Raw genomic sequence first — 56203 nt, 5'->3', positions numbered from 1 at the left:
TCATTAGCTTGTCTAGGTTATAATGGGCAGCCTCCATCTCAAGGTGCCAATATTCGGCGAGGTGCTTCACTGTTCTTGATTTCTCAGCCCTGTATGACGGTGCGAACGAATAAACCTTTTCAAGGGAGAAAATCATTGCTTCGGCATAAAGTTGCGACGACTCCGTGAGGTATGCCTGCTGGCCGAAATAGTCCACAGGGAACATATCTGCGCCAGTTTCGCCCGCAGCTCTGGTTATTAACGGTGGAGTTATCTCGTAAAAGCCTTTCTTATCATGGAATTCCCTTAGGTACCTGAATACGTAGGAGCGCATCTTCATTATGTTGGTCATTTTCATGCTCCTGAGCCAGAGGTGCCTTTTGTCCAAAAGCAGCTCTGTGCTTTGGTATTCAGTTATTGGAAACGGCTCGCTGACGTTAATGCATTTGAAATTCTTGGCTTCAATTTCATAGCCTGTAGGGGCGCGCTGGTCGGCCTTTACGCTGCCGCTCAGCTCTATGCTCGATTCGATTGTTGCGTCCTGAGCAGCCTTCCATGAAGCTGTATCGACGCTGTCTTTTTTCACCGAAGTCTGTATTATGCCTGTGCGATCCCTTACTACTATAAAGATTATTCCTCCGCTTTCCCTTTTTCTGTAGATCCATCCACGCACGGATACTGTTTTACCTTGCTTTAAAGGCATTTCAGATGCATATGAATACGAAGCCATTTTAAACACCTATATATTGTTGTGCAAACAAAATATATATTTTTGCATAAGGGCATTTAGTATTTTATGCAGCTGCAGAAATTTGCATGCAATGTTCATGCAGATAATGGCCTTAAGCTTGTAAATTAGAAAACCTTAATATAACATTTATTCTATAGATAAAACATAGAAAGGTGGAACACATGATAAAGGACGCATTTAGCACAAGCATAAAATACATGCAAATAATGGATGAGTCCGGCAACATCGACGAGGCGCTGAAGCCGAATGAAGCTGATGACGAGCTTGTGCTCGAAATGTATAAAGCCATGTCGCTTGCCAGGGCACTGGACGCAAAGGCGCTCAGCCTGCAAAGGCAGGGCAGGCTTGCAACATATGCACCCCTGATCGGCGAGGAAGCGACGCAGATCGGCAGCGCTATTGCAATGCGCAAAAACGACTTTGCTGTGCCTAATTTCAGGCAGCACGGTGTATACATAACAAGAGGCCTGCCGCTCGAGCAATTTTTTGTTTATTGGAAAGGCTATGAGGATGGGGCTGCAATACCGAAAGAGCTCAATATGACGCCAGTCATTGTGCCCGTAGGAACGCAGATGCCGCATGCTGCAGGAATTGCATTTGCAAACAAGTACAAAGGCGTGGATTCCGTAGTCGTCGTATATATTGGAGACGGCGGAACTTCCGAGGGGGATTTTTACGAAGCAATAAACTTCGCAGGGGTGTTCAAGCTTCCGCTGGTTGTAGTGATAGAGAATAACCAGTGGGCAATATCAGTGCCAAGAAAAATGCAGACTGCTGCGCAGACGCTTGCGCAGAAGGCTGTAGCCGCAGGGATAGATTCGATACAGGTCGACGGAAACGATGTGCTTGCAGTTTACAAGGCCATGAAGGATGCGATAGAAAGCGCAAAGGCGGGCAAACCGTATGTAATCGAATGCGTTACGTATAGGATGAGCATGCATACTACTTCGGATGATCCTACAAAGTACAGGCCAGATGCAGAAGTAGACGCATGGAAGCAGAAAGACCCTATAGCAAGAGTCGAGAAATACCTTACCTCAAAAGGCATGTTGAGCGACTCTGTAAAAAGCAGCATCGAAGAGGAGCATGCAAAGCTTATAGACGAGGCTTTAGAAAAAGCAGAGCAATTTAAGCCGAATCCTTCCGGAATGTTCGACAGCGTTTACAGCTTTTTGCCGCAGGTCTTAAAAGAGCAGAAGGACGAGGCCGAAGCTGCGGGATTCTGGCAAAGCTCAGGATAAAGTAGAGGTGCATTTGTATGACTATGATGAATATGGTTTCGGCGATAAATAACGCCTTGGAACAGGTACTAGAAGAGAATGAGAATGTTGTGCTGCTTGGGGAAGACATCGGCAAGGATGGCGGAGTGTTCAGGGTGACAGAAGGCCTGTTTGAGAAATATGGAGAAACGCGCGTGATTGATACGCCTTTGGCAGAATCAAGCATAATAGGCGTTTCGATAGGTATGGCAATCAACGGGCTTAGGCCAATACCTGAAATTCAGTTCGCTGGCTTCATGTATCTTGGTTTCGGGCAGATCGTTAACCACGCAGCGAGGTACAGGAGCAGGACAAGAGGCAATGTCCAGCTGCCGATGGTGATAAGGACGCCTGTAAGCGGCGGAGTAAAAACTCTTGAGCACCATTCCGAAAGCCCAGAAGCAGCCTACGCAGGAATAGGAGGCATCGTAATAGTGGAACCGTCAAACCCATATGATGCCAAAGGCCTGCTTATAAGCGCAGCCCACAGTAATGACCCGACCCTGTTCCTTGAGCCAACAAAGCTTTACAGGCTTTTCAAGCAGGATGTGCCTGAAGGCATGTATGAAGTGCCCATAGGCAAGGCCAACGTGCTCAGGACAGGCGACCGGATGACGATAATAACATACGGGACTATGGTTAATGTGGTTGAGAAGGCGCTGGACAAGGTAGGCACTGACGCAGAATTGATAGACATTAGAACAATAAATCCGCTTGACGAAAGCACAATAATAAGCAGTGCAAAGAGGACCGGAAAGGTAATGATAGTGCACGAGGCGCCTACAAGCTTCGGTGTTGGCGCTGAGATATCCGCCCTCATAAGCGAGAAAGCGATGTACGAACTAGACGCGCCGATAATCAGGATTGCGTCTCCTAGCTTCCCTTATCCGATGCCAGGGTATGAGAATTACTACATACCTAACCAGAGCAGGATTGAAGCTGCAATAAAAGAGCTTGAGGAAATGTAAGGGGTCTTTGGAGTGAAGGAAATAAAATTTGTAGACATTGGGGAAGGAATAACCGAAGGGCATGTGCAAAAGTGGCTTGTAGCAGATGGTTCTGATGTAAAGGAAGACAGCGCTGTGCTGCAGGTAGAAACAGACAAGGCAGTTGTAAATATACCGGCGCCGTTGAGCGGCAGGATAAAGGAAGTGGTCAAGGAGGGGGATGATGTTAAGGTAGGCGATACCCTAGCATTTGTCGGGACTCCTGAAGAGCTTGCAAATATATCGCAAAATGCTGCACAGCATCAGGAAAAGCCAAAACCGGCCAGCGTGGCTGCAAAAGAGAATGCAGCCCAAGCCAAGCAACCTGCTGCGGCAGAAGAGGTGCTAGCGCCGCCTTCGGTGAGAAAGCTTGCGGAAGAACTCAAGGTTGACCTGAAGAGCGTCAAAGGCACGGGGCCGCATGGCCGCATAACGCAGGATGACGTCAAGCGCGTTGCGGCAGGTTCACGGCAAGCCCCTCAAGTGCAACAGAATGCGCAACAGCAGGCACAACAGAGCAGCAACATCGAAAGGGTGCCCCTGTCGCAGACCAGAAAGGCGATAGCCCGTAACATGGAAGCGTCATGGACCATACCAAGGGCATCGCACATGGACTTGATTAATGCAGAGGAGCTCTACAACATACTTCAAAAAGAGAAAAATGAGGCTTTGAAGGAATTGGGTGTAAAGCTCTCGTACCTGCCGTTCATAATCAAGGCAACAGTGCAAGCACTGAAGGAAAACCCAAAGTTCAATGCCAGTTATGACAAGGACAGGCAGGAAGTGCTTGTCAAGAAATATTACAACATAGGGCTTGCCGCAGAAGCCCCAGACGGCCTCAAGGTCATTGTCATAAGGGATTCCGACAAGAAAAGCATAATACAGATAGCGAAAGACATTGACGAACTGCATAAGAAGGTGCTCGACCAGACCATCTCAATAAGCGAAATGCGAGACACAAGCTTTACCATAACCAATGTGGGCAGCTTGGGCGGCGGATTCCTGGCAATACCTATGATAAATTATCCGGACGTTGCGATACTCGGCGTTACAATGGTAAGGGACATGCCAATAGTCGAAGACGGCGTGGTAAAGCCTGGAAGGATACTGCCATTCACGGTCACGTTTGACCATAGGGTAGTAGACGGCGCAGAAGCAGTAAAGTTCGGAAACACTATAAAGAAGTACCTTGAGGACCCTGATTTCCTCGAGATGCTTTGACCAGCAGGTGCAGCATATGGTAATGGGAGAAATACCCGAAGAGGTTGATATTGCAGTCTTAGGCGCAGGCGTAGGAGGCTACGTAGCTGCGATAAGGGCCGCGGAGCTTGGCAAAACTGTCGCGCTTGTGGAAAAGGAGAAGCTCGGAGGGCACTGCCTCAATTATGCGTGCATACCTTCAAAGACGCTCATACATATAGCAGACATTTATTACAGCGCCACGCATTCGCAGGAATTCGGCATATCGGCACAGGCTTCGCTTGATGCCAAAAAAATGTATGAATGGCGTATGGGTGTATCCAAAAAGCTGGAGGATGGCGTTGCATTTCTTTGCAAAGCCAACCAGATTGATGTGTTCAAGAGCTCAGGCACGTTCCTGTCTAGCAGCAAGCTGCAGCTAAGCAGCGGGGTAGAGCTTTCTTTCAAAAAGGCGATAGTGGCTACTGGGTCGACCCCGACAGTTTTGAAAGGCTTTGAGTTCGACGGGAAATCCATACTTGACTATAAGCAGGCGCTTATGATGGATTATGTGCCTGCAAGCATGGCGATAATAGGCGCAGGGTACGTGTCAGTCGAAATAGGTACGCTTTACGCAAAGCTCGGTTCGAAGGTGTCGATAATTGCAAGATCTGATGTCCTGTCAAAGTTTGACAAGGAGGCGGTAGCCGTCATAAAGAAGAAAATGCAGGCTATGGGAGTAAAGATCTACGCAGGCGAAACGCCTGAGAGCTATGACAGGCAGAGCAAAGCGCTTAAGCTGGCGTCTGGCGTTGCAGTAAATGCTGATGTTGTAGTGGTGGCTGTGGGCCTTACGCCGTATACCTTTGGCTGCGGTCTTGAGAATACAGGAGTCGAGCTGGATCAGAAAGGCTTCATAAAGGTCAACAGCAGGCTGGTAACAAGCGACCAGAACATATTGGCTGTCGGCGATGTGATTGGAGAGCCATTGCTTGCGCATAAGGCTATCAGGCAAGGCGTAGTTGCTGCAGAAGTTGCGGCAGGACTGGATTCATCGTTCGACAACATGGTAGTGCCTGCAGTCATATTCTCAGACCCTGAGATAGCCATCGCAGGAAGCATAGACGAGGCTGAAGGCATAACAGTCAAAAAATTCCCGCTCAGCGCGCTTGGCAGGGGCATAGCCCTTTCTGAAACGTCAGGCTTCGCAAAGGTTGCATACGACAGCAATAATGTTGTAAAGGGCATAGAACTCGTATCGCCTGATGCAAATGCAATGATTGCCGAGGCTGCGCTTGGAATAGAGATGGGCATGACGCTCGAAGACCTGGCGGATACCATACACCCGCACCCGACATTCAGCGAGTCAATACAGGAAGTTGCCGAGGCTGCGCTTGGCAGGCCCATACACTTCTTTTACGGTAGGTCATAATGGATTTCAGCTTGCTTGAATCTGGATTTGTAGGCACGCGGCACGGCAAACTTCATTATATGAAAGGCACTGCTTCCTCGAAAGGCGCATTGCAGCTTGTGCTGCTGCACGGCCTTGGGGCTGACTCAAGAAGCTGGAAAAGGTTCATTGAGGCAATCCAAGATAATTTTGATATCTTGGCGCTTGACCTTTTGGGGCACGGCGATTCAGATGCACCGCAGTTGAATTATAACATTGGCGTGCAGGCTGAATGCCTTTATGATGCATTGGCAGGAATTGGATCGAAGGACTACATGCTGGTGGGCCATTCCTACGGCGGCTGGATTGCAGCTTATTATTGCACAGTAATGCAGGACGCAAAGGCCATGCCGAAAAAGTTGGTGCTTGAGGACGCTGCCGGCCTTAAAGAACAGTTTGACGAGGTACTTGCAAATGGATCGATTGGACATTTCTACGAAACAGAGCTTAATTCAGTTATGAAAATGAATAACAACAAGGAATTCGTTATGAAGAGCACCATATATGGCGAGGTAAAAGAGCATTTCCTTACAAAGGAGTCTTTGCTAAAGCTTGATGTGCCTACGCTCATAATATGGGGCGGCAAAGACAGAGTAATAGATGCACGCATTGGTAAACTTTTCCAAGAGCGCATAAGGAATTCAGAGCTTGCAATCGTCGATGCAGGGCATGTGCCACATGTGGCAAAACCTGGCGACGTGGCAAATTTGATTGAAAAGTTTGCATTAGAAGTGCACGCGTGATCTGTGCGCCGATTGCATGCGCAGCTACCAGTTAAAAAATTTATAAATAGTTTTTAATAAACGAACTTGCAATCTATAGTTAATTATTAGGTTGATTTTATGGCGGCAAAGACATATCCGATAACAAAAAAAGAGTACGAGCTTATACTTTCCGAGAGCAACACGCCAGAGGTGCAGCTGGTGAGGCTACAGGCAACAGACGGCAGCAGGCTTGATTTTGATCCAGGCATGTTTGCAATGATAATGGGTGTGGAAAAAGGAACAGGTAAGCTGCTTGTTAGGAGGGCTTATTCGATAGCTTCTGAGCCAAATGCAGATTACCTTGAGTTCTACGTGGTAAAGGAGCATGACGGACATGTGACTTATTTCATGCAGTCGAAGAAAGGCGATAAATATGTCATAGAGGGCCCTTATGGGCAGTTCGCATTCGTACCTGAGGAAAACAAAAAGGTGCTGTTCATAGCTGGCGGCACTGGCTTTGCGCCATTCATGTCCATGCTCAGGCACATAAAAAAGATAGGCGCTGGCACTGATGTCGTGCTAATATATAGCATAAAGTTTCCGACCGAAATAATAATGAAGGATGAGCTTATGCAGCTTGCGGAGTCGCTAAAGATAAAATCGGTCATAACGGTAACAAGGCCGCAGGCTGGAGATGGCTGGAACGGGCAGACAGGCCACGTTAACGCTGACATGATAATGAAGTCTGCCCCTGACATAATGGAGCGCACGGTATATGTGTGCGGGCCATTGCCGTTCGTAAAGGCAATAAAAGATGCGCTGGCATCGCTTAATGTGCCAAACAACAGGGTAAAGGCTGACGTCTGGGGCTGATAAGGCCTCTCTGGCATCCCAAGGCTTATACCTTGCTAAGCCTCTCTTCTATTTCCTCCATGGAAAGCTTGGTGGTCAGCAAAGGTATATGCTCGATCTGCGCAATTTTTATAGCCAGCTTGTCAATATTGGTAAGGTTGTGTATCAGCACCACCTTTGGCTTTATCGGAGCCACCCTTATTACCACCAATGGCGACCTGCCAGTGCTGACGTTCTGGAATATGAATACGCGCTCCGTAGTCGAGCCGAAAAGCTTCGGATAATCGGAAGGCGACATCTCAAGTATCACGCGAAGGCTGTCGAGCTTTGTATAGCCGAAAAGCTTCACCTCGTCCAGCTGGTTTGGGCTTGCTATAACCTTTCCTTCTATTATCCTTGCAAAATCAGTGCCGCTTATCGGGCTGGAGAAATCATGGATTGTGTATATATCACCGCCGTTTGCTGCAGCTGTGCCAGAAAATTTTTCAAGGCTGGAGCGCACTGTGCTGCCCCTTGTTTCGTCTATCTCGAATAGCGCGGAAACGAACCTTTTTATTATGCCAACGCCAGGGCTGAGCCTCCTGTTGCTCTCATAATCGCTTATTGTCGATGCCGATATTTTTATGGCCTTTGAAAGTTCCGCTTGCGTAATGCCGAAGAGTTCCCTCCATTTCTTCATTACGCTCCCGGGGCTCTCAGAAAGGGCTATCTCGCCAGCTATTTTTTCACCAAGCTCGTCCATTTCAATCTACGTCATACTTCTTATATTGTCTAATGTAGTTTAGACACTAAACGAATAAATATCTTGCAGTTGCCAGATTGCCCTATCTATTGTGCTTCTTGCCCTTTGGCTTTTGCTTTGCACGCCGCTCCGTGGCAGTTGGGGTATTCCTTATCCCAGAATAGAGTTTGTCTATTGCTTCTTGGCTCATTTCACTGCCTTGCTTGTTCTTGTCCTTCCTGAAAAGGCCGACTATTATGATTATAAGCCCTATTACAAAGAGAAGCACTGCAACAACGCTGAGCAGGCCTATGCTCTTAAGCGTGTCGTAGTTTTCCGCAACACTGACATCCCCAACTACTATGGAATTTACCGCAATCTGGCCCTCTGAGCTGTTATGGCCGTTGACTATTATGTAGTACCTGCCGATCGGGAGTATGCCGAAGGTTGCATTTGTGTTATTGGTTGCATATGCTGGCTGCGCATACGTGTATGGATAAGTGGCATTCGTGACATTCTCGTATAGCAGAATTGCGCCCCTGCCTTCAAGAGAACGCGCTGCTTCTGCATAGCCATATGCGCTCTTGTTGGAACTTATCGAGGATCCCCATAACGCATATGCACTTGCATTGAGCAAAGACACGTCAACGGATTTGTTGGCTTCTACAACGAAGGCGCTTATGTTGGGCGCTGTGCCTGTGAAGTTTATCACGCCGTATGAAGCCTGTTGAAGCGTAAAGTTTTTGTACACCCTGCTCAGCACCTGGGTGGACGATGCGGAAATCGCTGAGCTTATGCTCGAGTATACATAAAAATATGCAAGCAGCCCCGCTAGCAGTACGGCTATGCCAACATATACTATTTTTTTCCTCATTCAATACGCTATTTTATGACTAAAAAGTTATTTAAATATTAGATTGGTAAGTATGTTGTAAGTGGTTCAAATGGTTGATGTAGCTAGGGTAAAAACCGGTATAAGCGGTTTAGATTTTATGCTTAACGGAGGTGTGCCTGAAGGCAACCAGATACTCATTGCTGGAGGCCCTGGCGCTGGAAAGACCCTTATGGGTTTCGAAATACTTTACCGCAATGCACTTGCAGGGGTAAAGGGGGCTTTCATATCCCTTGTAGAGAAGCCAGATATGCTTTTAAAGAACGCGAAGTTTGCATTCAAGGGCTTTACCGATATCGATGACATGGTTAAAAACGGCGAAATCATAATAGACGGAGAGGATCCTGCGTCGAAGCTGCAGACCCAAAGTGATTCCGCAATGTACTCATTCGGCAATATTATTTCAGACATAGAATCAATAATAAAGCAGAACAATGCCAAGTGTGTGGTGATAGACTCCATATCATTGATGAAAATGGTGCTGAACGACAATTTTAATTACAGAAAATCAATGCTGCTTTTGTCTGAAAGCCTGCACAGGCTTGGCGTTACGGCTTTCCTCACCGTTGAAGTGGACTTTTCGGACAGGAGCAAGCTCAAGTATTCCACTGAATTCTTCATATTCGATGGCATCATAATGCTTTACCAGCTCGGAAAAGAGGATAGGCGCACGCTTACTGCTGAGATAGTGAAAATGCGCGGCTCCAACCACAGCTGGGCGCTGTCTCCTTACGAGATAACCGAAAAGGGCTTTAAGGTGTATACTGTGGAGCAAATGGGTGAAAACCTCTAATGCCTAAGAACAAGGCTGCACAAAATGGCGGGAATGCGCCTGGACAAGGGCCTTTGCGCAGGATACCGGAACGCTACAGGATATTTGCGCTTGCCGCCATAGTCCTTGCATTGCTCATAATAGCTGCGATAGCGGCAAACTCTGAGCATAAGGGCTGTGGCAGCATAATATTCTCTACTCAGAGGAACGCATGCTATGAGAATTATGCAGTGTCAGAGGGCAATGCAAGCATATGCACGCACATAAACGCAATACCTGTGAGATCCCAGTGCATACAGTCGGTAGCATCTGATACAGGCAATGCACATGCATGCTTGACGCTCAATGCAAGCTCAGGAATTGCAACATGCATAAGCTCAGCTGCGCTGACTGCCAAGAACGAGTCGTATTGCAGCCTGATAAAAAACGCCACAGCATCCTCAAATTGCATGTATGGCTATGCAAAGGCGATGAACTATTCCAGCCAAGCTTACTGCACTGGCATTCAGAACACCACAGAACGCACGGTTTGCATGAGCTCAAGCTATTATTTGAAGGCGATGGCAACCGGAAACCCGTCATATTGCTCGTACCTGAATGGCACGGTTGGCGGCGGAGTGCCCGTAGCGGACTTGCTGAACCTTAACAGAAACTTAAGCTCCTACTACGATTTTGAAGCTTTGAGCATGTCAGACAGCGACATATGCTATTACGAATTGGCGACAACCTATAGGGATGCTGCTTTGTGCGCCCTTCTTCCAGGAAATTACTCGGTTGATTGCGCGTATGTTGCAAGCCAGAATATAGCAGCACTGAATGTGACCGAAAATGCCTCGGTCATAAACAGCTCCTGCAACTACGTAAAAAGCTACGGCTTGACCATATACTATTCATGCTACTACGGCTTTGCAGTAAGGTATAAAAATGCGACCCTGTGCGACCAGATCCAGAACAGCAGCTTCAAATCGCAATGCATTTCTGCTGCGTCAAACTCGAGCTCATGAATGCCTTTGCGCACATGCCCGGCATGTGCACGCGATAGCCTTTTAGATGATAAAGCCATATTTACTTTCATTTTAGGCATGGTGTTTCGTTGAAAAAATTCATTGTCGCATCTACAAAGATCTCAGCCCGCGGCGAGAGCCTGTACACCCTGGTTGGAGACTCTGTGCTGCAGTCGTATTCATCAATGCGCCTTGAGCCATATGACATTGTAGAGCTTGGAGCAGAAAACTATGACGGCGTATCGCTCGGGCTTTCCAGCCTGAAGGGCGCAAAGGCGACACATGAGCTTTACGAAGAGAAGATAGATGCACTGGTGAAGAAGGTAACCCCAATGTGCAAGCAGTATTCCTCAGGGATTCAAGGTCTTGACGATTCGGTTGCGCGCTTGGGCAGCAGGCTTGAAATGGCCGGCAAGGCATTGGTCAGGAATTTCATTTCCGGGGCGCCCATATTCTTTAGGTTCCACAACGATGGCGATGGCTCTTCCGGCGCCATTGCGCTATATATGGCGTTTGAAAAGCTTGCAGGCATTCTTGGATTCAAGAGCGTTAATTGCCTGTGGACCATGAACAGGAACGTGGCGTATACCCAGGAGGCCTTCGAGGCTGATTCGGCAAGGTTCAGCAACTATGAAAGCATTGAAAAGCCGATAGTCTGCGCCATAGATTTTGGCACAGCACAGGAAAGCAAAAATGCAATAAAAAGCGCAAAGGGCAAGGCGAAGCTCGTATGGATAGACCACCATCCTTTGTATAGCGGATTCGCTTACAGCGACATAGACGTTTACGTAAATCCTTGGCTTGAAGGTGGCGACTCCAACACCACTGCTGGCTACCTGGCAGGAGCGCTGGCGCACTCTATATCATGCGTAAACGTCTCAAGGTTCATGAAAGCGTCACTCATAAGCGACCATAGCGTTTACGGAAAGCCGGAAAAAAAGGCAAACGAAATGGCACTGTTTCTTGACAGCATTACTATGCATGAGACGTTTGATGGAAAGTTTGTCACGCCGAAAAACATCATAAATGCAATGTCTGATGAAGCAATTTTCTCCGAGGTGATAGACACCGCTTCTGGGGAGCTGGACCAGGCCATGGCAATGGCGCTGCAGAAGTCAAAGATATACAGGCATAAGGATTACGTAGTCTCTATTTTGAATTACAAGTACATAGAAGATCTCGGCCTAAGGTTCGTAAAGCATGGCAAGTTTGCTTCGCTCTTTCAAGACAAAATTGAGAAGGAGAACGGCAAGAAGGCAGTATGCATAGTCTATAACAAGGCATTGATTTCAATAAGGGTAAACAAAGACCTTTCGGCCAAGGCTGGCCTGCTTGATCTGATAGGGGAAATGAGGGATATAGGCCACATAGAGAATGGCGGAGGGCACAATGAGGCTGCAAGCATGAAAGTAAATGATGTCGAACACATGCAGGACAGCTTGGACTACATAAGAAGCAGCATCGAGTCAAACTTAGGCTAGAATAGCTGCTTGGCTGCGCGCTTATGCTGAAGACTTTATGAATTCGATGTCTTTTTCAGAGAGCTCGTAATGCGTTTCAAAAAAGTCGTAGATTTCATTTTTCTTGCCCATCGCTTCGTTCTGCTTCGCAATCATTGCAAGAATTGGCACATAGTACTCCAGTATCTTCCGGGTGCTCTCGTGTATGCGCCTTTTGAGCTTTGCAGCTATCTCGGCGCTGGAGGCTCGCGATCCCTTTGAGGAGCTTAGCGACTTTATGGTATGCGGGAATTCATACCTGTTAGACATTTGCGGGTAAAAGCTCTTTGCTAGGGCAACGCCGCTGGACATTAACACATTCGTATAGCGCCAGTAGGTATAGTACTGCGAGCGCGAAGCCTTGTTAAAGTATATTGATGCGCAGGATAGGCTCGCGTATGCGTTGCGTATGTCATGCATATCGCTATACCTGTTAGGTATGTTCTGGTCAATCCACTTGAGTAGCATGTCATTCGAATCCTCTGCATTGGTTATGGCTCTCAGCGGAGCTGAAAGCGTGTTGGACATGAATATCTTGTCCAGCGTTGAGAATATGTACTCCTTCCTGTCCCTAAGGCCGATGTAGTCAAGAGCGTCAGCGCTGGCACCCGATACTGCAAACATGTCATTTATCGCGCTTCTTACGTCGCCGCTTGACCTTGCAGCTATTGCACGCATTACGTCTGCTGCTGGCTTTATGCTGAGCCTGGCAGATATGCGTTCAAGTACCCTTTCTATTACAAAAGGCTTTGGCTTCTTAAACTCCACAGGGGTGCAATGGCCCCTCAGAAAGGAGATTTTCTGGTCCCAGACGTCATTTGCAATGAAGATTATTGGGTTTTTTGAAGTATTTATCAGGTCTAGGATTGCAGAGGATGCGCCTTTGTCAAATTTTGCACTTATGTCGTCTATCTCATCTAGCAGTATCAGATTCATCTTATTGAAAAGGCTGCGCGATTGCGACGCTGCGCCAAGAATTTTCTTTATGGAATCCTTGTCCCTGTAATCGCTGGCATTCAATTCTATCAGGTTCCATTTATACTCAGCAGCAAGCAGGCGAGCCGATACGCTTTTCCCGACTCCTGTAGGCCCGAACAGAATCAGCGGCTTTTCGAGCGTGCCGGAGTTTGCTTTGCTAGCAAAGCTGCGCATTGCAGCTATTGCCTGGTCTTCTCCAAGCACCTCGTCCAATGAGCCTAGCTCGTAGAATGCATTATAGTCCATTTTTACCGCTTTTGCCAAAACCAAAACTGCGGAGTGCTGCCCAATGCGCATTGCCAGCATTCACAGAAATACATTATTTATAGTACTTAGCGTTAAGTTATTAAATAAGTTAGTTAAAAGAGATACGAGTTAATAAATATTAATTCATATAAATATATTAGGGCGTAGACCGGTGCAATCATGATACGTGATGATTTAAGGCTGCCGCAGCATTTGGCCTTGATTCCCGACGGAAACAGGCGTTGGGCAAATCGGAATAAGTTGAATTTGTTTAGGGGCTATAGCTACGGCATAAGCAAATTCGTGGACTTCTCATGCTGGTTGAGCAAGATAGGGGTTAAAAGCCTGACTGTATGGGCGCTTTCTACGGAAAACATACAGAAAAGGTCGCAAAACGAGCTCAAGGTTCTTTACCAGCTTTACATAAGGGCATCAAAGGACAAGAGGATGCTCAAAATGCTTGCAGATAACAAGGCGCATGTGAAGTTCATAGGAGATCGCAAGCTTTTGCCGGCAAAGGTTAACCAGGCATTCAAGTCCATAGAAGAAAGGACAAAGAAGTACAATGACTTTTATATAAACATACTGGTGGCTTATGGCGGCAGGGAAGACATACTGCATGCGGTAAGGAGGCTCGTCGCCAAGGGCGTTTCGCCTGCAAACATGAATTATGATGAAATAAAGCAGAACCTTAGGACATCTGCGCTTGAAGATCCTGACCTGATAATACGTACTTCAGGGGAAAAGAGGCTTTCCGGGCTGCTGCCATGGCAGTCATCATATTCTGAGCTTTACTTCAGCAAAAAATATTGGCCAGACTTCACTAAAAAGGACCTGCAGAAAGCAATAAGCGAATACTCGAGAAGGAAAAGGAGGTACGGGAAGTAATGCGCAGGCTTTGTGCGTTTCAAAAAACTTATTAAATACAAAAGCCCAAGTATCTCTGGGCAATCCTCAACAGCATGGAATTCCGGCTCGCTATAAGAATAGATCTTCATTTACTGCGATGTTATTATGGAGAACAAGAGCTATAAGGGCGCACTCAAGCACGTAAGCTTATTTTCGAAAAACCTGCCGAATGCGCTTAGGCTTTTCGCAATACTTGTAGTAGTGGGCCTGGTAGTTGGCGTGCTCAGCGCATACATAGTGCACCATTCCGATGCCTTATACACAATCCCGTACATACTAATAAACGGGCTTGTCGGGGGCCTCATAGCCATAATCATCCCTACAACCATAACGATATTCATTTACAAGGGGATGAGGACCTATATACGCTCGAAGTACATAGTATTCGTCTCGCTGCTTGCAGAGACCACGTATGCAATCTTCATGGTGCTTTCTGTTGCCGTATACTTGATATCAGGCTCTTACGCGCTGAGCATAGTAACGATAATAGTAGGCGACGCAAGCATTTTCGCGTGGTGGCTCTTTGTCAACAAGCTGATGATGAACAGATATAAGAACGCATCGCTGTTCTCGCTGATACAGCCAACGCTTAACCTTATATTTTTCCTGCCTGCAAGCGGCATAATATTCAACCGCACAATACCGCTGGGGCTGCTTCTGATAAAGCTCTACGCTGGAATATTCATATTCCTGGTGATAAGCTATATAATAATATATTTGATAGATTCGCCGATAAAAAGGAGCCTTGGATTCAGCGGTGTTGACATATTCGCACAGATGCTGCAGAACTGGCTTTTCAGCATAAATATAGCACTGCCTGATAGGAAATCGAAAAACAGCTTTGGGGTTCGCACCGACATAACGGTAAAGGCAATTACGATAAGGTCAGGAGGCAAGCTTGATTCCGTTTTCTTTGTGCCGCAGATACACTTCGGGCCTGTCGGCACCTTGGGCAGCAGCAATTTCCCGTACCTTGTGGAAAAGTATGGAAATTCGAAGTACAAGGCAAGCGTCTTTGTACTTCACGCAGCAGTCAATGAGGATTACAATGCAGTATCGTCGGACCAGTTCATGCAGGTCAAGCGCGCATTCGAAGCTGTGATAGACCAGCAGGAAACACATGCAGAGAACAGCGAATTCGGCTATTATTACGGGGAAAGCAATGGGGCCATGGTAAAGATACTGAAATTCGGAAAATGCGGCCTGATTACCCTGACCAGGGCGCCGAAAGTCACAGAGGACATTACGCCAGAAGCTGCAGCAGTGATTGAAAAGGCGCTTGAGAAGATTGTAGAAGCCCCGATACTTGTTGACGCGCATAATTCAAGGTTTGAGTCTGCGCCTGCCGAGGAGCTTGAATCAGTAAAGTTCAATTCAAAGATCCTTAATGATTACCTGGCAGCAATCGATTCAATAAAAGCCCCACTTGCGTCTTCGAAGGAGCTCCTCTTCGGCTCGAAATCGCTTAATGCCTATGTTGCGCTTGGGGAGCCTGCGGATGTTGCACCGGGGAACATAAATGCGTCTGTATTTGGCATAGGCGGAAAGAAATTCGGCATTATAGCATTCAACGCAAACAATATGAAGCCAGCTTTTAGGGAAGCCATAATAAGCCATGTACGCGACAAATTTGGCATAGAAGCTGAAGTGTATACGACCGACACGCACTACATAAATTCGATGAGGGAGACTGCAAGCAACGTGCTTGGCAGGCACACTAAATATAGGAGCTTGGAAAAGCTGGTTGACGAAGCGGTTAATGGAGCGCTTAAACAGCTTAAGCATGCTGATGTGGCATATAAAAGCACTGTAATAAAGAACTTTTATATTTGGGGCATAAACCAAAGGGAGAAGATGATGACTTCCCTTGATTCCATGATAAGCCTTGCGAAGGTGCTTGTGCCTACAATAATAGCTGCGGGATTCCTGGTTGCTGCCTGGATAATAAATTTGATTTGAACGAATGGCGCTTTGATGATCATCGATTACCTAATAATAGCGGTATTGTTTCTTCTTGGGATTGCGCTCTCGCGATTTGCAAAAAGAAATTTGATGTCAGTATTTCTGGCTGTTATAGTCATACTGATTATTCCAGCCTTTGGTTATAACCAAGTCCATATTACAATGTTTTTAATTTCTGTGCTTGCGGCATATGGGCTGGCGTTTTTCTATACAAAAATCAGTATGCTTTCCTACATATTCTTGGCAGTACTTGCTGCAGAATACGTTGCAACGGCCTTTTTGGGCCTTTATGCTTATCCCATAATGCTTGGGTTCGGGCTTGGGGCTGCTGCGGTCCTGCTGGATTATAGCGATGAAAGGAAAAGCGTGAAGAGCGCGTATGCCAACCGCAAGAAGGTCATTGAGATAAACAGGGACATGTTTCAGCTTGCCCTAGCTGCGATAATCCTTGTTGTCTTGGGCGTTTTCGGCAGGCTATACGGGCTTTACATATTGTTCGGGCTTGAACTTCTTGGGGTTTTTGGGCTGCTTACCGCCTGGAATTCGAAGTATCATCTTGGGTTTTTCAGAAGCCTGAAAAAGGAGGAGCAGGTTTACGAGCATGGGGCTCTTTTCCTTGCAGCTGGGCTGAGCATACTGCTCGGGTTGCTGCATCAGTTCAACTTTGAAGTATTTGGAGCCATACTGCTGCTTGTTTGCGATCCGCTTGCAACAATATTCGGATTGAAGCTCGGTAAGATAAAGCTGGCATATAACAAAGAAAAGAGCCTTTTTGGAAGCCTGGCGTTCTTCGTCGCAGGCGCGATAGCTGGATTTTTGCTGGTTGGATACATAGGAATAGCGATTGCCGCGATAATCGCAGTGGTGGAAGGATTGAGAAGTGGAATTGATGATAATATACTTATAGCAGTTTCCTATGGGATTCTGGCGCTGCTGGTGGTCTGAGCGCATGCTTTTAAACAGCTTGGATTATGCGCTCACTGCCACTAATGACGCATTTTCGGATTTCTTTAAAAACCTTTGTTTGAATAAACTATTTACAACTTGTTTAAGGGGTGTATTTTTGATAAAACAGAGAGGATTTAGTCTTTATGATGTGGAAGCTTTTCTTAAGGATGCTGGTGCTGAGATGATAAATGAGAACGCAGTGACGTCTCTTGAAAAAGAGATGGAGGATACGATAAAAGAGCTCGTCAGTGAAGCTTCCGTGTACGCTAATTATGCAGGCAGAAGCAAGCTCATAAGAGCCTCTGACATGGATTTCATAGCTGATAAGAATAAGTTCAATGGCGGCAAAACTGTAATATATGCGAATATCCTGCGCAGGAAGGCCAATAGGAAGAGGCGCACTGAAATGCATGGAGTGCGCAGGCACGCGCTTAGCAGCATTTAAAGCAGCGAGAATGATTTAAGCACAAACGCCAGCGCTATGAAGCCGAATTCTACAAACCACATGTAAAGCGATATCTCCCACTCCTTGCATTTCTTCATATTCATGATAAGGTGGGTCCAGCTGTATATCTTCTTCCCGTATGGAGGCGCGAATGTGCCATCATGCTGGAGCTCGCCCATGTCCCTTGTTTTAAATTTCCTGCGCGCATGGAGTATGAACTCGATTATCCACGGCATGAATATTATTATCCCAAAGGATTCCATATTGCCTAGTATCATGTCTGCTATTATTGCTGCACCGAAGAAATAGGTAAAGCTGTCCCCAGGTATCATTTTGGCAGGATATATGTTGAACAGCGCAAACACAAGCATTGATGCGAACAATACCGCAGATATCAGCGTTCCTGTGTACGTGCCGAAAAATATGCTGTAGATGAGCAGCCCAAGGATGGCAATTGTGCCTGTGCCTGTGGCTATGCCGTCAAACCCTCCAAGCAGGTTGAAGGCGTTTGCGCCGAACATTATGGCAAGGGGCACTATGACTAATGGGTAAAATATTGAGAATGCAATGTTTCCTACAAAAGGTATCCTAATTACTGAAACCCCTGCATTGATGGCCATCAGCGGTATCGCGCCCATGAACGTAAGCACTGGCTTCTGCCATTGCTTGAGGCCGGTCCATGAGCCTTCTTTATCCTTTGTCTCATGCGATTTGCCGATCCGTATATTTATGTCATCTATAAATCCCACTATTGTTATAAGCAGTATGGATGTCATTATCCCGAAAAGGTCGGATATTGAAGCAATTGGCGTATAGAAATTGAAGCTTGCGCCGAATATGTATGTGAATATGCCTATGCTAAATCCGAATGCTATGCCGAATCCTACGCCCGTCGCTATGACTGGCTTGCTTTTTTTATTATGGTCCACAAGCGTTATGCCTGAGGAACCCATGTACTTTATCAGAAATTTGGTCGCTACTGCCGTGATTATTGCCGCTACGATCGAGGGAACCAGTATTGTCATATAAGTATGAAACATGCATGCGCCTTAATCTTTTAACGAAGTATAGATTTATATCAAAAAGTATCTTATAAATCTTTTGTTTTCTTTTGAGATTTTGATAAGAATTTTAAGATAATGTGGCTTTAATAGAATATTTAAACATGAGCAGACAAATTTGTGATTGTCAGACATGCCCCTGTAGTATAACTTGGATAGAACACGAGCTTGCGGAGCTTGTGACCCGGGTCCAAATCCCGGCAGGGGCGTATATCACAGGTTTAAAAGCTAACACCATTACCTTTATTATGTTCACTGTCGATGGCGGTTATCAAAGAATGCCTACGCTTTCCCTCGACACATCAAGGCAGTAGGCGTTAAGCTTCGTGCTGTTAGCCCTACCCTGATAAACGGTATCTGCAGAGGTTTCATAGCTAAATTTTTATACCTATATTGTATAGCTATAGCATGATTAAATGAGTCTGCTGCTGTATGCCATAGTCGGCCTTGCTGTGATAATAATAGCTGGGCTGGTAATAGTAATATACAACTCTTTAGTTGCATTGAGGAACAACGCAAAGAAGGCCTGGGCCGACATAGATGTGCTCCTCGAGAAGAGGCATGACGCCCTTGGCAAGCTCATAGACGCGGTAAGCGGCTACATGAAGTACGAGAAGGGACTCATGACGCAGCTCACGCAATTGAGAAGCCAATGGATGGATCTGCCCCAAGGGGACGTTCAGGCAAAGATGAATGCGTCTAATCAGGTATCCTCTGCGCTCAAGAGCGTATTTGCAGTAGCGGAGAACTATCCTGACCTCAAGGCGAACAACAGCTTCATACAATTGCAGCAGAGCATACTGACCCTCGAATCGCAGATAGCCGACAGGAGAGAGTTTTACAACCAATCGGTTACTGACTTGAACATACGTATACAGCAGTTCCCATATAATCTGCTTGCCGGAGCAATGGGCTTTTCTGCAATGACTCTGTTCCAAGTGCCAGAAGAGGCAAAGGCAGATGTCAAGATAAATTTTGACATGCATCAGTAGGTTTTAGCATGGCGAAGTTCAATGGCACCTGGAACACGTACGCAAACAAAATGAAAACACCCGTTGTCGCAGTGCGCGCAGATTTTGCCAATGCAGATCCAAAGGTTTTAAGCCAGCATGAGCATATCGACGCACCCACAACCAAAAGAAAGCCCCCCACTTTTGCAATAATCTCTGTGGTCCTGATAATAGGGGGCATAAGTCTATTATTCGGCAGCGCGATTTTAGGCGGCAACGCCAATTCAATCAACCCAACTACGTTCCTATACCCAACAGTACTAATCCTCGCCGCGATACTGATAGCGATTGGAGTTCTGTATCTAGGTTTCTCATATTTTGCAGTTCATATGATGGTCGCCAATACGCCAGTCGCAAAGATGGACTCCACATCAACTGGCTTCTACATACTCGAAGCAAAGCTCGAATCTGAGAGCGGAAACACGATAAACACTCCGCTAACCAGGGCAAAATGTACATTCTACGACGTTTCCCTATTTGCCTATTATGTGACGCAGCAAGGCGGTTCTTCGCACACAGTAACAGATTTTCTTGGCTCGTATTGGAAAGGTGAAGCGACCTACCTTACTGACGGCACAGGCTATACTGCCCTGTCACTCGAGAAGGTGAATGGCTTCCTTCCGAAATCAAATATTTACATGTTATACGATAATAGCGGGAAGCCAATTAAAATAAATTCAAAAGAACTGGGGCTTGTCCAGCAGGCCAGACTCAAGATGTCAGATAACATTGCCGCCCTTGGCAATATGCTAGAAGATGCCAGAAACTCTGGAACAGACCTAAGCCTTGATGCAATAACTGGCAGCACAGGAATCAGTATTGTACCAATAGGTAGCAAACGGATGGTCCCGAAAGCAGGTTACTACTATCTTATAGAGTCTTACCTACCAGTTGATCAGAGCTATGCAGCTGCAGGTTACGTGGAACATACAGACGAAACGCTGCACGGCAAGCCGGTTAATGTGATGATACGGGATACAAGCAATACAAACATTTTTTCAATGATTGAAGGCAAGAAGAGTTCGCTTTCCAAGAAAGAGTTCAGAAATTCCATGGTTTCATTTGCGTTTGCTGCTATAATCGTGCTGCTTCTGGCATGGCTTGCTCCAGTACACAGCATGTATTCGTGCCTCGTGCTTGAGACAAACAGCAGCGGCGTATACTGCCACTACATAAATGGTAGCATCATTGAACTCTCGGGACATATATCGTCGCAGCACTACACGGCAACCATTCCACCGGCTCCATCTCATTCAAGATAACCAGTGTCAACAGAATGACATTATGTTGGCGATTGGCAGTCCAGCAGGGGCGGCGCTGATAACAATTTCTTGCTTCAAAAAATCCATGCTCTTTGCTTTCCGTGCGCAAAACTACTTCGATTCGGGATACTCTTTCATGAATAGCGAAACTGCGAGGAATATCATGCTAAGGACAAATTCAAACAGTATCAGTTCAACCTCGGTAAATGTGCCTCCTGCTTTCCAATAAGCTATCGCGCTTGTCGCCCACGCTATTATCAAACCGGCACCGACACCACGGACATAATATTTTCTTATTTTCATTGCTTCGCTCCTTTATTTTGACCTAATCCTTACGCTTAAGTACGCTATCGCGCTAGTGACCCATGTGATTGTGAGTCCAATTCCTACACCACGCAAATAAGAGTTATCCCTAAAATGGCCAATCGTGTAAAGTATCACGCTCAAAACGAGCTCAAGCATTATGAGTGCCAATATGAGCTTCGGATACGTGTCTATTGCGCCGATATTGGTCTTTATCTTTTCTGGCATTTGATTACCGTGCCTGCATTCTGCATTGACATATGCTTGAAATAGTTATTTATGGCAGTAGGATGCTGCTCTGTGTTGTTTACACCTTGTGCGATCGTATTTTCTTCTGCATCAAAGAGAAAACAAAATTCTTTCCTGTTATAAATAATTGCAATAAGTGTTAATATAAGTTGTGAGACATGCTATTATGCCTAAAAGCCAGAACCCAATATATGCATTGGGCTATTCAAACCTCGAAATATCAAAGTTCATAAAAATTCTCAAGTCACATTCGGTTGACATGCTTGTTGATGTTCGAACAATTCCGAAATCAAGGCACCAGCCCGATTTCAATGAGGCAAGGCTTTCATCTCGGCTGAAGAGGAACGGCATAGAATACGTGCATTTCAAGGAGCTCGGGGGCCTGAGGAAGCCATCGAAAGGGTCAGTGAATATTGGGTGGAGAAACGAAAGCTTCAGGGGATTTGCAGACTACATGCAGACCAGGGCTTTCGCCAGCGCCATATTGAAGCTCATAGGGCTCAGCAGGAAACACACTCTTGCTATGATGTGCGCCGAGGGCAACCCGTTCAGGTGCCACAGGTCGCTCATTGCTGATGCTCTCATAGTAAGAGGAAGAAAGGTTTATCACATATCAGGTATTTCTGGGTCAAGGCCGCACGAGCTTACATCGTTTGCCAAGGTAAAAGGAACCAAGATAACATATCCCAAAAGCCGACGCGCTTAGGGCTGTGCCAATCAATGCGGGTGTTGTTTTGAAATACAAAAATATACGCTACAAGCTGTCAAAGAATGCGTTGATAATGTTCGTAGGCATAAATCCCCATCCGGGCTCCTACGAGAGGGGTGTCCCATTCTCGAACAACAAGATGTTCTGGTACCTTCTCAGCAGAGCCAATATAATAGACGAGCCTCCTGCGCTTCTCAAAGACGATTCTGAGCTAATGGAGATGTATGAAAAAAGGTTTGCCAAAAAGTATCGGCTCAACTTCATAAACCTGATAGACAGGCCTACTGTCGATGTTTCAAAGCTCAAAAGATCTGAAGCAGCTTATGGAATAAGGCGAATGCTCAGGGCAGTGAAAACTTACAGGCCTATGGTTGTGTGCTTCATAGGAAAGGTGACTTATCAAATGTTTGATGGCTCAGTGATTCAGGGCTATGGCCAAAAAGGAACGCTTTTAGGAGCAAAAGTCTATTTATGCCATTTCCCAATAAGGGGCTACGCATCCATAAGGGTAAAAGAGCTTAGAAGAATCATGAAAATCGCAAAGGAGCTTGACACAAAAAAGAGCGATTTGCATGATGATTGCACATAAGGATATTTTCAGGCCTTGCCCGCCGCTTCCATTACTATAGCATTGAGCAGCCCTGAAAGCTTGTTTATCAAGTCAAGGTTGTCATTGAGCTTGTGCTCCTTGGCCAGGTGCAGCGGATTGTAATAGCGAAGCGCTGTTTTGCCGTCCTCACTGCTTATAAGCAGCCTTAGAGGTAGGTCTATCGCTATGCTGGGCCTGTCCTGCATAAGCTTGGTGCCTGCTTCTGGATTGCCAAAAATTATTACAGTGGCATTGCCCATTTCCATGCCAACGCTTTCTGCATTTTTCTTATGGTCCAGAATTGCGAAAATTCGTATGTTGCGCTTTTCTATGGCCTCCACTGCCCTTTCGAGCACGGTTTCGAAAGCGTCGTCGCTGGTAACCTTTATTAGCCCGTCAACCATTGAAACACCAGAGTTGGGGTCATTTGCCCTTGCTGTGCTTGGGGAGCGAGAATATTACCTCGTTAATCTTCTCTTGGGAGTCTTTCTTGAGCACTTCGCTTTTCCTTATTATGAAGTTGTTGCCTCCTGATTTCTGCGCCACTTCATATATGTGCTTTATATAAAGAAGCAGTGCCTCCTTATTTTTCTTTTTTATCTCACGCTTATAGGCTTCGCAAGCCACGCACGTATGCCTACGCTTCCCAGGCTCTGTATGCAGGCTTATGATTATCCTGTCTTCCATCTCCCTTACCCAATTTTTAAATACTATATATGGCTATTTCGTTATATTTATAGCTTTGTCATGCACTGCATTGCTAGCCCTTTGCAACTCCTATAGGCAGCAGCTGCGCCACGATCTTTGTTATGCCTGCGCCTGCCACGCTTGCCACCACGTCATCGACGTTCTTGTATGCCAGCTCGGATTCTTCGCTTACGAGTTTCCTGTCCCTGACCCTTAATTCTATGTGCTTGTCGCGCATGCTTCCAAGTGTCTTGGATGCAGGTATCTCTCTTATGGCTTGGTGCCTCGACATAAGCCTGCCAGAGCCATGACATGAGGAGCCGAAGCTCTGCTTCATAGCGCCTTCAAGGCCTGCAAGGACGTAGCTTGAGGTCCCCATGCTGCCAGGTATAAGGACGGGCTGCCCGTAGTCCCTGTATATTTTTGGTATTTCTGGCCTTCCTGGCGCAAACGCCCTTGTGGCGCCCTTCCTGTGCACTATCAGCTTCATCCTCCTGCCCTCGACATCGTGCTCCTCCTCTTTTGCTATGTTGTGCGCGACATCATATACAAGGTGCATGCCCAAAGCATCCCAGCTCTTGGAAAACACTTTTTCAAAGCTTTTGCGTATGGAGTCCATCATTACCTGCCTGTTTGCGAATGCGAAGTTAACAGCGCATTTCATCGCTTTGAGGTAATCTTCAGACTCCTTTGAGCCTATATGCGCGTAGCTTAGCTCTGGATCTACCAGCCTTATGTTGTTCTTTGCGCTATAATCATTGAGCACCCTTAGGTAATCGCTGCACACCTGGTGGCCGTAGCCCCTTGAGCCGCTATGGACCATTACAACAACCTGGTCTTCCCAGAGGCCGTAGGCCTTTGATGTTGCTGGATCCAGAATCCTTCCAACGCGCTGCACCTCAAGGAAATGGTTGCCGGCCCCAAGCGTGCCTAGCTGTGGGGTGCCGCGCTTCTTTGCCAGGTCGCTTACCCTGTCAGGATCAGCGCCATCCATGCAGCCATTTTCTTCCATCCTTTCAAGGTCCTCGCTGACGCCAAAGCCATGCTTTATGACCTGGGCTGCGCCCTCTATGGCGACCTTTTCTATATCGCTTCTTGTAAAGCCCTTGCTTGCCTTGCTTCCGACGCCGCTTGGAACCATGCTGAAAAGCGTGTCCATGAGTTCGCCGAGCCTTGGCCTAACTTCCTCAAAGCTCAGGTCTGTCCTTATAAGCCTGACGCCGCAATTTATGTCAAAGCCTATGGCGCCTGGCGATATTATGCCATCGTCTGCAGGGAAGGCTGCAACGCCACCGACCGGGAAGCCGTAGCCCTCGTGCCCGTCAGGCATTACTAGCATGTGCTTCACCATTGTCGGAAGCGTAGTGGCATTCATTGCCTGCTGCATTGTACGATCCCTTTGCATTGATGATATTATGCTGCTGTTGGCAAATATCCTTACAGGCACCATGTTATCTGGATTGCCTGCATGCTGGATCTCCCACGTGAACTCGTTGATTTTGTTAATCTTAACTTCCATGCTCATGGCCTCTAACCGCTATTATAATGAATTTATAAAGGTATCGCACGCAAACATATATGAATTGTATTGTATAAATAGTTTAATTCATTCGTACTAAATTTTATGTTTTGCAATTTAGATTTATTATTAAATGGTGAAAATATATGGTAGTGGCAGTAAGTCCATTATACGCTGTTGCTGCATCGATAGCAATAGCCGGGGGCCTTATAGGCACAGGAATGGCGCAGCAGGGAATAGGTGCTGCTGGAATGGGTATAATAGCAGAAAAGCCGGAAAAATTCGGCCAGGTCCTATTCTTCTTCGTAATACCAGAGACATTGTGGATCATTGGCTTCGTCTTAGGGCTCATACTGCTGTTGCAGATACTTTGATGTGCGGCAGGCAATTAGCACGGTAATAGAATGGGTCTCGAAGAGATAATAGATGATATCGAAAAAAAGAAACAGCTGGAGACTGACAGGCTCATTGGCGATGCGCGTGCGCAGGCTTCCGAAATAATAAAAGCTGCCAAAGATGCTGCTTCAAAAAAGTCTAAGGAGATACTTGACGCCGCGGACCTTGAAGCAAAGCAGATAAAGGCCAGGGAGCTTTCAAAGGCGAACATAGAGGCCAAAAGGCTCGTGTATTCTGCAATGCAGGAAAGCTTTGACAATGCATACAAAGAGCTGCGGAAGAACATCGCGAGCTACTTAAAAAGCAGCCAGTACAAAGCCCTTCTTTTGAAGCTTTACAATACCGCATTGGATGAAATAGGCGAAGGCTGCACGGTGTATGTGCGCAAGGATGACATTCAGGCTTTGGAAGGGCTAAAGCGCAAAGCAAAGATACTCGACGCAGGAAGCGCATTTGCCGGAGGACTTATTGCAGTGTCTGCAGACGGCAAGAAGGAACTTGATTACAGCATGAACAGGATACTGGAGATTATAAAGCCAAGGATGTACTCCAAGCTGCTTAAGCTTATAACGGGATCGGAATGAGCGATTCTACGTATACGGGCAAGTATGGCGCTCTCAAAGCGCTTTCGACATTGATGCTCAGCCAAAAGGGCATTGAGCAGCTGGTAGGCAAGGATACCGATGACATGATGAAGACCCTGTCAGAAACAGATTACAAAAGCGAGATAGACAGCCTCTCCGGACTGTACAAGATGCCTGACTTAATCGAAGCTGTGCTTAACCTGAAATTTTCTAGGAGGGTAAACAAGGCTTACGCAGCCATGCCTCCGACGGCCAGGCCTTTTGTCGAGGCGTATATAAGGAAGTTCGACATCGAGAACATAAAAGCGCTGCTATCGGCAAAAGCCCTTGGCTACAGCATATCGCAGACAGGCGAATTTTTCGTTCTTTCAGGCAACCCTATAGGCGTGCTTGCAGGCAGCATAGGAGCGCACGAATATGCAAGGATGATGGAGCTTAAGGATGTAGAGACTGTAGTCAACCACCTGGCGCGGTTCGGGTACGGCACCGCCCTGATGTCCCACATCGACGATTATATCAAGACTAAAAGCCTGAGCAGCATGATGCTGGAGCTTGATCTCTACTATTATTCACGGCTTCTGGAAACGCTTAAGTTCTACAAAGGCGACGAGGGCACCGTATACGGCTATGTCACTGCGCTGATAGATTCAAAGAACATAGTTGTCGCCGCTAAAAGCAGGTATATAGACCCGGCAGCAGAGCCGCTGCTCATACCTGGCGGAAAACTTTCCAAGCAGCAGGTTATAGATGCAGTTTCTGGCAAGGACGTGCGATTCCCTGGCTTGCCTGACAGCCAAGGCCTTGCAGACGCTATACACAAGTATTTTGAAAAAGGCATGGCATCAGACCTGGAACTGTATTTCAGGCGCGCGCTTTACGACAAATACATGCCTTTATTCGCTTCTTTCACGGCTTCTTTGCCGTTCATGCTCGGCTACATCATAAGGGCAGAGACAGAGCGCAACAGCCTGCGTTCTATATTCCTGACCAGGTATTATGGCATAGACTCAGCCTCTGCAAACAGGTTTGTAATGGGGACAAATGCTTCGTGAGCTTCATGGCAATCCAGGATTTCGGAAAGATAGCTGTCGTAGGCGAAAGGGAAATGGTGCTTGGTTTTAAGCTTATAGGGATAAAGGACGTTTTCATAAGCGAAGGCAAAGAGGCTGCAGCCAAGCTTTCAGAGCTGATGGGCTTGAAGGAGTACGATTTGATAATCTCATCGTATGATGTAAGGAAGAGCATGGGCCAGCAGGCAGTCAAGCTTGCGGAAACCATGCTGAAGCCCTTGGTAGTGTTTATACCCTCTGAGAATGAAAATGCAGGGTCTGGCGAATCCGTGGGCGATATCGCTAAGAGAGTGCTTGGCATAGACATATACAAGAATGGTTGATTCAAATGGCTGGTTCAATATATAGGGTTTCAGGCCCGGTTGTCATAGCAAAGGGACTGGAAAACCCCAACATGTATGACGTTGTGCGCGTGGGCGAAGAGGAGCTCATAGGCGAGATAATAAAGCTGGAAAATGGCAATGCCACAGTGCAGGTGTACGAGGATACGAGCGGCCTAAGGCCAGGGGGCATAGTGAAAAGCACAGGCATGCAGCTTTCGGTAAAGCTCGCCCCAGGACTCATGGGCTCTATATTCGACGGCATACAAAGGCCGCTTGACAGGATAAGGGAGGCAAGCGGGGATTTCATAGCCAGGGGCATCAACGTTGAGCCCTTGGACAACAAAAAGAAATGGCACTTCATGCCTTCAGTAAAGGCAGGGGATGCAGTAAAGCAGGGCGACATCCTTGGCGAAGTAGAAGAGACCAGTGCCGTAAAGCATAGGATAATGGTACCATACGGCATTTCAGGCAAGATAGCCAGTATAGACGAAGGCGATTATACAATAGATGAGAGCATAGGCACTATCTCCACAGATAAGGGCGACGTGGAGGCAAAGATGGCACAGACATGGCCAGTCAGGGTGCCAAGGCCAGTGCTGGATAAGATGGGCATGGACATGCCGCTGGTTACAGGGCAGCGTGTAATAGATTCGCTGTTCCCAGTGGCAAAAGGCGGCACTGCGGCAGTGCCAGGGCCTTTCGGCTCAGGGAAAACAGTCATACAGCACCAGCTGGCGAAATGGTCTGACGCAGACGTGATAGTATACGTTGGCTGCGGCGAGCGCGGAAACGAGATGACCGAGATACTTACAACCTTCCCAGAGCTTAGCGACCCCAGAAGCGGGAAGCCGCTCATGGACAGGACCATACTCATAGCAAACACCTCGAATATGCCTGTAGCTGCCAGGGAGGCAAGCATATACACTGCAATAACAATTGCGGAATACTACAGGGACATGGGATATGACGTTGCATTAATGGCAGACAGCACTTCTAGATGGGCCGAAGCCCTTAGGGAAATTTCTGGAAGGCTTGAGGAAATGCCAGGCGAAGAGGGCTATCCTGCTTATCTTGGAAGGAAGATTGCAGAGTTCTACGAGAGGGCCGGAAGGGTCCACGTTCTTAACAATAGAATAGGCTCCATAACGGCGATAGGGGCCGTATCGCCACCAGGCGGGGACATATCTGAGCCGGTATCTCAGAATACCCTTAGGGTTACAAGAGTGTTCTGGGCACTTGATGCGTCACTTGCAAATTCAAGGCATTTCCCATCGATAAACTGGCTGAACAGCTATTCGCTTTACGCTGATGACCTGTCAAAGTGGTACACGGAAAATGTCAGCCCAGAATGGCATGACACATACGAGAAAGCGATGAGGACACTGCAAAGGGAAGCAGAGATAAATGAAATAGCGCAGCTTGTGGGCTATGACGCGCTGCCGGAAGCAGACAAGGCTGTATTGGACACTGCAAAAAGCATAAGAGAGGATTTCCTGCAGCAGAACGCATTTGACGAAGTGGACTCCTATTCATCGATAAAAAAGCAGTACCTGATGCTTAAGAGCATACTCAAAGTCGGCGAAGAGGAACAGCTTGCAGTAGAAAGGGGCATAACAACAGAATCGATTGCAAAGGTGGAAGTAAAACAAAAGCTTGCAAAGATGAAATTTGTAAAGGAGGCCGACATCCAGAAGTATTACGAAGATGTGGTAAAGTCTGCCGAAGAGATAAGAAAGATCAAGGTTATTGAGGAATGATGCAATGAGCGACGTTTATTACAAGACAATAAACCAGATAACAAGCGTGCTTTTGTTCGTAACAGGGATAGAGGATGCTGCTTATAACGAGATAGTGGAAATAAAGCTTGACGACGGGCGCTTGATTACCGGCCAGGTGCTTGATACACGAGGCAATCTTGCGATCGTCCAGTCATTCGGCGAGACCAGGGGCATGAACACCGAAAATACTGCAGTCAGATTCACTGGCAATACGGCAAAGCTCAGGCTGAGCGGAAATATAATGGGACGCATACTAAACGGCATGGGCGAACCCAGGGATGGCGGGCCGGCGCTTTACGAAGGGGACGAGTTTGATATAAACGGAAGCGCAATAAATCCGTATTCAAGGGAGGAGCCATCCGAATTCATAGAGACCGGAATTTCCACCATAGACGGGATGAACACGCTAGTAAGGGGGCAGAAGCTTCCTATATTCTCGGCTTCAGGCCTGCCCCACAATAGGCTTGCCGCGCAGATCGCCAGGCAGGCGAAACTGCTAAATAAAAATGAGAACTTCAGCGTAGTTTTCGGCGGAATAGGGATAAACAGCGAGGAGGCAAACTTCTTCAAAAAGGAATTCGAGGAAACAGGCGCGATAGACAGGACCGTAATGTTCCTGAACCTGTCATCGGATCCTTCGATGGAAAGGATAATACTCCCAAGGCTTGCTTTGACAACCGCAGAGTACCTCGCATACGAAGAGGGAATGCATGTGCTGGTTATACTGAGCGACATGACAAACTACTGCGAGGCCCTCAGGGAGATTTCGGCCGCGAGGCAGGAGGTTCCTGGCAGGAGAGGCTTCCCTGGCTACATGTATACTGATTTATCTACAATATACGAGCGTGCAGGAAAGATAAAGAACAGGAAAGGCTCAATAACGCAGGTGCCAATACTTACAATGCCTGGCGACGACATCACACACCCGATACCAGACCTCACAGGATACATAACTGAAGGCCAGATTGTGCTGAGCAGGGACCTGTACAGAAAGGGCATATACCCAAATGTCGATGTGCTGCTATCGCTTTCAAGGCTTATGAATCAAGGAATAGGCAAAAGCAGCACGAGGGAGGACCATAGGGGCGTAGCAGACCAGCTATATGCCGCATACGCTAAAGGGAAGGACCTTAGGAACCTTACAGAGATAGTTGGAGAGGAGGCGCTAAGCAAAGGCGACAAGGCGTACCTGAAATTTGCCGACAGCTTTGAGGACAAGTTTGTGAACCAGGGTTATTATGAGGACAGGAGCATTGAGCGCACCCTTGACCTTGGATGGGAGCTGATGGCCGGAATAGAAAAGACCGAGATAAAGAGGATAAAGGAGGAATTCATAAAAAAATTTGGCAAGTGGGAGGAGCAAGTTGGCACAGACAAACATTAAGACTACGCGTTTGGAGCTCATAAAGACACGAAACCGCATAAAGATAGCGGCAAAAGGGCTTAACCTGCTCAAGATGAAAAGATCAAGCTTGGTGCTTGCATTCTTCGATTTGGTTAAGCAGATAAGGGAGATGAGGGGCAACATGCTTGAAAGCATACGGTCCGCAAAGGACAGCATAAGGCTTGCTGAGATAATGTCCGGCAGAATGACGCTGGAACGCGTTGCCGCGGAAATATCAGAAACAGGTGCCAAGGCTTCATCAAAGAACATAATGGGAGTAAAGATACCGAGCCTCGAGATAAACAAGCAGTATGCCGCAAACATAGAATACGAGCTGGTTTCCACGTCAGCTTCTATAGATGACGCAAGGATGCGTTACGACGAACTTTTCAAGATGCTCATAGAAGTTGCCGAAAAGGAAAATTCGCTGAGGAGGCTGCTCCATGAGATCGAGAAGCTTAACAGGCGAAGCAATGCGATAGAAAATGTTGCAATACCAAGGCTCATGGAAAAGGCGGACTATATAAAGCAGAGGCTTGATGACATGGAACGCGACCAAATAGTCTCGATCAAATTCATAAAGGGTAAGATAAATGCACAAGGAGAGAAGTAACTACGCGCTTGACAAGATACTGCACAGGAACGGCATTTCAGTGAGTTATGACAGCGCAGCGGTATCCAGGTTCCTGAAGATCTATTATTTCATATTTTATTTCAACATAGCGGCTGCGTTAGCGATAATCATATTCGTGCTTATAATTGCGGGTGTTTTATGATGAGCGAATACGGAGTTTTGGAAAAAATAAAGGATAGCGAAGATTCATATTCAAAGGCTGTCGAACTGGCGAAAAAGGATTCGGAGAACATAATAAAGGCTGCAAGGATGCAGGCGGAGATAATAATGCATGATGCCGTAGAGTCGGCGAAAAGCAACGCTGACAGCATAAGGGCAAATGCCATAAAAGAAGCAGACATAGAAAGCAAATCCATAATAGAAAAGTATAAAACCAGCATAGCTGGCTTTTCAGTTCCGGGTAAGGACAGCATTCTTGCTGCAATGCAGCAAGCGATCAAGGAGCACTTTGGTGTATAAATGCTTTTGAAGCCGGCCAAGATGGAAAGGGAACGCATAATATTCCCGAAAGACCTGCAGCATGAGGTAGTCGGGGCGCTTCATGATACTGGAGTGATGCAGATAGAGTACCTGCCTGAAAGGGCGCTGCAGCTGCTTGCCGGCGGAAGCCTGGAAGACTACAAAGAGATAAGCGATTACGCCCAAAGGTTCAGGAGCCTTGAGGGGATGCTTGATGCATACGAGACCGAAGCCACTTTTACGTTTGCCACGCTTGAGGATTTGATGGCTAAGGCCAATCAAATAGACATTGACGAGAAGGTGGTAGGCATAAAGAGCGAACTGGGCAAGCTTTCCGACGAAATGAAAGAGCACGAAAGCATGCTTTCGATGCTTAAGAAAATGCCCAGGATAAAGCATGACCTTCGCATATTCTCTTCGGAGCGCATTGTATCGTTCCTTGTTTTCGGGAGGGAGCTGGAAAAATTCAACGCTGAAGTGCATTCAAAGGTGGAGGACTGCGTAGTGATCAAAGGAGAGTACTCAACTATAATAAGCATGAAGAAGGACTTTGAGCAGAGCTTCGGCACGTATGCCAAAGGCCTGAAGCTGACAGTTGAGCTCATACCGAAGCTTGAAGGCACGCTTGCAGCAAACGAGGCTGACGAAGAAAAGAAGATAGGCGAATTGAAGGGCAGGATAGAGCTGCTTGAAGCCGATATGCGCAATATTTCCGAGGTTTATTATCCGATAGTAAGCGCTATAAGGGAACAGCTGGACATAGAGGTAGAAAGGGCCGAAGCCGCAGCAAAATTTGGCGTGAGCAAGTCCGTAATAGCTATAGAAGGATGGATTCCTGAAGAGGACGTGGACAGATTGCATAAAGCAATCAAGACAGTCACCGGCGGCAAATTCCTGATGGAGAAGATAAGCACAAAGGAGCTGCCACCGACAAAGATGGAAAACCCAGTGACAACAAAACTTTTTGAGTTCTTCATAAAATTTTATTCCCTGCCAAAAAGCAATGAAATAGACCCGACGCTGATATTTGCAGTCGTGTTCCCCATATTCTTTGGCTTTATGATCGGCGACGCAGGCTATGGCGCAGTTATGCTCCTGGGTGCGTTCTGGCTTTTGAGAAGGCTTGGGCAGAAAAAGAAGAATGCAAAAAGCCACTTCCCGAAGGCAATAAGCAATTTTGTGCATACCATCGTAAGCGATAATGGCCTGAAGATACTTGCAAAATCAATAATTCCAGGTTCAATAATAGCGATTGCGCTTGGCGTCGTATTTAACGAGTACTTTGGTTTCCAGCTGCCTTACACTGCACTGTTCAATGTAGAAACAGGGCTTCCGACGCTTCTTGTGCTATCCGGCTGGATAGGCGTATTCATGGTCTCGTTCGGGTTTGTGCTTGGCTTCCTAAATAAGCTTGCAATAGGGAACAAAAAGCTTGCTGCAGGAAGAATAGGTTGGCTTATGGCCGCGTGGGGCATAGTCATATTCGGCCTGGCGGTGCTGCACAGGGAGCCGCTCGGCCTTTCAAACGCCTATGCAGTGCTGTCGTATTTCCTGCTTATAGGCGGGGTTGCAGTGTTCCTGGTTGCAGAAGGCTTCGAATCCCTTATGGAGCTGCCATCGCTCATAAGCCACATACTCTCATACACCAGGCTCATAGGCATATTGCTGGCTTCTGTAATCCTGGCGCAGGTCATAGACTTCATATTCCTTCATGCAATAAAGCATTCAATAGTTTTGGCCATAGTCGGTATTGTAATACTGCTGCTGGGGCAGCTCTTTAACATAGCAATAGCGCTTTTCGAACCAGGCATACAAGGCGCCAGGCTTATATACGTGGAGTTCTTTTCAAAATTCTTCTCGGGCAATGGAAACGAATTCAGGCCGTTTACCAGCAGGAGGAGGCACACAAAAAGCGGGATAGAATTATAAGAATGTCTTTACAGCAATGAGTGCACGGCCCTTATACTACCTTTTCAAGAACCGTTGCTGGAATGGTATGCCCATAACCGGTGTCCACATCAGTGTAATTTAGCAGTATATAGCCGTGGAATATGCCCCCTGGCTTTCCAGTAAACACTGTGTCGTTTTCCCAGCACTGCAGCGGCACTGTCGAATTGCCTGATATCGTGATGTTCGAGCCTATAAGCAATGGTATCGGTGCAGATGCGAAAGACACCATATGCGTCAGCGTCTCATTTGAATTGCAGCCTATCGCAGTTATGTTTATTGGAGACGTGGTTGACTGCTCAAGGTTTATGACAAGGGTGCCATTAGGGTACAAAACGCTTGATATGCAGTTGAAGTCAGCAGGGAATAGGCAGCTTGTGCTGACGTATGTTGCAGGGTTGAATACGCCAAGGTAGTAGAGGGCTGCCAGCGACACTGAAATGATTATTATGGCCCAGCCGTATGTAGTCAGGTACTCTATTGCAGCTTGCGCATTTTGTTTTTTCCCAGGCATAATTAATCAACGGTTCCAAAGCTTTTAAACATTTACTTGATTTGCATATTCAACGATATTTCGCAAGCGTCAACAGGTTCGTCAAGCCTGAAGTTAAGCAGTATCCTTGGATGTATTTCGCCAATTATTCCTATGGCCTTATTGCCGTCATTTGTTATTATCCTTGCGCATCTGCCATCTATGAATGCAGGGTCTTTGTACTCTACGATCGTGCATTCGATTCCCAAAAATTCAAGAATGCGCGCAGAAATAGTTTTTGCCTCCGAAAAATTCGCTTTTGAGTGCTCGGAAACAAAGGCAATGTGGGTTTCCTCTTGAATTGCACCTTCTCTAAACCTGAACACCTTGCCTATCTCGAACAGCCTGTATGGCATTGGATTTGCAGAAGAGTCCAGAAGGTTCTGCATCAGCATCGGAAGCAGGGACTGCCTCATTATGCTTATGTTTTCTGTCTTGGAGTATTTTATTTTTACAAGGCTTTTGGGCTCGAAAGGCCATTCCAGCATGCCAAATTGCTGCTGTTCGTTTGTCAAGTAATTATTATATGCTTCCGTATACCCTAAGCCAATCATTAATGCGCATAGCCTGTTTACAAATTCCGCGCTTTTATCCTGCTTGCCCATGTGGTAATCCAGCACAGGCAAAGGCAAAACGTTGTCATAGCCGAAGGCAAATAGCAGGTCTTCATAAACGTCCTGGGCATTTATCACGTCTGCACGGTACGGCGGCACTGTAACGGAAAGGCTATTTTTATTATGGCCTTTGTACATGTAGCCTGCCAGATCGCACAGCTTTTGCATGTCTATGGGCTGTTTGCGCATGCCAAGCACGGACTCAAAACCGGATTTTGTTATGTGTATGTCCTTAGTGTAAAGCCCCGGGTATACAATTTCCTTGTTGCCATATATTATTTTTACGCTCTGCACAGCGGCGCCCATGTCTATGAATTTGCATGCCAGTATGTCTGCAACTTTTGATATTATAGCCTCGTCTGTGCCTGTTATGTCAACGAACAGGTTATTCGTATGTGTAGTCACTTTCGTATGCTCTGAATTGGTTATCGGTATGAGCGATATTGTATTGCGCGAGTCCTTAAGGAACGGGAACATGGTGCCTTTGCCATGGACCTTTATCGTATCTGAATATGCAATGCCCTTTTCGTGGCTGGAGAGCACTTCCGAAAATGACATTTCTTTGCTGCCGTTCAGGGGCCTTATGCTTCCATCTTCGCTTGCTGCATAGGATAGCTGCCCGGCAATCCTGTCAAGATCATGAAGGCCAAGGGCAAGCTTTTTGCGCCTTCTGCCATACGTTTCTCCAAGCTTCTCAGAAAAGTTTATCAGGTAACGCAGCCGTTGCGCCTCAAGGTTTAGGCCCTTTGCAACTATCCCTGCTATGTATGGCCTGACTGCTTTTACGCTGCCGTCGACTTTTATAGAAATGCCGCTCGGCCCGTTTATCCTGTATTCGGATTGCTTAAGATTCCCCGAATAGAAGCCGAGCTGCCGTGACAACCCGGTAATGTCGAGAAGGTCGGGCCTATTTGGCGTGACGTCCAAGGATATTTGGCCGTTTTCAACGGCTTCGACTTCCATGCCTATGGCGCCAATGGCTTCTTTTAAATCCAGCTTTCCGGAGGCAGCCTCCAAATCCCTCAAATCAAACGTTACGATAGCCACTTAAGCACCTACAGCATAATGTTTTTCCTTGACCTGAGCCAGCCTATGTTATTTTTATAGAGCTCCGTCAGCGAGCTAATGCTTAGGAATTTGAACATCAGCCTTTCAAGGCCTCCGCCCCATGCCAGAACCCTCATTTTTGAGCCCAGGGCTTGCGTTATTTCTTTGCGGATTATTCCGCCGCCGCAAAGCTCTATCCAGTCTTCATGCCCCTCGTCGTAGTAATTCACTTCAAGACCCGGCTCTACGAAAGGGAAGTATGATGGCTTGAACCTTACTTTAAACCCCAGCGCGTTGTAAAAATCGGTAAGGGTGTGCTTCAGTTGCGATACGCCAAGGTCTTTGTCTATTATTATGCCGTCGTATTGGTGCAACTCTGCAAGGTGCTTATAGTCTATGCTCTCGTTTCTGAATACCTTGCCTATCGAAAAAAGCTTTAGCGGATATGCGCCTGCATCAAGGTTCCCGTATTTGTATATGTTATGCGCCGATACGCTTGTAGTATGGGTCCTTAGAAGCGCCTGAGAAGCTAGCGATTCGCTCCAATTCTTGCTCCATGCCCTCTTGTGCATAAGCATTACTTTGCGCAGCAGCCCTTTGTCGTCCTGCCTTGATGTTTCAGGATTGGACAGGAAGAATGTGTCCTGCATCTCCCGTGTGGGATGATCCTGCGGAGAAAACAGCACATCGAAATTCCAGAATGATGATTCTATTATCGGGCCGCTTGTCTCTACAAAGCCCATGCTTATCCATACATTCCTTATGACGTCTATGAATTCATGGACTGGATGCATCCTTGCAGGATATACCGCCTCTGGCTCGGCGTTTACGTTATAGGGTTTGAACTGCCTGTTTTTCCATTCTCCGCTCTTCATAAGCTCCCTTGTAAGCTGGCCAATGGACCCCGATGATTGTTCAACTTCCGATTCCAGCAACGCGAGGCCCACATCTGATATAGAAACCGAGGAGAGGCTCCTTTTTTCCTTTAGCTTTATGAGCTTGCGCTTTGAAAGCTCCTCGAATAAAAGTCTTTTTGAATCGTATAGCGCTTTAAGCCTTGCAGATTTTTTAAGAGAATCCGCATCCTTAAGTATTTCGGATATCTCCTCAAGCAGCTCTCTTTGGCCATATGGCTTTTTCAGCTGCTGAAGCCCTTTTGCAGTTATTGAGACTTCGCCTTCTGATATGCTGGCCCATCCGTTCCGCTTGGCCCAGAGCAATGCGATATTGCTGCCTATGTCAGACACTCTGGTCTGGGAGCTCGACAGCCTTTTAAGCAGGGCTTCTTCAGGGAATCCAGAGCTGATGTACCTAAGCCCCTCTTCTGACACCTCTACTTCCAGGCTTAATTCATACTTTGCTGCTATGGCGCCCTTTTCCGAAAGGTTCTCTACAGCCCACTTGAAAGAGTCTTCACTCATGCCTGTCGACTTTAGTATCGCTTCCGGAGTGGCCGGACCTTCTTTTAATGAATATAGCACTTTTAATTCATAATCGTGCAAATGCATCGACCTTAAATCATTTCCTGGCCCTGATGTATGCGTACAGGATCAACCCTATTACTACCAAGGCAGTTATTATGTATGTGAATACCCCGAGGTAGCTGTACACCTTTGAGAAAAATCCCTCAACTTCTGCTCCAAGGCTCTCATGCGTGACAAAGACGAATGTGAATTTCGATAGCGGCTCCCCATCGAACCATGAAAACCTTGTTATGTTTGCATACCCTGACGTGAAATTGCCCACCGGAGCGTCAGGAACTGGGTAAACGGAAGTCAGCTGCGCCCCATTAGGTATTATGATGCTTAAAGTTGTATTGCTAGGCAGCACCTCGCCACTTGCTGCATGCTCGAAATTGAATACATTGTCATTAAAAGTGTATACAAATTCCCTTGGGGCTGGCTCTACAACTGACGTGACATTCTCAACGCTGTACGTCATTAGCAGCTTGGCTTCTCCCCCGTAATAGGTTGGCACTAGCGGGCCTGGAAGAAACTTGAAGTTATATATGCCGGAATGCGGGTTTATTATGTGCTGCACAAGCAGCGGGCCTATAAGCGACTGCCATGTGCTAAGCGTAAGGTTTAATGCTATCCTGTTGGTATCGTATTGCTTCACAGAGCTGTTGCTTACTTTCAGCGTCAACACCTCAGTTACCTGTGCGCTTGTATTTTGATTGAGCACTACTGTGGTATTGAGGTTGGTGACGGTGTATGAGGCATTTGCCATTATAGGCATGGCTAACACAGCAAGCGACATCAGCAGTATAAAAGCCTTAAGCAGGTGCATTACGCATTTACTTTCATAACGCAAGAATAAATAGCTTGTGCATGACATTTTTCAAAGGGCGCAGCAGGGAGCATGCCCTGAATTTGGCAAATAGCACGGGCTTCTGCTGGCGTAATGGCAAAAGGAAAGGTTTATATATAAGTGATAGCGCAATGTTAAATATATGTAGTAATGCGCAAAACGCTGATTCTACGTATGAGCAAAGATACAGATGGAAGAAAACGAAGGTTACGGACAGGAAATGAACGCAAACGAACGTGAAGAAAGACGAGGAAACAGAGAAAGGAGAGGAGTTTCTATAAAGCCCTCTTACTTTTTGCAGAAGCCAGTAAAGGCAGGAGACGAAGTCGATGTAACGATAGAGGCAGTCGCGTCAAAAGGTGACGGCATTGCTAAAGTCAACGGCTTTGTTGTCTTTGTAAAGGGTGCAAAGCAAGGAGAAAGCATGAAGGTGAAAATAACAGACGTGAAAGCAAGGTTCGCAATAGGCGAAAGGGTATAATAGCTTGAACGCTTATTAGTAGCTGCTTTTTTTAATTTTTTATTTTACTTTTTGATTTTGTATTTTAAGTTCATATTTTCTAATCCTGTTTTATTGTTTTGATTCCAGTAAAGGTTAAATATGCTTTCTGGAAATAACTCTATGCTTTGTAATAGGTGATACTTTGCCTTATAATTCAAAAGATGAAGAGAAGTGGAACGACCGGTGGAAAATGGCTGAACTTTTCAATTTCAACAAGGACGATTCGAAAAAACCATTATTCGTGATAGATGCGCCGCCGCCAAACACCACAGGGTCATTGCACATGGGGCAGGCCTTTTGGGTTTCTTATATAGACGCCATAGCAAGGTACAAGCGCATGAAAGGCCATAACGTGCTATATGCACAGGGCTGGGACACGCAGGGATTTCCTACAGAGCTCGAAACGGAAAAGAAGTACGGAAGGAATATGAGCGAGGAGGAATTCTACAATAAATGCGTGGAGGTCGCAAACGCAAACATAAAGGTGCTAAAAGAAGGAATGAGGCTCATGGGGGCATCGTTCGATGAAAGATACGAATATGTGACGATGTCCGAGGACTACAGGCGCAAGGTGCAGCTGTCGCTTCTGATTTCGCATAAAAAAGGCCTGCTGTACAGGGCAGAGCATCCGGTGGAGTGGTGCCCGCATTGCGCTACATCAATATCAAGGGAAGAGACAAACGAGCAGGAGCGCGAATCGGAACTTAATTACATAAAATTCAAGGTAGCAGGGAAGGATGCTGAGGAACTGCTTATAGCAACTACCAGGCCTGAACTCCTTCACGCATGCGTAGCTGTGGCAGTAAACCCAAGCGACGAAAGGTACAACAAGCTTGTCGGCAAGAAGGCAATAACTCCCTTATTTGGCAAAACCGTAAACATCATAGCGGATGAAAGCGTTGAGAAGGAGTTTGGGACCGGAGCTGAGATGGTATGCACGTTCGGCGACAAGCAGGACATTTCAATGTTTTATAAGCACGGGCTGGAGCTCATCGCTGCGGAGGACAAATACGGAAGGCTCCTTAATGCGGGAAAATTCACAGGGCTAAAGGGCGCAGAAGCCAGGCAAGCAATCTTAGAAGAACTGCGCGCGCTCAACGCACTTGACCATGTGGACAAAATCAAGCAGATCGTAAAGATACACGACAGATGCAATACCCCAATAGAACTGATTTCAGACATGGAATGGTTCCTCAAGACCAAGGAGAATGCAGAAAAGATAAAGGAGATAGCGCACGACATAAAATGGGTGCCTGAAACTGCGGCGCAAAGGCTATATGACTGGGCAAACTTCATAGAATGGGACTGGAATATATCGCGCAACAGGATATTCGGAACCCCCATTCCGTTCTGGTATTGCAATGACTGCGGCAACATCATAGCGCCTGACGAGTCCATGCTGCCGGTAAACCCTTCACGCGAAGAAGCGCCTGTTGATGCATGCCCGAAGTGCGGATCCAAGAACATAGTGGGCGAAAAGAATACGTGCGATGTTTGGGTTGATTCTGGTATAACGCCATTAGTGGTGGCTGGCTGGCCTGACAACAAGGATATGCTGAAATCTGCTTTTCCGGCTTCGATAAGGATCCAAGGCACAGACATAATAAGGACGTGGGCATTTTACACCATATTCAGGACGTGGACAGTTGCGAACGACAAGCCTTTCGAAACGCTGCTCACGCATGGCATGGTCCTGGGCACCGACGGAAGGGAAATGCACAAGAGCTATGGCAATGGCATAGACCCTCTGCAGCTGGCGCGCGATTATTCCATAGACTCGATAAGGCTGTGGGTAGCCCTGAGCGGCGGCACCACTAAAGACAAGGTATTTTCTTACGAAGAGATGAAGTATGCAAAAAGCTTTATCAATAAGCTGTACAACTCGGCGCTTTTCGTAAAAAACGCCATTGGCGAAACTAAGATCCCTGATGAGCAGCCGCATTCTGATTTCAACATGTTTGACCTTTGGATACTCCAAAGGCTGAATGCAGTGCTTGAAGAAGCAGACATGCGCTATGGCGAATATGACATGTATTCAGCTGCAAACGCGCTCATTGGCTTTTACTGGCATGATTTCTGCGATTATTACATAGAAAACGTAAAGCACAGGGTGTATTCCACAGACAAGAAAAGCGAAAAGAGCAAGCTTTCTGCGATTTTCACGCTGATGCATGTGCTGAGAGAATCGATTAAGGCGCTTGCGCCAATAATACCCCATGCGTGCGAAGAGGTGAATTCAATGTTTTCCAGCGACCTGGTTATGGGCATGGAATTCCCAAAGCATTCAAAGGTGGAAAGCCCTGCAGGCTATGCAATAAACGGCTTTGTTTTCGAAAGCGGGATACCTGCGCATGACGTAATAAGCTCTGGAAACCTGCTGAATGATATAATAAGCGAGGTGCGCAAGCGCAAGTCTGAGGCCAAATCAGCCCTGAATTCGCAGATAAAGATAATAAATATAAATGTTCCTGAAGAATATTATAGCGTTGTCAATTATTCCAAAGAGGAGCTTAGGCGCATATGCAAGGCTGAAAAGATAGAGGTTAAAGAGTCAGAAAAATTCTCAATAGAAATAGCTCTTTGAACTTTTCTTCATAAATTGTAGTGCATAGCGTTGATAGGCAAGAATGTAAAGTAATCTAAGTGTTTGCGATGGCAAGATTGCATACTAAAAGGCACGGAAAGTCGAAGTCAAGAAAGCCCATTCTTGGGAGCGGCAGCATTATAGAAGGGGCGGAAAACGACAAGGATAAGATAGTCAAATATGCTGTTGAATATGCAAAGCAGGGGCTGCCTCCGGCTTTGATAGGGGAGAAGCTTAAAAAGGACCACAGTGTGCCTTATATAAACCATATGCTTGGAAAGAAACTTGAGGCTGTCCTTAAGGAAAACGGCATACAGGAAAGCGTGCCTTATGATATGCTTGCGCTTATGAAAAAGGCAGTGAAGCTGCGCAAGCACCTTGAGAAGAACAAGCAGGATGTAAGCAACACCGTAAGGCTTGGCAGGATAGAGGCAAAGATATGGAGGCTTACAAAGTATTACATAAAAAGCGGCAAGCTGCCGGATGGGTGGAGATACAATCCGAAGCAGGCCGAGCTGCTGGTGAAGGGGCACTGAGGTATTGAAATGGCTTTGCAAAAAACTACCGATAAATGGAAACTTAAGAAATGGTTCATAGTTTATGCACCAAAGGAGTTCAACGAGGTGCAGATAGCAGAAATGCCTGCAAACAGCGACAAGGCTGCGCTTGGCAGGAATCTTAAGATTGCGCTTTCTTCGCTTACGAACAACCCGTCCCACGCCTATACTGAAGTCGTTTTGAAGGTTACTGACGTGAACGGCGAGGCCGCACACACGCAGATACTGCGCTTGGAGCTTCTATACAGCTACATAAGGTCGCTGGTGAGGAGGTACAAAAGCATTGCGGACTGCGTTTTCAATTCCAGGACAAAGGATGAAAGGAGCGTAACAACAAAGCTGCTAGTCGTGACAAGGGGTAGGTCGGCGCACACGAAGCTAGTAGGCATAAGGAAGGAAGCCATAATGTACGTAAACGATTATATTTCTGGGAAAAGCTTCCAGGAAGCGGTATCTAGCATTGTAGAAGGCAAGCTGCAGCAGGAGCTTGCGACAAAACTTTCTAAAATAGTGCCCATAAGCAGGGTAGAAATCAAGAAATTTGAAGTAAACAGCTGATTTTTGGATGGCGCATCGTGCAGGCTCAGCTTGCCCCAACAAGCACAACGCCTGCGCTTATTATCAGCACGCCGAGCCAGCGCAGTGGCGTGACAGTCTCGCCCAGGACCGTGGCAGCAAGCAGCACAGCAAATATATAGCTTAAGCCGCCTATGCTATACGCCCAGCTGAGGTTTGCGCGCGTAAGCACGTAGAAGTATATTATAGTTGAGAAAAAATACGCCAGGATGCCGACGCCTATTATAAGCAGCATATTGACGGCCAGCGCGTATTTGAATAGCACCTGCCCTATTGCTCCAAGCAGCGTAGACCCGAGCAGCATTGAGATGTTTTCCAGCTTGCGCCTCTGCATGTGCATCACGCGTATGATATGGCTATTATGACTATGCCTGCAAATATTGCAAATATGCCAATGGCTCGCTTGTAGTCCAGGCCTTCATGGAGGAATTTTGCCGAAAGCAGCGTTACGAATATGAAGCTGCTCGCAAAAATAGGGTAAACCACCGACAGAGGGGCTTTGGATAGGGCATATAGGTAGACTACAAGGCTGCCAAGGTAGCCCATCAGGCCAGCTATTATCAGTTTGTTTGTGAATATCATTTTTACTATGCCTAAAATCCCAGGCTTATGCTTGGACAGCTGCGACTTGAATAATATTTGGGCTGACGATGCCACAGCGGCAGCAAAAAGTGTTATAAATATAACCAGGTATATTGTAAAGGTCATTAGCTCATCAGGAGATCAGATGGATAATATTGTAGAAGTTGTAGTATCAGTTATAACGGTTATACTGATAATTGCTGCAATAACTGTATTTATACTTTATGGTTCCGGCAGTTATTTTTATACAATGGCAGGCATTGCAATCGTAATGGGCTTTGTAGAGGCGTGGCTTGTCTCCAAGGCAGGGAATAGCCAGGCTGCAGCGGAAAAGCCCCGGAAAGCCGGCCCTACAAAGGAGCACGGCAAAGCACATGCTAAGAAGCATGCAAGGAAAAGCAGCACCAGGAGGTAAATTTTTTGAATACTTTGATAATAGCCGAAAAGCCCAGTGTAGCACTGCGCATAGCCATTGCGCTCGGGAACGGCTCGCAGAAAAGGATTGTGCATGGAAAGACCAGCTATTTCCAGATAGAATCAGAAAGCGGGTCGCTGTTCGTAGCTCCTGCAGTCGGCCACCTGTTTACGATAAAGCAGGTAGGCACCTCAAGGGGCTACCCTATCCTTGATGTAGAATGGGCGCCTTCGTACGAAGCCAGCAAGAGCTCTGCCTTCACAAAGCAGTATCTTGACGCCATAAAGGACATAGCCAGGCAGTGCAGCGAATTCATAAATGCTTGCGACTACGACATAGAAGGCACTGTGATAGGCACAAACGTAATAAAAGCCGTGATGGACGAGCCGGTAGAAAAATTGAGCGTGCATGCTAAACGCATGAAGTTTTCTACCACTACGACTAAGGACCTAAGCGAAGCCTTCAGGAACCTTTCCGACCTTGATTTGAACAATTTCTATGCTGGCGAGACAAGGCACATGCTGGATTGGATATGGGGCATAAACCTAAGCCGCGCTTTGACATACGCCCTGGGCAGCATAGGCAGCAGCAAGCCTTTGAGCATAGGCAGGGTGCAGGGCCCGACACTCGCGCTGCTCGCAAAGAGGGAAAAGGAAATCGCTGCATTTACGCCAAGGCCGTTCTGGCGCGTTTTTGTATACATAAACGGCACCCAGTTCCAGAACACAAGAGGCGACATTTTTGACAAAAATACAGCAATCGCAGCGCTGCATGAGACAGAAGCAAATATAAGAAATGCTGTTTTTGAAGAAGTGAAAAAAAGCGAGGAAAAACGCTGGCCGTACCCTCCATTTGACCTGACTTCGCTGCAGCTGGAAGCAAGCCGCGTATTCAGGTTCGACCCTTCTGCGACATTGGCAATCGCGCAAAGCCTGTATGAGCATTCCTATATATCCTATCCCAGGACATCTTCCCAGAAGCTGCCGTTTTCGCTTGGGCTTCCTAATATAATAAAAGCCCTGGGCGAAAATCCGGATTACGAAGCTATAGCGAAAAGGCTTGTGCAGCAGGGCAGGTTCAAGCCAATAGAAGGCAAAAAGACAGATGAAGCGCATCCTGCAATATTCCCTACCGGAAGCGCGCCTAAGGGCCTTACGAAACAGGAGAGCATGCTTTATGACCTTATAGCCAGGAGGTTTCTTGCATGCTTCGACGAGCCGGCCGTGGTTGCAAGGATAAATGCCAAAGCCGCCATTGGCTCAGAGCATTATTCCGCAAGCGGCGCCAAAGTGCTTAGCAACGGCTGGCTGGATACATACAAGTATGCAAGGATCGAGGAACGCGAGATGAAGGAGTTTATAGCAGGGAACACTTACCCTGCGGAAAACCCAAGCATCGAAGACCTTGAGACTAAGCCGCCAAAGAGATATACAAAGGCAAGCCTGATTGCTGAGCTCGAAAAGAGGGAGCTCGGCACAAAGGCTACAAGGGCGAGCATTGTGGATACGCTTTTCAAGCGCGGCTATATAGAGGGCTCAAGCATATCAGTGACGGCTTTCGGCATGAGCGTTTTCGACTCCCTGCAAAAAAACTGCCCTATGATAATGGAGGAGAGCACAACAAGGGAGCTTGAGGAAGACATGGATGGCATTGCAAAAGGCGCGAAAAAGGAGGACGAAGTGCTGGCGCGCGGCAAGAAGATGCTGCTCGAGGCTTTGGCCATGTTCGACAAGAACAGGCTGCAGATATCAGAATCGATGAAGGCAGGGCTTATGGAAAGCAGCGTGCTTGGAATATGCCCGAAGTGCGGAGGCAATCTCATAATAAGGCATTCGCGCGCAGGGAAGCAGTTTGTTGCATGCTCAAACTATCCAAAGTGCACCAACACCTATCCGCTTGTGCAAAAGGCGAAGATAGTGCCTACAGGCAGGGTATGCGAGTATTGCAAAACGCCCATAGTAAAAGTCATAAGGAAAGGCATGAGGCCTTTTGAGATGGATCTTGACCCGAACTGCACGCACAGGCTTGTGCAGTTCAGGAAAAAGGAGGATGCAGCGGCCAAGCCGCAGCAGCAAAGCGAAAGCTCAAATGCAGCAGCCACTGCCGACAGCATGGCTGGGCCCGCGCCGAAGAAGAAAACAGCAAGGCCAAAGCGCAGGCCAAAGGGCAAGGCCAAGGCCAAAAAAACAAGGTCGAAATCAAAGAAAAACGGTTGATATGATGCACATAGACTTGCCGGAACCTTATAAGCGCTTCAAGCGCGGGCCTCAGGTGATACTTCCAAAGGACATAGGGATAATAATAGCATATTCTGGCGTAAACAAGCAAAGCTTTTGCATTGATGCAGGCACCGGAAGCGGATGGCTTGCCGTGGCTCTGGCCATGGTATGCAAACGTGTTGTGAGCTATGACGTAAGGGAGGACTTCATCAGGATCGCTGAAAAGAACAAAGCAATGGCAAAGGTCGACAATCTCGAATTCAGGAATGCCGACATAACGAAGGGGATCAAAGAGAGGGATGCCGACCTTATAACGCTTGACATGCCGAGCGCAGAAAAGGCTTTGGGGAAATGCAAAAAAAGCTTGAAGGACGGCGGCATGGTCGTTGGCTACCTGCCGCACGTAGAGCAGGTCGCACGTTTTATAAAAAGGCTTGAAAAGGGCGGCTTCTACGACATACGCACGTATGAATGCATGCTCAGGGATATCCTGGTAAGGCAGGAGGGCATAAGGCCTTCCACCAAGGGCATTTGGCATACTGCGTATTTGGTTTTTGCAAAAAACAGGGCAAAGCCAAGGCTAAGTGTTTTACAATGAGGCGTATGTTTCCATACGCCCCGGGTGGATGAGAATAGGGTTGTTACAGAATAAGCAATACAGCGTAGTGTTTTTAGTAATGATAAATATTTAAAGCTTTCGTTGCTAAGGCCTGCGTGCGCCCAGCATGGTTATTCAATAGCAAATCATAAGTTTGAGCACATGACTTGTCGTGGCAATGCTTTGGGTTGCCGCACTAATACAACATCAGGAACAGAAGCGAAGAATGCAATGCTGCAATCGCGTTAAAGAGCTCGGATAACCTGCCTGCAGCCCTTATATCCTGCCATATACTGTGCTGAACTCCTGCATCCTTTTTTTGATTTCCTTTGCCGATTTCTCGTAGTCTTCCAGGGCTTCGGTGCCTTTCTTGGTTATTGAGTACTGCCTTCTCGTCTTTTCAGGCTTCCTTTCTGTTTCATCGGATTTTATGTAGCCGTTTGCCTCGAGCCACTCAAGCGTAGGATATATTGCAGCAGGGCCAGGCCTCCACATGCCGTTGGTCTTCTCGAATATCTGCTCCATAAGCTCAAAGCCATGCATTGGCCTTTCAGAGAGCAATTTAAGGACCAGGGGCTTGAGCAGTCCCTTCGGCACTATGTCTACCCTGAAAGGGCCGCAGTTGCAATAGCCTCTTGGCATTTCATTCCTCCTTTTCTTCGGATTCGCTTGAGCCCTTCTGTATCTCGTCGATGCGCCTTGCTATGAACTTTGCCTGCGCCTCCAGATCCTCCTTGTAGAGCTTAAGCTTTTCTATGAGCCTTTCCTTGTGCAGCGGGCCCATATCATCAATTCCGTCCATCATCCAATTGCCCATGCCGCGCATATGCATACCCATAGAGCCGTGCATCCTTCCGCGCATGCCTCCTTCGCCGTTTCTGCAGCCGCACCCGCAGCCGCTTCCAGATCCTCGACCGTCTTCGTCGTTCATTTCATATCTCATATTATATCACTACTGATATAATTAGTCATATAAATATTTAAATGTTTGGTTTTATGGCATTAAGCTTTTCGAATGCATTCTTTACCTCTTCCGGATCGGCGTACTCGTCAATCCAAGGATAGAAGTCCGATTCCTCCATGGAATCGTGAGAATTGAGTAGCTGCTCGAGCTCTGAAACAGGTGCATCGAAATTTTCCCCGGATCCTGGATTCTTAATCATCTGGCTTATTTCCTGCATCAGGGACCTTATCCTGGAATGCTGCAGCGATATCTCCTCAAGCAGCGGATTTACGGTTTCGCCAGTATGGGACTCCACTATTTGAAATAATATTTTTTCTTCGAACTCCATATGCCTGGATATCCCTGACACAAACTTTTCGAAGTATTCTGAAGATCCTGAAAGCTTGAACTGCTCGAGAAGTTCATACTCTTCGTGATGCTCGCCAGACATGAACTCGTATACTTTTCCCATTCTATGCACCAAGGTTTTACGCTTTTGGCTGCTGCTGCACGACTGGCTTTATTGTCTTTCCAAGAGCCATTATGTGCCAGATGTTTGCCACGTGTATGGCTATTGCAAGCAGGAGCAATGCCAGGCCCAACGGCAGTAGGACCATTGCTGCACTCCCGAAGAGCCCGACCATCGATAAGAACAGGATTATTATGCCTACATTCATAGCTGCAAGTTCAACCGCAACTGACTTGTAATTCGCAAAAGTTGCATGCGAGAGCCCCGGAGCGAAAATGTACGAAAGCCCGAATATCATCATCGTGACGAAGCCATAAAGCTCAAGCACGAATATAGGGTCATGCTTTACTGATATAAGGCCGGTAAGGTCAAGCGCCAGTATGAGAGTGCCTATGAGCAGATACGCAAAGGCTATGGCCATATACGACCTTGCCAGCTTAGAGCTTGCAGATACGTTGTCCATTTGACCTAGCACCTTTTGAATCAGCCGCTTTTGCGGATTTCGAGTAGTATGCCGTGCAATTGCCTTACTTGGCCTTGCCCTGCTGCCTCTTGTACTTTTTAATCAGCTCTATGGCTTGTCCTATGGAGCGCCTGACAGCTGCTTCAGTCATTGCACCAGTGCATATGATCTTGCCGTTCTTGAAGAGCAGCAGCGCAGACTTCGGATCATGTATCTTCAGTATAGCTCCGGGAAACTGCTCAGGCTCGTAGTCCACATCGTAAGAAAGCCTTGCAAGGCCGTACAAGTCCAATTCTATGTTAAGGTCTGCACTCGCAACCATATTCACTACTTCGTATGTCGGGTGCAGCACAATGTGCTTGCCCTGTGCCGAATCATGATGCTGTGATTTTGCCATTTAAAAACACCTAGAAGATTTTTAAGCGTTAAGGCATAAATATTTATGTATATTGCGCTTGGCCTGCTTTATCGATGCCTGCTCGGCTATTTTGCGGCAGCATCAAAATGCATATAAAGATTGGGTCTAAATAGTATAAGCGCTTAAAGCTTAACTGTATTGTTGATGATGTATATGACAAAAAGATCCGCAGGCCTTTTCTCAGGCAAGACAAGGAATATTTCAAGGCATCACGTGCCTTCAAAGCAGCCGGTCAGGGCTTTTATAAAGAATTTCAATGTCGGGGACAAGGTCGCAATAGTGCCGAAGGGCAATTTCAAGAACATACCTCATCCGCGCTACAAGGGCAGGATAGGCGTTATAACAGAGAAACGCGGCGACGCCTATGTGGTTGAGGTAAAAATAATGAATGCAAAGCGCGCCATAGTGGTGCCAGCAATACACCTGGACAAGGCCTAGCTCTGCTCAACTTCTTTTAGACCGCTTATTGGCGCTGCTCCTTCTTGAAGTACGGCTTTGTCATCATGTAGAATCTTTCGTTTCCTTCGAGCTCTAGTATTATGCGCTGCGCTATCATGCCGGCAGGGTCCTGAAGCAGCGGTATCCTTGATGTTATGTCCTCGAAACTCTCGAATTTTTTCTCTTTCCTTGCATTAAGTATTGCCTGCAGGTGCTTTTTGCCTATGCCAGGTAGCAGCTCAAGCGAATGCTCCCGTATGTTTAACGGGCCTGCGTTGTTGAAGATCGCGACAAAGCGCTCCGGGTTGCTTTTTATTATCTGCATGATGACGTTCTTGAGGTTGCTTTGCGCTGTCTGCGTAAGCTCTGAATAGCTTATCCTGAAGCGTATCATTGCTATCTTGTCGCGCTCGCCCTTGCCTATGTAAACGCGCTCCCCTATGTTGAGCTGCATCGAAGGCTTTGGCGTTGCTTCAAAAAGTGTAAACCATTCCTCGCCTATCAGCTGTGCGACAGGCTCTGACCTTGAAGAAAAAGACTTTCCGCTAGACATGAAGTCCAGCACAACCGCATATTCCTCCCTTTTCTCCCCTTCCATGTGATAGTACCCGCTTTTTCATTTATGTATACTGAAACTGCATGCATCAGATTATCCCTTGCTCGTAGTTATCTCAAGTATCTTGCTTATCGCCGAATCGTCTATGCTGCCCTTTTCCTTTGCAAGTATTTGCCTGACCATGCCGGCGTTCTTTGGCATTACCTCGATAAGTTTTGCCACTGCATAATCGCTCAGAATGCCAAGCTTCTGCAGATCGGACTTTGCCTTTTCAGTATGCTTTTTTGGCAGCTTGAATTTTTCAACATACTCGTATGCCAGCTGCTGCTCGTATGTCAGCGGCTTAGGGCTCTTCTTGCGCTCCTTGAGTATTTCGTAGACCTCGTCAAGCGTTATAAAGCCGTTCTGCTCTGCCTTCTTGCCAATCATTTTCACCACTAGACATTAACGTACTTCTTACAACAGTTGATATTGTAAAATCAACATCTATAAATGTTGCGTGCAGGGGCTTAGCTTTGCATTCTTTTTGCGCATGCAGGCGCGGCAAGTAATAATCTTTATAAATAGGGCATGCGAAATAATACTGCGCTAAGCGCAAGGTGCATATAACGAATCCAAAGGATGCATTTGAAGCTGTCGTAAAGGAGATAAAGAAAAAGGTCGCAGGCAACGATGAAATAATAAAGCTGATGTTCATAGCAGTCGTAGCTGACGGGCACGCGCTCCTTGAGGGTGTGCCAGGGCTCGCCAAGACTACAATGACAAAGGCCCTGAGCGAAACCATAGAGGCTGATTTTGCAAGGATTCAGGGAACCCCGGACCTGGAGTTCAAGGATGTCGTGGGCTTCACGTATCTGGATGAAAAGACAAAGAACGTGGAGGTAAAGAAGGGCCCCATATTCACCAACATACTGCTTATAGACGAGCTTAACAGGACCCCCCAGAGGACTGCGACCGCTTTGCTTGAGGCGCTTGAGGAGAAGCAGGTAACGCTCGGCACAGCAACAATGCCCTTGGAAAGGCCTTTTATAACGTTTGCCACGCAGAACCCCCTGAACATAGAGGGCACGTCGCCATTGCCGAAGGTCCTGGCCGACAGGTTTCTGATGCGCATAGCAGTAGACTATGCGAGGGCTGAGGATGAAGAGCAGATGCTCAGGATAAAGGAAAACGAAGAAAGCACGCACATAAACAGGGTGCTGAGCAAGGAGGATGTTCTAAGCCTGCAGAAGCAGGCAAAGGCCGTGAATATATCTGACGAGGTCGTAAAATACATAACCTCCATAGCTCAGGCGACCAGAAAGGAGATGCACGTGCTAATGGGTGCAAGCCCAAGGGCCGAGATAAGCTTCATGGCATGCGGCAAGGCAAAGGCGCTTGTCGAGGGCAGGAGCGATGTGTCAATAGACGATATAAAATACCTGGCAAGGCCTGTGCTCAGCCACAGGATCGTTGTAAGGAGCACTGGCGGTGTTGGGGCGAACGGAGTAATAGACGGCATAATAGCAATGACAAAGCTGCCTGGCTAAAAACTAGGGCTTATGCTCCGTGGAACCAGAATCCCTTGCCTGAGCTGCTTTTCCTGCCGAGCAGCTTTTCCTTCAGGGTAAGCTTTTTCTTATCCTGCAGCTCAATTCCGAGCTCCTTTGCCAGCTCTGGATGCTCTCTAAGGTAGCTCATCTGCCAGTCGTGGAACTGCTGCTCCTTCTTGACAGTGTATTCTACCTTTTTCTTTTCCCACTCAGGCTTTATCTTGCGCCATTCCTGCAGCGTATAGCCGTATGGTGCGTGCTCGCGTATGGCTGGAGGGCTAAAGGCGTAGGAATAGAAATTCTTGTAGTAGTCATAGTCCTCTTTCACAGCGTTCGCAGCGCTTACATGCACACCTTCGCTATTAAGGAACTTTATTATTTCCTCGAGGCTTATCTTCTCCTTCAGGTTGTCGGCGTTTTCCGGATTGTAGATTATGACTATGTTGCCTTTTGCGTAATGCACGCGCGCCTTGAGTATGGCGTCATTCAGCATAAGCCTGTACTGCAAACGAGCCGCATGCTCTGGGTCTACAAAATCTGCCTTGCTCACGTTGCTGAAAGTGACCTTAGCGACCATCCTGTACGGCACCCTGAACAGGTTGCCGTTCTCCTCTATGTACTGCTTCTTCAGCATCTCCTGGTCTATGCTTGAATTCTTTATCAAGTCCTCTTGATACTCGCTCATTTTAGGCTTTTTGTCAGATCTGTCCAATCCAAAGCACCATGCATATTTAAGGGCTTAAAAAACAAAAGCCCAATTCAATTCTTCAGCACCTCGTTCGCAAAGTTGGCGACAGGCTTGCCGCCGTTGACCGGCAGCGCAAAATAGTCTATCATCTCGCCATACGTCTTGCGGTACTGCGGGCTGGCCTCAAGCTCCTTTATGTTCCTTATGTACTTGTCCTTTGAATAGCTCCAGTCCTTGTGCGTCTGCTGCCACTCCATTGAGGGTATGCTGTACTGCTTCTGCACCTTGTCCCTGTATACTTCTGGGAATACGTTGAATGTGCAGAAAGGCAGCACCTCGCCATCAGGCATGGCGTAGTGTATGTCGCACTTTTCTACCCTGTGTATGTCGTATGTATACTCGTCCTGGAAGTGCATCATGCCAAGGAATATTGATTTCATCTGGAACTTGCCCATGCTTGCGAAATCGTGCTTCAGGAATACAGAGCCCAGCAGCTTTGAGAAATTGACAGACTTTGGCTGGTGCGACTTGTCTATGAATTTCTTGAAACCTAGCAGCGTCTTTACCGCTATCATGCGCCTCTCAAGCCTGCTCTTGCCTTCCATCTCGTCGACTGCCCTCTGCAGGTGCTCCACAAGGCCTGCCGCGTCCACGAACCTTGTTATCGGTATTATCTTGTTGTCGCTGTCCACGAATATGTAAGTGCCTGCGCCGCATGCAAAGTGTATGGACATGTCGTATTTGTACTCGCCTGTTAGGGCTTCTATGAACTTGTTTATTCCGCCTATGTAAGGCACTGAGAACCAGTCCTCCTTGGCCACTACGCCATTTGTCTGCTGCTCTATAAGCTTTATGGCGCCTGGTATTGATATGCGCTGCTTTTCCCTTAGCCTTGAAGGCATCCTTCCCACAAGCGACACAGGCTGGAAGTTTACTGCCCTTATTATGTCGCTGTTGTTCAGCGCGAAGTTTATCATTGCACCAAGCTCGTGGTCGTTTATTGTGCGTATTACTGTGGGCACAAGCACTATGCTTATTCCTGCTTTCCTTGCAGCTTCAAGAGTCATAGGCACCTCCCAGTGGTTCTTGGGGTTTGCCCTCTTGCTTACGCCATCATAGCTCATGTAAAGCGTGCTGACTCCTGCATGCCTTAGCTTAACTGCCAGGTCAGGATTCAGGGCAAGGTTTATGCCTGTTGTGTTGAGCTGTATCTGGTCGAAGCCGGCCTTCTTTGCCATTTCTATTATTTCAACTATGTGCGGGTGCATTGTCGGCTCGCCGCCAGTTATCTGTATGGCGTTCGCAGGTATTGGCTTCTGGCTGCGCAGGTTCCTGAATATCTTCTCTATTTCAGGCAGGCTTGGCTCATATATCGCCTCGCCCTCTTTTGCATAGAAGAAGCAGTACCAGCAGCTCAGGTGGCACCTGTTTGTTACCACAACGTTTGCAAGACCTGTATGCGACTTGTGCCTTTCGCACATTCCGCAGTCAAACGGGCAGTTTGCGCCCTTGGTCTCTGTTATGTAATTCGGGTTGTCAAAGCCCCTGCCAAAATAGTTGTAGCGCCTCATTTTCATGTACATGTCATAGTCTTCCCAGTACTTTTCAACAGTCCAGCCGTGCTCTGGGCACTTCTTCCTGATCATTACGTTGTCCCCGTCCTTGTATATTGTGCCGTCTATCACGAGCTTGCATTCTGGGCACACTGTCTTTGTGCGCTCTATTACTGGCATGGCCTCTATCTCTTCTATTGTCCTGTGATATGGCGCCAGTATAGGGTCTACCGCATTTGCATCGTAATCTCCTCCAGTTTCAGGCCTTACGTTGTTTATGTTTGATATAAGGTTCTGGTCTATCTTCTCTTCCTCCATGCTCTTGTCCAAATCCAGCTGGAGCTCCACTTCTGTGGCATTTGCGCTTAATGCACCTATTTTATCACTATCCCCTTTTGCGTCCATTTATTCACCAATAATCTATATTTTAAGTCTGCAACAAGGTTTTTAAATGATGCTGAAGCAAAACTTTACTTTTTTTCTTATTTTGCACGACACAAAAAGCCCATTTTTAAAGACCCAGCTGTGCCGCTCTTTGGCGCATGCATAATATAAGCAAAATACAGCATAAGGCTATGATAGCGAGCCGAAAAGAGGCACTGGCATTACGCCGCTTGGGGGATAGGCGCGTGACAGAAGGTACTGGAAGGTTGCTGATGAAGTCCCAGCATCATAGTGAGCGGTTATAAGCAGGCCTACGCTGCCAGTAGAAGACATGGAAGTAGGAGTAGAAGAATAGCCTTCCTGCGACAAAGAGCCAAGGGTTCTGCCATAATAGCCGCCTACTGTCGAAGTACTTTCAGGTATCAGGCTTTCTATCGCAGGATATGATATGCTGTATCCGCCGTATGCGTGATAGCTTCCTGAAGGCGCCACATACGATGTGCCGCTCTGCCACTGGTATGCGAATCCTTGCCCTGAGGTTGCCTCGATTGCCGCTTCGCCGTTTGAAACTGACGAATCAGTTATGTTATTCTGTATAACTATGCCTGCCTTTGTCCAGCCGCCATCTCCTGAATTGCCAGTAAGCGAGTCTATCCTTGTTTGCCATATCTGCCCTATTGTAGTGACTGGGGTTGAGTAATAAACCAGCGTTATCATGTAATCGCTGTCCCAGAAGTCTTGGCCATCTGTGTTTGTTATGGTAATGCCATTATTTACTGCATAGTTTCCTGTTGCCCCTGCAGGATTGCTTAGCACGTTTTCTGTGAATCCGCTCGGCAGCGTTGCACCGGCAAAGTTCCAGTAATGGTTAAACACGCTAGCGCCATCATCGTACTCGCCATAGGTGCTTGACAGCTGCGGGGCTTCGCCTATGCCTGTTGTGCCGCTGCTTGAGAGAAGGTTTGTGCTTGTGGATGCAAAGCCCAGGTATACTACAATGTTTGAATGCGCTGGAATCCCGTTGGCGATATTGAGCCATGTCAGGATCTTGCCTGATGAATTTTCCTCTATCCATGCAGGTATTACGGTCCCGTTTGCATAGAAATACTCGAAGTTCGCAAAGTTGTCATTGTACACAATGTTCCCCGAATAAGAGCTTTCTGTTATGTTTACAGACTGCTGGAACGGCGCAGGCGTTGCAACGCTCTGGTTATTATCCAACCCTATTGGCACATAGTATAGTATGCCGCTTGGAAGCGTCGGGGCGGTGCTGAACAGGTATTTCTTGGTTATTGAGAATGATGTATAGTTGTTGTTTCCTGTGGAATTGAACGCATAAACATAAAGGCCGGTTGTTGAAGGTATGTTTGTCGTGTACTCTGTGTATATGTCATTGGCTATGAGATTGCCGTTGAGGTAGAGATTGGCTGCAAGCTGATTGCTTACCGTAGTGACTATGGCATTGACCCCGCTGCTGTTTACATACAGATAGTCCACAGGCGTGGCTTTTGATATTGTAAACTGGTTTGATATGGAATTTGATGTATAATTGCTGTTGCCGGTCGTACTGAATGTGAATGTATACGTGCTAGCGGCACTCGGGCTGTTGCCAGTTATATACTTATTGGTCTTGCCGAGCAATGTGCCTCCTATATAAAGGCTTGCGTTTACCTGGTTGTTGATCGTTGAGATTGAGGCGTTTACTGTGCATGCGCTGCCACTGTAAACGTAATTGCTGCATTCCTTTATCCATGAAAGCGTTGGAATTGCCTTGTCTATTGTGAATGTCGTGTTTATTGAAGCAATTGAATAATTTTCATTGCCAAGAGTATTGAAAGTGAAAACGGTGCTTCCAGCTGCAGTTGCAGATCCAGAGCCGCTTGCATAGGTTATTATGCTATTTGTCGAATTGATCAGAGTATTCGAAAAGTACAGGCTTGCGTTTACCTGGTTGTTGATCGTTGAGATTGAGGCGTTTACTGTGCATGTTAACTGCGCACCGTCATATATTGGCGTAGCGCATGTTTTTATCCATTTAAGTGTAGGCAGCGCCTTAAGTATTGCTAGCGTACGGTTTATCGATTCTGCCGAATAGTTTGCGTTGCCAGGGGTGTTGAACGTAAACGCGTAATCGCCCGCATGCGATCGCGTAACATAGTTGAGCGAACCTGAATAAGTTGAATTTATCAGCGTGCCATTAAAGTACAAAGATCCCTTTATTACCGAGTTCCTTGTGCTGATCGTTGCTGTGACTTTGGCAGACTCATTTTCATAAGAATAGTTCGATGGGACCAGCAGCGAGAACTCGTATGTTGAATTTTTGCTTACTGTGAGCTGGAATGGAGAGCTGAGCGTGCTGTTTGTTATATCATTTGCATAAAACCCGTAGGTGCCTGCAGCAAGGCTGAAGGCGTTGAAAGTATATGATGCGGAGCCTGCCCCAGAAGCGATTTGCGTATTGTTGGAATAATCGAGTGCACAGTCGTCCGTAGCGTATGGGCAGTGCGCAGTTACCACAACCTGCGAGCCGTACGCTATTGGGTTTGAAGACGCAGAAACGTAAACGCTTATTGGAGTAGTGTTTACGGTATAGCCAGGCATTACGCCGTTTGGCGGGTATGCGCGCATGTAAAACCACATAACATTTATTGGGTTTGCTTGCACATTTGCGCCATTGTAATAGCCAGCAGATATGCCGACATAACCAGAATTTGCTCCCTCAC

Annotated in this window: 62 protein-coding genes and 1 tRNA gene (1 of these 63 cut by a window edge); 37 read left to right on the top strand and 26 right to left on the bottom strand. The window is 47.0% G+C overall.

Annotated features, from left to right (window positions below; genetic code table 11):
* Nucleotides 1-709, bottom strand: the 5' portion of a protein-coding gene (gene asnS / locus M1125_00835; GenBank protein ID MCL5404376.1) for an asparagine--tRNA ligase. Its footprint begins 602 nt before the window's first position; the window shows 709 of its 1311 coding nt (coding positions 1-709); its start codon is at nucleotides 707-709; its stop codon lies beyond the left edge, outside the window.
* A 182-nt stretch (nucleotides 710-891) separates the two neighbouring features.
* Here asnS and pdhA point away from each other — a divergent pair, with 182 nt between their 5' ends.
* The 6 genes from pdhA (at nucleotide 892) to M1125_00805 (ending at nucleotide 7181) form a co-directional block, all read left to right on the top strand.
* Nucleotides 892-1971, top strand: coding sequence for a pyruvate dehydrogenase (acetyl-transferring) E1 component subunit alpha (gene pdhA / locus M1125_00830; protein ID MCL5404375.1), 1080 nt, complete (start codon nucleotides 892-894; stop codon nucleotides 1969-1971).
* Nucleotides 1972-1988: 17 nt separating this feature from the next.
* Nucleotides 1989-2957, top strand: a complete 969-nt coding sequence (locus tag M1125_00825) for an alpha-ketoacid dehydrogenase subunit beta (protein MCL5404374.1) — start codon at nucleotides 1989-1991, stop codon at nucleotides 2955-2957.
* 12 nt (nucleotides 2958-2969) lie between these two features.
* Nucleotides 2970-4196, top strand: coding sequence for a 2-oxo acid dehydrogenase subunit E2 (locus tag M1125_00820; protein ID MCL5404373.1), 1227 nt, complete (start codon nucleotides 2970-2972; stop codon nucleotides 4194-4196).
* Between the two features lie 16 nt (nucleotides 4197-4212).
* Nucleotides 4213-5586: a dihydrolipoyl dehydrogenase gene (lpdA, locus tag M1125_00815; GenBank protein MCL5404372.1), complete on the top strand. Its 1374-nt coding sequence runs from the start codon at nucleotides 4213-4215 to the stop codon at nucleotides 5584-5586.
* A complete protein-coding gene (locus M1125_00810; protein MCL5404371.1) occupies nucleotides 5586-6347 on the top strand; it encodes an alpha/beta hydrolase in 762 nt (253 codons plus the stop codon). Before lpdA ends, M1125_00810 begins: the two co-directional genes overlap by 1 nt.
* Nucleotides 6348-6446: 99 nt before the next feature.
* On the top strand, nucleotides 6447-7181 hold the full coding sequence (locus tag M1125_00805) for an FAD-binding oxidoreductase (protein ID MCL5404370.1): 735 nt from the start codon (nucleotides 6447-6449) through the stop codon (nucleotides 7179-7181).
* 25 nt (nucleotides 7182-7206) lie between these two features.
* Here the strand turns inward: M1125_00805 and M1125_00800 are convergent, their stop codons facing one another.
* Together M1125_00800 and M1125_00795 are read right to left on the bottom strand one after the other, a co-directional pair.
* On the bottom strand, nucleotides 7207-7902 hold the full coding sequence (locus tag M1125_00800) for a helix-turn-helix domain-containing protein (GenBank protein MCL5404369.1): 696 nt from the start codon (nucleotides 7900-7902) through the stop codon (nucleotides 7207-7209).
* An 82-nt stretch (nucleotides 7903-7984) separates the two neighbouring features.
* Nucleotides 7985-8755: a hypothetical protein gene (locus M1125_00795; GenBank protein ID MCL5404368.1), complete on the bottom strand. Its 771-nt coding sequence runs from the start codon at nucleotides 8753-8755 to the stop codon at nucleotides 7985-7987.
* Nucleotides 8756-8825: 70 nt separating this feature from the next.
* Between M1125_00795 and M1125_00790 the strand changes: the two genes are divergently transcribed.
* The 3 genes from M1125_00790 to M1125_00780 all read left to right on the top strand — a co-directional run bounded on the left by M1125_00790 (nucleotide 8826) and on the right by M1125_00780 (nucleotide 12030).
* Nucleotides 8826-9566, top strand: coding sequence for a hypothetical protein (locus M1125_00790; GenBank protein MCL5404367.1), 741 nt, complete (start codon nucleotides 8826-8828; stop codon nucleotides 9564-9566).
* Nucleotides 9566-10549, top strand: a complete 984-nt coding sequence (locus M1125_00785) for a hypothetical protein (GenBank protein MCL5404366.1) — start codon at nucleotides 9566-9568, stop codon at nucleotides 10547-10549. Before M1125_00790 ends, M1125_00785 begins: the two co-directional genes overlap by 1 nt.
* Before the next feature lie 89 nt (nucleotides 10550-10638).
* A complete protein-coding gene (locus tag M1125_00780; protein MCL5404365.1) occupies nucleotides 10639-12030 on the top strand; it encodes a hypothetical protein in 1392 nt (463 codons plus the stop codon).
* 21 nt (nucleotides 12031-12051) lie between these two features.
* Here the strand turns inward: M1125_00780 and M1125_00775 are convergent, their stop codons facing one another.
* Nucleotides 12052-13272 carry a replication factor C large subunit gene (locus M1125_00775; GenBank protein MCL5404364.1) on the bottom strand — a complete coding sequence of 407 codons (1221 nt, stop codon included), beginning with the start codon at nucleotides 13270-13272 and terminating at the stop codon, nucleotides 12052-12054.
* A 180-nt stretch (nucleotides 13273-13452) separates the two neighbouring features.
* Here M1125_00775 and uppS point away from each other — a divergent pair, with 180 nt between their 5' ends.
* From uppS to M1125_00755, 4 genes are all read left to right on the top strand, one after another.
* A complete protein-coding gene (gene uppS / locus M1125_00770; protein ID MCL5404363.1) occupies nucleotides 13453-14160 on the top strand; it encodes a polyprenyl diphosphate synthase in 708 nt (235 codons plus the stop codon).
* 126 nt (nucleotides 14161-14286) lie between these two features.
* Nucleotides 14287-16140 (top strand): DUF2070 family protein, encoded by a 1854-nt coding sequence (locus M1125_00765; protein MCL5404362.1) that lies wholly within the window; start codon nucleotides 14287-14289, stop codon nucleotides 16138-16140.
* A 15-nt stretch (nucleotides 16141-16155) separates the two neighbouring features.
* A complete protein-coding gene (locus M1125_00760) occupies nucleotides 16156-17088 on the top strand; it encodes a hypothetical protein (GenBank protein MCL5404361.1) in 933 nt (310 codons plus the stop codon).
* Between the two features lie 184 nt (nucleotides 17089-17272).
* Complete coding sequence (locus M1125_00755; protein MCL5404360.1) at nucleotides 17273-17536, top strand: hypothetical protein; 264 nt, start codon at nucleotides 17273-17275, stop codon at nucleotides 17534-17536.
* Here M1125_00755 and M1125_00750 read toward each other — a convergent pair.
* Nucleotides 17533-18576, bottom strand: a complete 1044-nt coding sequence (locus M1125_00750; GenBank protein MCL5404359.1) for a hypothetical protein — start codon at nucleotides 18574-18576, stop codon at nucleotides 17533-17535. The two genes, M1125_00755 and M1125_00750, sit on opposite strands and share 4 nt — an antisense overlap.
* Nucleotides 18577-18732: 156 nt before the next feature.
* Here M1125_00750 and M1125_00745 point away from each other — a divergent pair.
* The 3 genes from M1125_00745 (at nucleotide 18733) to M1125_00735 (ending at nucleotide 20869) form a co-directional block, all read left to right on the top strand.
* Nucleotides 18733-18806: transfer RNA gene (locus tag M1125_00745), tRNA-Arg, on the top strand.
* A gap of 207 nt (nucleotides 18807-19013) precedes the next feature.
* Complete coding sequence (locus M1125_00740) at nucleotides 19014-19589, top strand: LemA family protein (GenBank protein ID MCL5404358.1); 576 nt, start codon at nucleotides 19014-19016, stop codon at nucleotides 19587-19589.
* A gap of 8 nt (nucleotides 19590-19597) precedes the next feature.
* Entirely contained in the window at nucleotides 19598-20869 is a 1272-nt protein-coding gene (locus M1125_00735) for a hypothetical protein (protein MCL5404357.1), read from the top strand.
* Nucleotides 20870-20980: 111 nt separating this feature from the next.
* Here the strand turns inward: M1125_00735 and M1125_00730 are convergent, their stop codons facing one another.
* Nucleotides 20981-21172 (bottom strand): hypothetical protein, encoded by a 192-nt coding sequence (locus M1125_00730; protein ID MCL5404356.1) that lies wholly within the window; start codon nucleotides 21170-21172, stop codon nucleotides 20981-20983.
* 12 nt (nucleotides 21173-21184) lie between these two features.
* Entirely contained in the window at nucleotides 21185-21400 is a 216-nt protein-coding gene (locus M1125_00725; protein ID MCL5404355.1) for a hypothetical protein, read from the bottom strand.
* Between the two features lie 187 nt (nucleotides 21401-21587).
* On the opposite strand from M1125_00725, the gene M1125_00720 reads away from it, so the two are divergent.
* Together M1125_00720 and M1125_00715 are read left to right on the top strand one after the other, a co-directional pair.
* Complete coding sequence (locus M1125_00720; protein ID MCL5404354.1) at nucleotides 21588-22127, top strand: DUF488 domain-containing protein; 540 nt, start codon at nucleotides 21588-21590, stop codon at nucleotides 22125-22127.
* Between the two features lie 28 nt (nucleotides 22128-22155).
* On the top strand, nucleotides 22156-22719 hold the full coding sequence (locus M1125_00715) for a hypothetical protein (GenBank protein ID MCL5404353.1): 564 nt from the start codon (nucleotides 22156-22158) through the stop codon (nucleotides 22717-22719).
* A gap of 8 nt (nucleotides 22720-22727) precedes the next feature.
* Here M1125_00715 and M1125_00710 read toward each other — a convergent pair whose 3' ends face one another.
* The 3 genes from M1125_00710 to M1125_00700 all read right to left on the bottom strand — a co-directional run bounded on the left by M1125_00710 (nucleotide 22728) and on the right by M1125_00700 (nucleotide 24925).
* Entirely contained in the window at nucleotides 22728-23123 is a 396-nt protein-coding gene (locus tag M1125_00710) for a DUF302 domain-containing protein (protein MCL5404352.1), read from the bottom strand.
* Between the two features lie 19 nt (nucleotides 23124-23142).
* Nucleotides 23143-23406, bottom strand: a complete 264-nt coding sequence (locus M1125_00705; protein ID MCL5404351.1) for a hypothetical protein — start codon at nucleotides 23404-23406, stop codon at nucleotides 23143-23145.
* 73 nt (nucleotides 23407-23479) lie between these two features.
* A complete protein-coding gene (locus M1125_00700) occupies nucleotides 23480-24925 on the bottom strand; it encodes an RtcB family protein (GenBank protein MCL5404350.1) in 1446 nt (481 codons plus the stop codon).
* Nucleotides 24926-25071: 146 nt separating this feature from the next.
* Between M1125_00700 and M1125_00695 the strand changes: the two genes are divergently transcribed.
* Genes M1125_00695 through M1125_00650 form a run of 10 tightly spaced genes read left to right on the top strand, consistent with a single transcriptional unit; the run spans nucleotide 25072 to nucleotide 33482 of the window.
* On the top strand, nucleotides 25072-25299 hold the full coding sequence (locus M1125_00695; protein MCL5404349.1) for an ATPase: 228 nt from the start codon (nucleotides 25072-25074) through the stop codon (nucleotides 25297-25299).
* A 30-nt stretch (nucleotides 25300-25329) separates the two neighbouring features.
* Complete coding sequence (locus M1125_00690; GenBank protein MCL5404348.1) at nucleotides 25330-25905, top strand: V-type ATP synthase subunit E; 576 nt, start codon at nucleotides 25330-25332, stop codon at nucleotides 25903-25905.
* On the top strand, nucleotides 25902-26957 hold the full coding sequence (locus M1125_00685) for a V-type ATPase subunit (GenBank protein ID MCL5404347.1): 1056 nt from the start codon (nucleotides 25902-25904) through the stop codon (nucleotides 26955-26957). The genes M1125_00690 and M1125_00685 overlap by 4 nt, the downstream gene beginning before the upstream one ends.
* A gap of 5 nt (nucleotides 26958-26962) precedes the next feature.
* Complete coding sequence (locus M1125_00680; protein ID MCL5404346.1) at nucleotides 26963-27298, top strand: hypothetical protein; 336 nt, start codon at nucleotides 26963-26965, stop codon at nucleotides 27296-27298.
* Entirely contained in the window at nucleotides 27298-29055 is a 1758-nt protein-coding gene (locus tag M1125_00675; protein ID MCL5404345.1) for a V-type ATP synthase subunit A, read from the top strand. Before M1125_00680 ends, M1125_00675 begins: the two co-directional genes overlap by 1 nt.
* A 4-nt stretch (nucleotides 29056-29059) precedes the next feature.
* Nucleotides 29060-30460 carry a V-type ATP synthase subunit B gene (locus tag M1125_00670; GenBank protein ID MCL5404344.1) on the top strand — a complete coding sequence of 467 codons (1401 nt, stop codon included), beginning with the start codon at nucleotides 29060-29062 and terminating at the stop codon, nucleotides 30458-30460.
* A complete protein-coding gene (locus M1125_00665; GenBank protein MCL5404343.1) occupies nucleotides 30441-31073 on the top strand; it encodes a V-type ATP synthase subunit D in 633 nt (210 codons plus the stop codon). Before M1125_00670 ends, M1125_00665 begins: the two co-directional genes overlap by 20 nt.
* Nucleotides 31054-31236 carry a hypothetical protein gene (locus M1125_00660; GenBank protein ID MCL5404342.1) on the top strand — a complete coding sequence of 61 codons (183 nt, stop codon included), beginning with the start codon at nucleotides 31054-31056 and terminating at the stop codon, nucleotides 31234-31236. Before M1125_00665 ends, M1125_00660 begins: the two co-directional genes overlap by 20 nt.
* Nucleotides 31236-31553: a hypothetical protein gene (locus tag M1125_00655; GenBank protein ID MCL5404341.1), complete on the top strand. Its 318-nt coding sequence runs from the start codon at nucleotides 31236-31238 to the stop codon at nucleotides 31551-31553. The genes M1125_00660 and M1125_00655 overlap by 1 nt, the downstream gene beginning before the upstream one ends.
* Complete coding sequence (locus tag M1125_00650; GenBank protein MCL5404340.1) at nucleotides 31554-33482, top strand: V-type ATP synthase subunit I; 1929 nt, start codon at nucleotides 31554-31556, stop codon at nucleotides 33480-33482. It abuts the gene before it with no gap.
* Nucleotides 33483-33513: 31 nt separating this feature from the next.
* Here the strand turns inward: M1125_00650 and M1125_00645 are convergent, their stop codons facing one another.
* From M1125_00645 to M1125_00630, 4 genes are read right to left on the bottom strand one after another with little or no spacing between them, the layout of a single operon-like run.
* Nucleotides 33514-34014: a hypothetical protein gene (locus M1125_00645; GenBank protein ID MCL5404339.1), complete on the bottom strand. Its 501-nt coding sequence runs from the start codon at nucleotides 34012-34014 to the stop codon at nucleotides 33514-33516.
* A gap of 32 nt (nucleotides 34015-34046) precedes the next feature.
* Entirely contained in the window at nucleotides 34047-35693 is a 1647-nt protein-coding gene (gene pheT, locus M1125_00640) for a phenylalanine--tRNA ligase subunit beta (GenBank protein MCL5404338.1), read from the bottom strand.
* 8 nt (nucleotides 35694-35701) lie between these two features.
* Nucleotides 35702-37195: a phenylalanine--tRNA ligase subunit alpha gene (locus M1125_00635; GenBank protein ID MCL5404337.1), complete on the bottom strand. Its 1494-nt coding sequence runs from the start codon at nucleotides 37193-37195 to the stop codon at nucleotides 35702-35704.
* A 16-nt stretch (nucleotides 37196-37211) separates the two neighbouring features.
* The gene (locus tag M1125_00630; protein MCL5404336.1) at nucleotides 37212-37922 is read right to left on the bottom strand and encodes a hypothetical protein; all 711 of its coding nucleotides are present in this window, start codon (nucleotides 37920-37922) and stop codon (nucleotides 37212-37214) included.
* Between the two features lie 301 nt (nucleotides 37923-38223).
* On the opposite strand from M1125_00630, the gene M1125_00625 reads away from it, so the two are divergent.
* The 4 genes from M1125_00625 (at nucleotide 38224) to M1125_00610 (ending at nucleotide 42204) form a co-directional block, all read left to right on the top strand.
* Entirely contained in the window at nucleotides 38224-38484 is a 261-nt protein-coding gene (locus tag M1125_00625; protein ID MCL5404335.1) for a TRAM domain-containing protein, read from the top strand.
* 163 nt (nucleotides 38485-38647) lie between these two features.
* On the top strand, nucleotides 38648-41089 hold the full coding sequence (locus M1125_00620; GenBank protein ID MCL5404334.1) for a valine--tRNA ligase: 2442 nt from the start codon (nucleotides 38648-38650) through the stop codon (nucleotides 41087-41089).
* A 68-nt stretch (nucleotides 41090-41157) separates the two neighbouring features.
* On the top strand, nucleotides 41158-41625 hold the full coding sequence (locus tag M1125_00615) for a 30S ribosomal protein S15 (GenBank protein MCL5404333.1): 468 nt from the start codon (nucleotides 41158-41160) through the stop codon (nucleotides 41623-41625).
* A 9-nt stretch (nucleotides 41626-41634) separates the two neighbouring features.
* Nucleotides 41635-42204: a hypothetical protein gene (locus tag M1125_00610; protein MCL5404332.1), complete on the top strand. Its 570-nt coding sequence runs from the start codon at nucleotides 41635-41637 to the stop codon at nucleotides 42202-42204.
* Between the two features lie 25 nt (nucleotides 42205-42229).
* Here the strand turns inward: M1125_00610 and M1125_00605 are convergent, their stop codons facing one another.
* Together M1125_00605 and M1125_00600 are read right to left on the bottom strand one after the other, a co-directional pair.
* On the bottom strand, nucleotides 42230-42556 hold the full coding sequence (locus M1125_00605) for an EamA family transporter (protein ID MCL5404331.1): 327 nt from the start codon (nucleotides 42554-42556) through the stop codon (nucleotides 42230-42232).
* Nucleotides 42557-42561: 5 nt separating this feature from the next.
* The gene (locus M1125_00600) at nucleotides 42562-42930 is read right to left on the bottom strand and encodes an EamA family transporter (GenBank protein MCL5404330.1); all 369 of its coding nucleotides are present in this window, start codon (nucleotides 42928-42930) and stop codon (nucleotides 42562-42564) included.
* Between the two features lie 19 nt (nucleotides 42931-42949).
* Here M1125_00600 and M1125_00595 point away from each other — a divergent pair, with 19 nt between their 5' ends.
* From M1125_00595 to M1125_00585, 3 genes are read left to right on the top strand one after another with little or no spacing between them, the layout of a single operon-like run.
* Nucleotides 42950-43219 (top strand): hypothetical protein, encoded by a 270-nt coding sequence (locus M1125_00595; protein MCL5404329.1) that lies wholly within the window; start codon nucleotides 42950-42952, stop codon nucleotides 43217-43219.
* A 5-nt stretch (nucleotides 43220-43224) separates the two neighbouring features.
* Complete coding sequence (topA, locus tag M1125_00590) at nucleotides 43225-45435, top strand: DNA topoisomerase I (protein MCL5404328.1); 2211 nt, start codon at nucleotides 43225-43227, stop codon at nucleotides 45433-45435.
* 4 nt (nucleotides 45436-45439) lie between these two features.
* Complete coding sequence (locus tag M1125_00585) at nucleotides 45440-46036, top strand: methyltransferase domain-containing protein (protein ID MCL5404327.1); 597 nt, start codon at nucleotides 45440-45442, stop codon at nucleotides 46034-46036.
* Nucleotides 46037-46312: 276 nt separating this feature from the next.
* Here M1125_00585 and M1125_00580 read toward each other — a convergent pair whose 3' ends face one another.
* The 5 genes from M1125_00580 to M1125_00560 form a co-directional block, all read right to left on the bottom strand.
* Nucleotides 46313-46678 (bottom strand): PadR family transcriptional regulator, encoded by a 366-nt coding sequence (locus M1125_00580; GenBank protein MCL5404326.1) that lies wholly within the window; start codon nucleotides 46676-46678, stop codon nucleotides 46313-46315.
* A 1-nt stretch (nucleotide 46679) separates the two neighbouring features.
* A complete protein-coding gene (locus tag M1125_00575; GenBank protein ID MCL5404325.1) occupies nucleotides 46680-46979 on the bottom strand; it encodes a hypothetical protein in 300 nt (99 codons plus the stop codon).
* A 37-nt stretch (nucleotides 46980-47016) separates the two neighbouring features.
* Nucleotides 47017-47451, bottom strand: coding sequence for a hemerythrin domain-containing protein (locus tag M1125_00570; protein MCL5404324.1), 435 nt, complete (start codon nucleotides 47449-47451; stop codon nucleotides 47017-47019).
* Nucleotides 47452-47467: 16 nt separating this feature from the next.
* Nucleotides 47468-47911 carry a hypothetical protein gene (locus tag M1125_00565; GenBank protein MCL5404323.1) on the bottom strand — a complete coding sequence of 148 codons (444 nt, stop codon included), beginning with the start codon at nucleotides 47909-47911 and terminating at the stop codon, nucleotides 47468-47470.
* Between the two features lie 64 nt (nucleotides 47912-47975).
* The gene (locus M1125_00560; GenBank protein MCL5404322.1) at nucleotides 47976-48308 is read right to left on the bottom strand and encodes a hypothetical protein; all 333 of its coding nucleotides are present in this window, start codon (nucleotides 48306-48308) and stop codon (nucleotides 47976-47978) included.
* A 174-nt stretch (nucleotides 48309-48482) separates the two neighbouring features.
* On the opposite strand from M1125_00560, the gene M1125_00555 reads away from it, so the two are divergent.
* A complete protein-coding gene (locus M1125_00555; GenBank protein ID MCL5404321.1) occupies nucleotides 48483-48767 on the top strand; it encodes a hypothetical protein in 285 nt (94 codons plus the stop codon).
* Nucleotides 48768-48792: 25 nt separating this feature from the next.
* Here the strand turns inward: M1125_00555 and M1125_00550 are convergent, their stop codons facing one another.
* Nucleotides 48793-49365 carry a DUF655 domain-containing protein gene (locus M1125_00550; GenBank protein MCL5404320.1) on the bottom strand — a complete coding sequence of 191 codons (573 nt, stop codon included), beginning with the start codon at nucleotides 49363-49365 and terminating at the stop codon, nucleotides 48793-48795.
* A 51-nt stretch (nucleotides 49366-49416) separates the two neighbouring features.
* Nucleotides 49417-49752 (bottom strand): DNA-directed RNA polymerase subunit F, encoded by a 336-nt coding sequence (locus M1125_00545; protein MCL5404319.1) that lies wholly within the window; start codon nucleotides 49750-49752, stop codon nucleotides 49417-49419.
* A gap of 170 nt (nucleotides 49753-49922) precedes the next feature.
* Here M1125_00545 and M1125_00540 point away from each other — a divergent pair, with 170 nt between their 5' ends.
* The gene (locus M1125_00540; GenBank protein ID MCL5404318.1) at nucleotides 49923-50852 is read left to right on the top strand and encodes a MoxR family ATPase; all 930 of its coding nucleotides are present in this window, start codon (nucleotides 49923-49925) and stop codon (nucleotides 50850-50852) included.
* A 10-nt stretch (nucleotides 50853-50862) separates the two neighbouring features.
* Here M1125_00540 and M1125_00535 read toward each other — a convergent pair whose 3' ends face one another.
* From M1125_00535 to M1125_00525, 3 genes are all read right to left on the bottom strand, one after another.
* A complete protein-coding gene (locus tag M1125_00535) occupies nucleotides 50863-51567 on the bottom strand; it encodes a hypothetical protein (GenBank protein ID MCL5404317.1) in 705 nt (234 codons plus the stop codon).
* 47 nt (nucleotides 51568-51614) lie between these two features.
* Entirely contained in the window at nucleotides 51615-53501 is a 1887-nt protein-coding gene (locus M1125_00530; protein ID MCL5404316.1) for a radical SAM protein, read from the bottom strand.
* A 168-nt stretch (nucleotides 53502-53669) separates the two neighbouring features.
* A partial coding sequence (locus M1125_00525) for a hypothetical protein (protein MCL5404315.1) occupies nucleotides 53670-56203 on the bottom strand: 2534 nt, incomplete at its 5' end.

The sequence above is a fragment of the Candidatus Marsarchaeota archaeon genome, from assembly GCA_023485295.1.
In the GTDB taxonomy this organism is placed as follows: Archaea; Micrarchaeota; Micrarchaeia; order Micrarchaeales; family Micrarchaeaceae; genus Micrarchaeum_A.
This window is presented reverse-complemented; position numbering and strand designations above follow the sequence as displayed.

What these genes read in the sequence shown, in the direction of transcription:
- M1125_00730 (MCL5404356.1), bottom strand. Translation starts at nt 21,172, where the DNA reads ATGAAAATAAGAAAATATTATGTCCGTGGTGTCGGTGCCGGTTTGATA.
- M1125_00705 (MCL5404351.1), bottom strand. Translation starts at nt 23,406, where the DNA reads ATGGAAGACAGGATAATCATAAGCCTGCATACAGAGCCTGGGAAGCGT.
- M1125_00760 (MCL5404361.1), top strand. Translation starts at nt 16,156, where the DNA reads ATGATCATCGATTACCTAATAATAGCGGTATTGTTTCTTCTTGGGATT.
- M1125_00765 (MCL5404362.1), top strand. Translation starts at nt 14,287, where the DNA reads ATGGAGAACAAGAGCTATAAGGGCGCACTCAAGCACGTAAGCTTATTT.
- M1125_00605 (MCL5404331.1), bottom strand. Translation starts at nt 42,556, where the DNA reads ATGCAGAGGCGCAAGCTGGAAAACATCTCAATGCTGCTCGGGTCTACG.
- M1125_00735 (MCL5404357.1), top strand. Translation starts at nt 19,598, where the DNA reads ATGGCGAAGTTCAATGGCACCTGGAACACGTACGCAAACAAAATGAAA.
- M1125_00545 (MCL5404319.1), bottom strand. Translation starts at nt 49,752, where the DNA reads ATGATTGGCAAGAAGGCAGAGCAGAACGGCTTTATAACGCTTGACGAG.
- M1125_00615 (MCL5404333.1), top strand. Translation starts at nt 41,158, where the DNA reads ATGGCAAGATTGCATACTAAAAGGCACGGAAAGTCGAAGTCAAGAAAG.
- M1125_00710 (MCL5404352.1), bottom strand. Translation starts at nt 23,123, where the DNA reads ATGGTTGACGGGCTAATAAAGGTTACCAGCGACGACGCTTTCGAAACC.
- uppS (MCL5404363.1), top strand. Translation starts at nt 13,453, where the DNA reads ATGATACGTGATGATTTAAGGCTGCCGCAGCATTTGGCCTTGATTCCC.
- M1125_00560 (MCL5404322.1), bottom strand. Translation starts at nt 48,308, where the DNA reads ATGGCAAAATCACAGCATCATGATTCGGCACAGGGCAAGCACATTGTG.
- M1125_00630 (MCL5404336.1), bottom strand. Translation starts at nt 37,922, where the DNA reads ATGGCAAATGCCTCATACACCGTCACCAACCTCAATACCACAGTAGTG.
- M1125_00825 (MCL5404374.1), top strand. Translation starts at nt 1,989, where the DNA reads ATGACTATGATGAATATGGTTTCGGCGATAAATAACGCCTTGGAACAG.
- M1125_00625 (MCL5404335.1), top strand. Translation starts at nt 38,224, where the DNA reads ATGAACGCAAACGAACGTGAAGAAAGACGAGGAAACAGAGAAAGGAGA.
- M1125_00570 (MCL5404324.1), bottom strand. Translation starts at nt 47,451, where the DNA reads ATGGGAAAAGTATACGAGTTCATGTCTGGCGAGCATCACGAAGAGTAT.
- M1125_00695 (MCL5404349.1), top strand. Translation starts at nt 25,072, where the DNA reads ATGGTAGTGGCAGTAAGTCCATTATACGCTGTTGCTGCATCGATAGCA.
- M1125_00660 (MCL5404342.1), top strand. Translation starts at nt 31,054, where the DNA reads ATGCACAAGGAGAGAAGTAACTACGCGCTTGACAAGATACTGCACAGG.
- M1125_00685 (MCL5404347.1), top strand. Translation starts at nt 25,902, where the DNA reads ATGAGCGATTCTACGTATACGGGCAAGTATGGCGCTCTCAAAGCGCTT.
- M1125_00720 (MCL5404354.1), top strand. Translation starts at nt 21,588, where the DNA reads ATGCCTAAAAGCCAGAACCCAATATATGCATTGGGCTATTCAAACCTC.
- M1125_00530 (MCL5404316.1), bottom strand. Translation starts at nt 53,501, where the DNA reads ATGGACGCAAAAGGGGATAGTGATAAAATAGGTGCATTAAGCGCAAAT.
- M1125_00595 (MCL5404329.1), top strand. Translation starts at nt 42,950, where the DNA reads ATGGATAATATTGTAGAAGTTGTAGTATCAGTTATAACGGTTATACTG.
- M1125_00670 (MCL5404344.1), top strand. Translation starts at nt 29,060, where the DNA reads ATGAGCGACGTTTATTACAAGACAATAAACCAGATAACAAGCGTGCTT.
- M1125_00725 (MCL5404355.1), bottom strand. Translation starts at nt 21,400, where the DNA reads ATGCCAGAAAAGATAAAGACCAATATCGGCGCAATAGACACGTATCCG.
- pdhA (MCL5404375.1), top strand. Translation starts at nt 892, where the DNA reads ATGATAAAGGACGCATTTAGCACAAGCATAAAATACATGCAAATAATG.
- M1125_00680 (MCL5404346.1), top strand. Translation starts at nt 26,963, where the DNA reads ATGGCAATCCAGGATTTCGGAAAGATAGCTGTCGTAGGCGAAAGGGAA.
- M1125_00565 (MCL5404323.1), bottom strand. Translation starts at nt 47,911, where the DNA reads ATGGACAACGTATCTGCAAGCTCTAAGCTGGCAAGGTCGTATATGGCC.
- M1125_00795 (MCL5404368.1), bottom strand. Translation starts at nt 8,755, where the DNA reads ATGAGGAAAAAAATAGTATATGTTGGCATAGCCGTACTGCTAGCGGGG.
- M1125_00800 (MCL5404369.1), bottom strand. Translation starts at nt 7,902, where the DNA reads ATGGACGAGCTTGGTGAAAAAATAGCTGGCGAGATAGCCCTTTCTGAG.
- M1125_00650 (MCL5404340.1), top strand. Translation starts at nt 31,554, where the DNA reads ATGCTTTTGAAGCCGGCCAAGATGGAAAGGGAACGCATAATATTCCCG.
- M1125_00700 (MCL5404350.1), bottom strand. Translation starts at nt 24,925, where the DNA reads ATGGAAGTTAAGATTAACAAAATCAACGAGTTCACGTGGGAGATCCAG.
- M1125_00550 (MCL5404320.1), bottom strand. Translation starts at nt 49,365, where the DNA reads ATGGAAGGGGAGAAAAGGGAGGAATATGCGGTTGTGCTGGACTTCATG.
- M1125_00740 (MCL5404358.1), top strand. Translation starts at nt 19,014, where the DNA reads ATGAGTCTGCTGCTGTATGCCATAGTCGGCCTTGCTGTGATAATAATA.
- M1125_00575 (MCL5404325.1), bottom strand. Translation starts at nt 46,979, where the DNA reads ATGAGATATGAAATGAACGACGAAGACGGTCGAGGATCTGGAAGCGGC.
- M1125_00785 (MCL5404366.1), top strand. Translation starts at nt 9,566, where the DNA reads ATGCCTAAGAACAAGGCTGCACAAAATGGCGGGAATGCGCCTGGACAA.
- M1125_00655 (MCL5404341.1), top strand. Translation starts at nt 31,236, where the DNA reads ATGAGCGAATACGGAGTTTTGGAAAAAATAAAGGATAGCGAAGATTCA.
- lpdA (MCL5404372.1), top strand. Translation starts at nt 4,213, where the DNA reads ATGGTAATGGGAGAAATACCCGAAGAGGTTGATATTGCAGTCTTAGGC.
- M1125_00690 (MCL5404348.1), top strand. Translation starts at nt 25,330, where the DNA reads ATGGGTCTCGAAGAGATAATAGATGATATCGAAAAAAAGAAACAGCTG.
- M1125_00790 (MCL5404367.1), top strand. Translation starts at nt 8,826, where the DNA reads ATGGTTGATGTAGCTAGGGTAAAAACCGGTATAAGCGGTTTAGATTTT.
- M1125_00610 (MCL5404332.1), top strand. Translation starts at nt 41,635, where the DNA reads ATGGCTTTGCAAAAAACTACCGATAAATGGAAACTTAAGAAATGGTTC.
- M1125_00775 (MCL5404364.1), bottom strand. Translation starts at nt 13,272, where the DNA reads ATGGACTATAATGCATTCTACGAGCTAGGCTCATTGGACGAGGTGCTT.
- M1125_00585 (MCL5404327.1), top strand. Translation starts at nt 45,440, where the DNA reads ATGCACATAGACTTGCCGGAACCTTATAAGCGCTTCAAGCGCGGGCCT.
- M1125_00645 (MCL5404339.1), bottom strand. Translation starts at nt 34,014, where the DNA reads ATGCCTGGGAAAAAACAAAATGCGCAAGCTGCAATAGAGTACCTGACT.
- M1125_00755 (MCL5404360.1), top strand. Translation starts at nt 17,273, where the DNA reads ATGATAAATGAGAACGCAGTGACGTCTCTTGAAAAAGAGATGGAGGAT.
- M1125_00600 (MCL5404330.1), bottom strand. Translation starts at nt 42,930, where the DNA reads ATGACCTTTACAATATACCTGGTTATATTTATAACACTTTTTGCTGCC.
- M1125_00750 (MCL5404359.1), bottom strand. Translation starts at nt 18,576, where the DNA reads ATGTTTCATACTTATATGACAATACTGGTTCCCTCGATCGTAGCGGCA.
- M1125_00555 (MCL5404321.1), top strand. Translation starts at nt 48,483, where the DNA reads ATGACAAAAAGATCCGCAGGCCTTTTCTCAGGCAAGACAAGGAATATT.
- M1125_00810 (MCL5404371.1), top strand. Translation starts at nt 5,586, where the DNA reads ATGGATTTCAGCTTGCTTGAATCTGGATTTGTAGGCACGCGGCACGGC.
- M1125_00580 (MCL5404326.1), bottom strand. Translation starts at nt 46,678, where the DNA reads ATGCCAAGAGGCTATTGCAACTGCGGCCCTTTCAGGGTAGACATAGTG.
- M1125_00805 (MCL5404370.1), top strand. Translation starts at nt 6,447, where the DNA reads ATGGCGGCAAAGACATATCCGATAACAAAAAAAGAGTACGAGCTTATA.